This is a genomic window from Chitinophaga solisilvae, assembly GCF_009928525.1.
GTDB classification, from domain to species: domain Bacteria; phylum Bacteroidota; class Bacteroidia; order Chitinophagales; family Chitinophagaceae; genus Chitinophaga; species Chitinophaga solisilvae.
The window spans coordinates 519,043-576,713 of the sequence record NZ_JAABOK010000002.1 but is presented as its reverse complement, the minus strand read 5'-3'; the positions used below and the strand labels follow the sequence as shown (position 1 = coordinate 576,713).

Annotated in this window: 48 protein-coding genes and 2 tRNA genes (2 of these 50 only partly in view); 12 read left to right on the top strand and 38 right to left on the bottom strand. The window is 48.4% G+C overall.

Annotated elements, in window-relative coordinates; genetic code table 11:
• The 5 genes from GWG06_RS05105 to GWG06_RS05085 form a co-directional block, all read left to right on the top strand.
• A protein-coding gene (locus GWG06_RS05105; protein ID WP_127034208.1) for a DUF4876 domain-containing protein crosses the window boundary here: on the top strand, positions 1–256 show its 3' end. Its footprint begins 1,127 nt before the window's first position; 256 of the gene's 1,383 nt are visible here — the last part of the coding sequence; its start codon lies off the left edge, out of view; its stop codon occupies positions 254–256.
• Between the two features lies 1 nt (position 257).
• Positions 258–1,802 (top strand): DUF6850 family outer membrane beta-barrel protein, encoded by a 1,545-nt coding sequence (locus GWG06_RS05100; protein WP_160711748.1) that lies wholly within the window; start codon positions 258–260, stop codon positions 1,800–1,802.
• A 7-nt stretch (positions 1,803–1,809) separates the two neighbouring features.
• Positions 1,810–2,943, top strand: coding sequence for a cytochrome-c peroxidase (locus GWG06_RS05095; protein ID WP_160711746.1), 1,134 nt, complete (start codon positions 1,810–1,812; stop codon positions 2,941–2,943).
• A 40-nt stretch (positions 2,944–2,983) separates the two neighbouring features.
• The gene (locus GWG06_RS05090) at positions 2,984–3,457 is read left to right on the top strand and encodes a DUF4920 domain-containing protein (protein ID WP_127034203.1); all 474 of its coding nucleotides are present in this window, start codon (positions 2,984–2,986) and stop codon (positions 3,455–3,457) included.
• A gap of 251 nt (positions 3,458–3,708) precedes the next feature.
• Entirely contained in the window at positions 3,709–4,698 is a 990-nt protein-coding gene (locus GWG06_RS05085) for an MBL fold metallo-hydrolase (RefSeq protein WP_160711744.1), read from the top strand.
• Between the two features lie 66 nt (positions 4,699–4,764).
• On the opposite strand, the gene GWG06_RS05080 is transcribed toward GWG06_RS05085, so the two are convergent.
• The 30 genes from GWG06_RS05080 to GWG06_RS04945 all read right to left on the bottom strand — a co-directional run bounded on the left by GWG06_RS05080 (position 4,765) and on the right by GWG06_RS04945 (position 43,738).
• Positions 4,765–6,771: an amidohydrolase family protein gene (locus tag GWG06_RS05080; protein WP_160711742.1), complete on the bottom strand. Its 2,007-nt coding sequence runs from the start codon at positions 6,769–6,771 to the stop codon at positions 4,765–4,767.
• A gap of 83 nt (positions 6,772–6,854) precedes the next feature.
• Complete coding sequence (locus GWG06_RS05075; protein WP_160711740.1) at positions 6,855–7,184, bottom strand: SMR family transporter; 330 nt, start codon at positions 7,182–7,184, stop codon at positions 6,855–6,857.
• Between the two features lie 22 nt (positions 7,185–7,206).
• Complete coding sequence (locus tag GWG06_RS05070; RefSeq protein ID WP_160711738.1) at positions 7,207–8,202, bottom strand: NAD(P)H-quinone oxidoreductase; 996 nt, start codon at positions 8,200–8,202, stop codon at positions 7,207–7,209.
• A 115-nt stretch (positions 8,203–8,317) separates the two neighbouring features.
• Positions 8,318–9,220 carry an HTTM domain-containing protein gene (locus tag GWG06_RS05065; RefSeq protein WP_160711736.1) on the bottom strand — a complete coding sequence of 301 codons (903 nt, stop codon included), beginning with the start codon at positions 9,218–9,220 and terminating at the stop codon, positions 8,318–8,320.
• A complete protein-coding gene (locus tag GWG06_RS05060) occupies positions 9,201–9,869 on the bottom strand; it encodes a hypothetical protein (RefSeq protein ID WP_160711734.1) in 669 nt (222 codons plus the stop codon). The genes GWG06_RS05065 and GWG06_RS05060 overlap by 20 nt, the downstream gene beginning before the upstream one ends.
• Entirely contained in the window at positions 9,850–10,242 is a 393-nt protein-coding gene (locus tag GWG06_RS05055) for a hypothetical protein (RefSeq protein WP_127034182.1), read from the bottom strand. Before GWG06_RS05055 ends, GWG06_RS05060 begins: the two co-directional genes overlap by 20 nt.
• A gap of 106 nt (positions 10,243–10,348) precedes the next feature.
• Positions 10,349–11,863: an FG-GAP repeat domain-containing protein gene (locus GWG06_RS05050; RefSeq protein ID WP_160711732.1), complete on the bottom strand. Its 1,515-nt coding sequence runs from the start codon at positions 11,861–11,863 to the stop codon at positions 10,349–10,351.
• Complete coding sequence (locus tag GWG06_RS05045) at positions 11,836–14,259, bottom strand: GEVED domain-containing protein (RefSeq protein WP_160711730.1); 2,424 nt, start codon at positions 14,257–14,259, stop codon at positions 11,836–11,838. Before GWG06_RS05045 ends, GWG06_RS05050 begins: the two co-directional genes overlap by 28 nt.
• 51 nt (positions 14,260–14,310) lie before the next feature.
• On the bottom strand, positions 14,311–15,858 hold the full coding sequence (locus GWG06_RS05040) for a DUF4832 domain-containing protein (protein WP_160711728.1): 1,548 nt from the start codon (positions 15,856–15,858) through the stop codon (positions 14,311–14,313).
• 79 nt (positions 15,859–15,937) lie between these two features.
• Positions 15,938–17,440, bottom strand: a complete 1,503-nt coding sequence (locus tag GWG06_RS05035; RefSeq protein WP_160711726.1) for a RagB/SusD family nutrient uptake outer membrane protein — start codon at positions 17,438–17,440, stop codon at positions 15,938–15,940.
• 17 nt (positions 17,441–17,457) lie between these two features.
• Positions 17,458–20,874 carry a TonB-dependent receptor gene (locus tag GWG06_RS05030; protein ID WP_160711724.1) on the bottom strand — a complete coding sequence of 1,139 codons (3,417 nt, stop codon included), beginning with the start codon at positions 20,872–20,874 and terminating at the stop codon, positions 17,458–17,460.
• A 207-nt stretch (positions 20,875–21,081) separates the two neighbouring features.
• Complete coding sequence (locus GWG06_RS30680; protein WP_262888673.1) at positions 21,082–21,216, bottom strand: hypothetical protein; 135 nt, start codon at positions 21,214–21,216, stop codon at positions 21,082–21,084.
• Positions 21,217–21,245: 29 nt separating this feature from the next.
• Positions 21,246–22,289, bottom strand: a complete 1,044-nt coding sequence (locus GWG06_RS05025; RefSeq protein WP_160711722.1) for a FecR family protein — start codon at positions 22,287–22,289, stop codon at positions 21,246–21,248.
• Between the two features lie 83 nt (positions 22,290–22,372).
• Complete coding sequence (locus GWG06_RS05020; protein WP_160711720.1) at positions 22,373–22,999, bottom strand: RNA polymerase sigma factor; 627 nt, start codon at positions 22,997–22,999, stop codon at positions 22,373–22,375.
• A 96-nt stretch (positions 23,000–23,095) separates the two neighbouring features.
• The gene (locus GWG06_RS05015) at positions 23,096–23,593 is read right to left on the bottom strand and encodes an anthrone oxygenase family protein (protein WP_235938146.1); all 498 of its coding nucleotides are present in this window, start codon (positions 23,591–23,593) and stop codon (positions 23,096–23,098) included.
• A 192-nt stretch (positions 23,594–23,785) separates the two neighbouring features.
• A complete protein-coding gene (locus GWG06_RS05010; RefSeq protein WP_127034165.1) occupies positions 23,786–24,082 on the bottom strand; it encodes a hypothetical protein in 297 nt (98 codons plus the stop codon).
• A gap of 167 nt (positions 24,083–24,249) precedes the next feature.
• Entirely contained in the window at positions 24,250–26,604 is a 2,355-nt protein-coding gene (locus tag GWG06_RS05005; RefSeq protein ID WP_160711718.1) for a TonB-dependent receptor, read from the bottom strand.
• A gap of 286 nt (positions 26,605–26,890) precedes the next feature.
• A complete protein-coding gene (locus tag GWG06_RS05000; protein WP_160711716.1) occupies positions 26,891–27,799 on the bottom strand; it encodes a sterol desaturase family protein in 909 nt (302 codons plus the stop codon).
• A gap of 9 nt (positions 27,800–27,808) precedes the next feature.
• A complete protein-coding gene (locus GWG06_RS30450; protein ID WP_202182948.1) occupies positions 27,809–27,976 on the bottom strand; it encodes a hypothetical protein in 168 nt (55 codons plus the stop codon).
• A 195-nt stretch (positions 27,977–28,171) separates the two neighbouring features.
• On the bottom strand, positions 28,172–29,578 hold the full coding sequence (locus GWG06_RS04995; RefSeq protein WP_127034159.1) for an MATE family efflux transporter: 1,407 nt from the start codon (positions 29,576–29,578) through the stop codon (positions 28,172–28,174).
• Between the two features lie 23 nt (positions 29,579–29,601).
• Positions 29,602–30,924 (bottom strand): lysine N(6)-hydroxylase/L-ornithine N(5)-oxygenase family protein, encoded by a 1,323-nt coding sequence (locus GWG06_RS04990; RefSeq protein WP_160711714.1) that lies wholly within the window; start codon positions 30,922–30,924, stop codon positions 29,602–29,604.
• A gap of 62 nt (positions 30,925–30,986) precedes the next feature.
• Positions 30,987–33,161: a prolyl oligopeptidase family serine peptidase gene (locus GWG06_RS04985; protein WP_160711712.1), complete on the bottom strand. Its 2,175-nt coding sequence runs from the start codon at positions 33,159–33,161 to the stop codon at positions 30,987–30,989.
• Between the two features lie 2 nt (positions 33,162–33,163).
• On the bottom strand, positions 33,164–34,969 hold the full coding sequence (locus GWG06_RS04980; RefSeq protein WP_160711710.1) for an IucA/IucC family protein: 1,806 nt from the start codon (positions 34,967–34,969) through the stop codon (positions 33,164–33,166).
• 30 nt (positions 34,970–34,999) lie between these two features.
• The gene (locus GWG06_RS04975) at positions 35,000–36,850 is read right to left on the bottom strand and encodes an IucA/IucC family protein (RefSeq protein ID WP_160711708.1); all 1,851 of its coding nucleotides are present in this window, start codon (positions 36,848–36,850) and stop codon (positions 35,000–35,002) included.
• A 103-nt stretch (positions 36,851–36,953) separates the two neighbouring features.
• Positions 36,954–38,132, bottom strand: a complete 1,179-nt coding sequence (locus GWG06_RS04970; RefSeq protein WP_160711706.1) for a GNAT family N-acetyltransferase — start codon at positions 38,130–38,132, stop codon at positions 36,954–36,956.
• A complete protein-coding gene (locus tag GWG06_RS04965) occupies positions 38,107–39,627 on the bottom strand; it encodes a pyridoxal phosphate-dependent decarboxylase family protein (RefSeq protein WP_160711704.1) in 1,521 nt (506 codons plus the stop codon). Before GWG06_RS04965 ends, GWG06_RS04970 begins: the two co-directional genes overlap by 26 nt.
• Positions 39,628–39,659: 32 nt before the next feature.
• Positions 39,660–40,274 (bottom strand): nitroreductase family protein, encoded by a 615-nt coding sequence (locus GWG06_RS04960; protein WP_160711702.1) that lies wholly within the window; start codon positions 40,272–40,274, stop codon positions 39,660–39,662.
• Positions 40,275–40,296: 22 nt separating this feature from the next.
• Positions 40,297–41,415 carry a Fe(II)-2OG oxygenase family protein gene (locus GWG06_RS04955; RefSeq protein WP_160711700.1) on the bottom strand — a complete coding sequence of 373 codons (1,119 nt, stop codon included), beginning with the start codon at positions 41,413–41,415 and terminating at the stop codon, positions 40,297–40,299.
• 1,118 nt (positions 41,416–42,533) lie between these two features.
• Positions 42,534–42,944, bottom strand: coding sequence for a VOC family protein (locus tag GWG06_RS04950; protein ID WP_235938145.1), 411 nt, complete (start codon positions 42,942–42,944; stop codon positions 42,534–42,536).
• Positions 42,945–42,976: 32 nt separating this feature from the next.
• Positions 42,977–43,738, bottom strand: coding sequence for a helix-turn-helix domain-containing protein (locus tag GWG06_RS04945; RefSeq protein WP_160711698.1), 762 nt, complete (start codon positions 43,736–43,738; stop codon positions 42,977–42,979).
• Positions 43,739–43,800: 62 nt separating this feature from the next.
• On the opposite strand from GWG06_RS04945, the gene GWG06_RS04940 reads away from it, so the two are divergent.
• The 4 genes from GWG06_RS04940 to GWG06_RS04925 all read left to right on the top strand — a co-directional run bounded on the left by GWG06_RS04940 (position 43,801) and on the right by GWG06_RS04925 (position 47,380).
• On the top strand, positions 43,801–44,514 hold the full coding sequence (locus tag GWG06_RS04940; RefSeq protein ID WP_160711696.1) for a response regulator transcription factor: 714 nt from the start codon (positions 43,801–43,803) through the stop codon (positions 44,512–44,514).
• Positions 44,498–45,853 (top strand): sensor histidine kinase, encoded by a 1,356-nt coding sequence (locus GWG06_RS04935; RefSeq protein ID WP_127034141.1) that lies wholly within the window; start codon positions 44,498–44,500, stop codon positions 45,851–45,853. Before GWG06_RS04940 ends, GWG06_RS04935 begins: the two co-directional genes overlap by 17 nt.
• A 108-nt stretch (positions 45,854–45,961) precedes the next feature.
• The gene (locus GWG06_RS04930) at positions 45,962–46,447 is read left to right on the top strand and encodes a hypothetical protein (RefSeq protein ID WP_127034139.1); all 486 of its coding nucleotides are present in this window, start codon (positions 45,962–45,964) and stop codon (positions 46,445–46,447) included.
• A gap of 18 nt (positions 46,448–46,465) precedes the next feature.
• Entirely contained in the window at positions 46,466–47,380 is a 915-nt protein-coding gene (locus GWG06_RS04925) for a bestrophin family protein (RefSeq protein WP_160711694.1), read from the top strand.
• Positions 47,381–47,438: 58 nt separating this feature from the next.
• Here the strand turns inward: GWG06_RS04925 and GWG06_RS04920 are convergent, their stop codons facing one another.
• Both GWG06_RS04920 and GWG06_RS04915 read right to left on the bottom strand, forming a co-directional pair.
• Positions 47,439–48,797, bottom strand: a complete 1,359-nt coding sequence (locus GWG06_RS04920; protein WP_160711692.1) for a caspase family protein — start codon at positions 48,795–48,797, stop codon at positions 47,439–47,441.
• Positions 48,784–49,140: an effector-associated constant component EACC1 gene (locus tag GWG06_RS04915; protein ID WP_127034133.1), complete on the bottom strand. Its 357-nt coding sequence runs from the start codon at positions 49,138–49,140 to the stop codon at positions 48,784–48,786. Before GWG06_RS04915 ends, GWG06_RS04920 begins: the two co-directional genes overlap by 14 nt.
• 172 nt (positions 49,141–49,312) lie before the next feature.
• Here GWG06_RS04915 and GWG06_RS04910 point away from each other — a divergent pair, with 172 nt between their 5' ends.
• The 3 genes from GWG06_RS04910 (at position 49,313) to GWG06_RS04900 (ending at position 50,834) form a co-directional block, all read left to right on the top strand.
• Complete coding sequence (locus tag GWG06_RS04910) at positions 49,313–50,542, top strand: ROK family transcriptional regulator (RefSeq protein ID WP_160711690.1); 1,230 nt, start codon at positions 49,313–49,315, stop codon at positions 50,540–50,542.
• A gap of 74 nt (positions 50,543–50,616) precedes the next feature.
• A tRNA-Asp gene (locus GWG06_RS04905) sits at positions 50,617–50,690 on the top strand.
• Between the two features lie 61 nt (positions 50,691–50,751).
• A tRNA-Tyr gene (locus tag GWG06_RS04900) sits at positions 50,752–50,834 on the top strand.
• A gap of 154 nt (positions 50,835–50,988) precedes the next feature.
• Here the strand turns inward: GWG06_RS04900 and GWG06_RS30800 are convergent.
• The 6 genes from GWG06_RS30800 to GWG06_RS04880 all read right to left on the bottom strand — a co-directional run.
• The gene (locus tag GWG06_RS30800) at positions 50,989–51,222 is read right to left on the bottom strand and encodes a transposase (protein WP_202182958.1); all 234 of its coding nucleotides are present in this window, start codon (positions 51,220–51,222) and stop codon (positions 50,989–50,991) included.
• Positions 51,152–51,442 carry a transposase gene (locus tag GWG06_RS30795; protein WP_420826289.1) on the bottom strand — a complete coding sequence of 97 codons (291 nt, stop codon included), beginning with the start codon at positions 51,440–51,442 and terminating at the stop codon, positions 51,152–51,154. Before GWG06_RS30795 ends, GWG06_RS30800 begins: the two co-directional genes overlap by 71 nt.
• Positions 51,443–51,507: 65 nt before the next feature.
• Positions 51,508–51,891 carry a transposase gene (locus tag GWG06_RS30675; protein ID WP_202182946.1) on the bottom strand — a complete coding sequence of 128 codons (384 nt, stop codon included), beginning with the start codon at positions 51,889–51,891 and terminating at the stop codon, positions 51,508–51,510.
• Between the two features lie 204 nt (positions 51,892–52,095).
• Entirely contained in the window at positions 52,096–52,869 is a 774-nt protein-coding gene (locus GWG06_RS04890) for a hypothetical protein (protein WP_160711688.1), read from the bottom strand.
• 25 nt (positions 52,870–52,894) lie between these two features.
• Positions 52,895–57,463, bottom strand: coding sequence for a DUF6443 domain-containing protein (locus tag GWG06_RS04885; protein WP_202182945.1), 4,569 nt, complete (start codon positions 57,461–57,463; stop codon positions 52,895–52,897).
• A 70-nt stretch (positions 57,464–57,533) separates the two neighbouring features.
• On the bottom strand, positions 57,534–57,671 hold the final stretch of the coding sequence (locus GWG06_RS04880) for a hypothetical protein (RefSeq protein ID WP_160711686.1). The gene runs 3,666 nt beyond the window's last position; only the last 138 of its 3,804 coding nucleotides appear in the window; the start codon falls outside the window, past its right edge; the stop codon is at positions 57,534–57,536.

The window sequence follows — 57,671 nt, the reverse complement described above, 5'->3', positions numbered from 1 at the left end:
TAAACATATTATTGATGCAATAGAACTGCAACACCTGAACACCGTATCCAGAGTGCCTAAACGCCTGCCTAACAGCCTGGATGCTGGTCCGGTTAACGTTACCAGCGGCGCTTATACCGGCGAATCGCTGGTGCGTAAAACAGTGCGCGTCACTGGTGGCCGCAGGGTATTACAGGATACCAACAACTCCGCCAATGATTTCGTCACTAAAGCAAAGGCGGATCCGTCAAAATCTGCTACATCCTTTATCAACTGATATGAAACGCATCCTCATCACCTGCTGCTGCCTGTTCCTGGCCACAGCGCTACAGGCGCAGCAGAAGGGCGTGTCTGACAGTCTTTATATGTATGCGCAGCAGCAGCATGAAATGCGTATGATACATGGCAGCGCCACTCAGCTGTCTACACTCACGCTGCAAAGCACGGGCATGGCCACGCTGGGATTTTCGTATACAGGTGGCCGTTACCGCCTGGCACAGGAAGCGGAAAAAACGCGTCTGGCCAGTTTCTATACCGAAGGCACCGCCAGGCTGGGCCGGTTCAATATCGCCGGTACTTTCAGCTTTCACCGGCAATGGGACGACAGCCTGGCGTATACCCTGAAAGGAGAAGACGACGGCTTCTCTCCCTATTACTATTTTGTAAAACGGAAAGGCGCGTACACCCGGCAGCAGTATTATATGCATACGATATTATCTTACCAGCTGCTGAAAGAAAAACTGTTTATCTCCACCGGCATCGATTACAATTATCACTGGACCACCCGCTCCGTTGATCCCCGCCCCGATGTGAACAGCTTCCGGCTGGTACTCAACCCTGAAATTACCTGGCGCCTGAAGCGGCATACACTGGGAGCCGGCATCATATGGGGTTACGGACAGGAGAAGACAGGCATCGTTTACAAAAATAAAATGATGCAGAATAATAATAAAGATTCTTCCTGGGTGGTATTTCTGAACAGCGGCTATGGCAGCTTTCATAATATGCGGCAGCAATGGAACCGGGACAGAAAATATCACGGCTTCAACGCCAGCTACGCCGGCGCCTGGAGCAACTGGCAGCTGCGGGCAACAGCCGTCTGGAACTACCTCGAAGAAAAAAATACCATTAACCTGAATGCCAATAATGAACAGGATTACCAGCCTTTCAGCAACTGGTTCAAAAGCAACTGGCGGGCAGACCTGCTGTTACAGCAGCAGACGGCAGCGCGGCGGCAGCAGTTTAGACTGAGCTGGCAGGCAATCCGTGGGAAAGATGAGGATCTGTATATCACCTTTCGCAGCAACTACCTCTACAGGCAGCAATATATAGATGCCGGCTGGTTGTTACTGCAGCATCCGCAGCAACGCCTGAGCATAGAATGGGGCGCACGCCTGATATACAACGACCGCCGGCAGACAGATGCCTTTGCAGCGCATACGCTGCACTACCGGCAGCTGCAGCCTGGTATCAGTGGCACGGTATACCTTACGCCGGACAAGCGCAACCGCTTTCATGCCAGTATCAGCCCGTCGGTACGCATTCCCCTGCAAACGGATTTTACCGCACCGGACACCCAGGAAAATATTTTCACCAATGGCGTTGCCTACCCCGATTATCATTACTGGTCTGCCACCACGCTTTCCACTTCCCTGGAGGCCGGATGGATTTCCGGTGCTATCTTCCGGGAAATGAAATTCGGTATAACGGCCAGGGCTACACTGGATAATAAGCTGGCTATGCCGGCAGTGAAAACCAGCGCCTATTTTATACCCGGCGGCCATCGTGTCAATGCCGGGCTTTCTGTGAATTTGTATTTTTAATAGCAAGATGATAAGGATAGCTGGAATATTAAGTATAGTCGTCACCGTGATGCTGATGTCTGCATTGACCATCCCGGAACATGCACAGGTAAATGCGGCCGACAGCCTGAGAATATTATACGCGCGGCCAGCCGCAGCATGGCCTGCACCGGTCATAGACAGCGGCGTGCAGTGGCAGGAGCTGGCAGCCCTCCCTGCAGATACTGCCAGCGTTAACGCCTGGGCCAGCGACCCGAAAGTGCAGCTGGGCAAACTACTGTTCTTTGATCCGCGGCTGTCATCTTCCAACCAGATTTCCTGCAGCAGCTGCCATGACCCCGACCTCGCCTGGGGCGATGGCCGCAAAGTATCCCTGGGCACCGATCACCTGCAGGGCACCCGCAATACCCCTTCCCTGCTGAATGTATGGATGCAGCGCAATCTCTTCTGGGATGGCCGTGTAGACGGACTCGAAAGCCAGGCTATCAATCCTATTGCCACCCATCATGAAATGAATATGGAACCGCCGCTGCTGCCGGCTAAAATAGCAGCCATCCCCGGCTATCGGCCTCTCTTCCGGAACGCCTTCGGCGAAGAACGTATTACGCTGGACAGAATCACCACTGCCATCGCCGCCTTTGAACGCACCATCCGCAGCCGCGACAGCCGCTTCGATGAATTCATGAAAGGCAGATACCATAAAATGTCCGACCTGGAAATAAAAGGACTGCACCTGTTCCGCACCAAAGCCCGCTGCATGAACTGCCACAACGGGCAATACCTCACCGACGGCGCCTTTCACAATATCGGACTCACCTACTACGGACGTAAATACCAGGACCTCGGCCTGTATAATATCAGCCGGGATACCGCCGATGTTGGTCGCTTCCGCACCCCCTCCCTCCGCGATGTGATGCTCACCCGCCCCTGGATGCATAACGGCCTTTTTGATGATATGGAAGGCATACTGAACATCTACAACAGCGGCATGCCCATGAAACCCAAACCCGGACAGGAAAATGACGCACTCTTTCCCCGGACTGACAAGCTGATAAAGCCACTGGGACTGACAAAAGAAGATAAGGAAGCCCTCATGGCATTTCTGCAGGCCCTCACGGGCAAACCTTACAAAATGCCGCGGCCGGAAACATTACCACAATAGTTATATTATATTTGTAATAACCTGTATAAACTGAAAATAAATGAAACGCATCCTCTTTTTACTGCTCCTGATAAGCGGCATCGCCGCCAAAGCCCAGCCTCCCAAAGGAACTGCTGCCAAAGGAACCGTTTACGGCGCCGGCGCCAATGCCAACGGCGCAATAGAAGCCGTACAACTCCCCACCCTGCTGAAAAGCGATACCGCTAAAATGCAGGTTAAAGTAAAAGCCAAAGTACTGGACGTATGCCCTAAAAAAGGCTGCTGGATGAAACTCCAGGTAAACGATAGCACCACCGCATTTGTAAAAATGAAAAACTACGGCTTCTTCGTACCACTGGATATCAAAGGGAAAACCATTGTTCTGGACGGACTGGCCTATAACCACATTACCTCTGTAGCTGAACTGCAGCATTATGCAGAAGATGCCAAAAAATCACCCGAAGAAATAAATGCCATCACCCAACCCAAAAAGGAAATACGCTTTACCGCGGATGGTATTGTAGTGGTGGAATAATACGCTATGCTTTAATTACGAATTACGAATTGCGAATTACGAATGAGGAGCGGAGATATAAGCGGATCAGTAAATTCTAAATCCGCTTATATCTCCGCTCCTCATTCGTAATTCGCAATTCGTAATTAAAAAATTAATCTGTCTTAATAAAATGTGCTTCCGCAAAATTATCCACCTCATACCCATATTTGTCCATGTTCTTCTTTTTATTTCCATGGTAGCTTTGTGCAACAAAAATAAAAAGATCGGATATGAATATTTATCAACCGGAGAAAAATCGCTACCACAGCAGGAATACCAATTACGTATATGCGTTGGCGGGAAATGCTGACAAATCAACTACTTACTTTCCTTTGTTATCCTTTATCACACAACGGTTTAAAGTTATCATTCTTTTGCTGGCAGGCATTTTATTTACAGCCTTCCTGTATGCGCAACCTAAGCGGCAGCTGCAATGGATAGGCGGGCCTACGTATGTATTGCAGCTGGGTAGTTTTAAAGTACTGACGGATCCTATGCTGAGTCCGCAGAGTGATACCGCTTTCATTATTAAGAAGCATCCGGGTACGGGTGCGCTGAACGCCTGGATAAAACGGTATATAGCGCCGGCAGCATTTGATACGGCGCATACGGATGTATTGCTGATAAGTCACCCGCATGCAGATCATTTTGACCGGGAGGCGGCGGCCTTTCTCAGCAAGGACTTACCGGTAATTGTGCCGCCCGCAGGCGTAGCTACCGTACAGGCCCGCGGTTTCAGGCAGGTGAAAGGGTTGAAGCAGCAGGACACTATTACCCTGAAAAAAGGAGCAGAAACCCTGCAGATCATCGCTGTATATGCCATGCATGCAGAGGAAGAGCCGTTGAAAACCGAGCTGGGAGAAGTCAATGGCTATATCATCACGCATCGCTACAGGAACAATGTATACAGGATATACTGGACCGGCGATACCGTATGGTTTGATGATATACAACAGTATGCGCGCTTCGGAAAGCCGGATCTGCTCATACCTGATATGGGAGCAGTAGGAACAGATGGTACACTGGGAAGAAGAGGGCTGAATGCGGAAGACTGCCTGAAGATCATCGAAGCCCTGCATCCGGCGAAGATTATACCGGTACATCACTCCACCTTTTCCCTGTATGTGGAGCCTGTTTCACACTTACAGCAGCTGCTGGATAAAACGCCGTATAGCCGTCAACTGCAGGTAATCCCCGCAGGAGCTACCGTAAAATTATAAATGCTCAGATGCGGGAAGGGCAGCTTCGAAATGAAGCTACCCTTCCCGCATGATGATATGATGTTGCTAAAATGGCTGAATAGCCAGCGCTTTGTACAATTTCGCGGGGTCGTAGATTACACCGTCCTTTATGACCAGCCGGGTGCGTCTTACATCGCTGATGTTGACAGCCGGGTCGCCGCCAATCAATACCATATCCGCCACCTTGCCTGCCGCGATGCTGCCCAGCTCCCGGCTTTTCCCGGTATATACCGCCGTACCGTAAGTGGCCAGCTGTAATACCTTAGCAGGTGGTATACCAGCTTTTACATAGAGTTCCAGCTCCCGGTACATGTCAAATCCAGGTGTGCCGTCGGTCCCAGCCACAATGCGGATGCCGTTATCATACAGCAGTTTGGTGAACTGCAGAAATACGCCGAATGCCTGGCGGTAGAGCGTGTCCTTACCGGGAGGCACCGGCAGGCCGCCGCCGCCTGCGCGCAGCTGGCGCTGTATCTGTACGGGCATATGCGCAACAATATGTTCGTTTTTCTCTTCCAGCTTGCCATCCCTTGCAGTGTACATAGGTTCAAAGGCGACCAGTGTCGGATCAGAAGCGATGTTGCGTGTTTTCATCAGCTGGAGTAAATCCTTTACTTCCTGGCTGTTAAGATCCAGTGTGGTAGCTTTTTCCGCCAGTATCAGAAAGCGTTGGGGCGTGCGCGTGTCCACCGTATCTCCGAAGAAATTCAGCAGCAGCATATTCATATGGGTAATCTCATCATATCCGGCTGCGATGGCCTGAGAGGCGGTCATATAAGCCGGGATATGACCACATACGCGCAGATGATACTTCCGGGCTTCCGCTATCAGCGGCTTTACCCACTCCGGTTTCATGGAGCTGTATAGTTTAATCTGCTGATAACCTTTATCTGCAAACATCTTCACCGCTTTCTTTCCTTCTTCCGGATTGTTGATCAGGGCGCCGGTAGGTGCAGACAGCGGGCCGGCCCTGTCTATCAGTCCGCTGAGTACTTCGATGCGCGGGCCTATCAGTTGTCCCCGGTTGATCTGATTCCTGAAAGTCAGCAGGCTGGTATCGTTTCCCATATCACGCACATGCGTTACGCCGGCGGCCAGGTGCAGCAGGCCGTCTATACCCTCGCTGAAATGCACATGCATATCCCACAGGCCCGGTATCAGGGTATGTCCCCTGCCGTCAATGATACGGGCAGCCGGAGCGGTAATGGGCTTCCCGGATGATACCTCCAGGATACGTCCCTTGCTGATAAGCACATCTGTATGCGGTAACGTTTGCGCCTGTACGGCGTCGAAGAGCGTAACATCCTTTATCAGGATATTACCGTTTACCTTTTCCGGCAGCTCTCTGGCAAGCCGGTAATTGCGGCTGTCTTCTATTTTCTGCTGTACCTTAATCAGCTCCGGCACATACTTTTCATATCCTTTGGGAACAATGGAAAACCATTCGCCGGTAATGCCGAAGATATTATGTTGCGCATCAGCCCAGTAATAATCAGGAACAGAGTTGAGGCCGGAAACACTGCACAGCCGCAGCTTACGGGCAGCAGATCCCGTGCCGACCGTATGTTCATTCACTATTTCCATGGTAGCTTCCCCGAAAGGGAGGAGCTGTATCTTATTGTTGTTCGACGCCAGTGCTTTAATAATGTTTCCACCGTTGGTCAGCAGCGATATATAAAATGCTTTCCCGTTTACTTTCCGGGTTTCCTGTTCTGCACTGTTTTTCCATTGTGCGTTACCGTTATCCAGGGAGAAATCTTCTGCCACCTCCTTCTTGAAATAATCTTTTCCTTCCACATGCAGGTAAACCGGAAATCCTTCTTCGTCTTCCCGGTAAATACTATGCAGGCTATCGCCACGGCCGCGGTCATTGTACTGATACCAGCGCTCATAACTTCCCGGGCCTTTCTGTACAATTTTCACCGAGCCTTTGTTATAGCCGGTCATGATGATGGAATAAAAGGAGGTATCATGCTGTTGGGAGTAACAGGGGATAAATCTCAGCAAGAGGAGCACCAGCAGGGCGCCCAGGGTTTTGTTTCCGGGTAACATGGGAGGTATTTTGGATTATGCATTAAATATAAGCATACTTCCTCAGCTGTTATGTTTTTCATGTCACAAGACAATTATCCCTGTCAGTGTGCAGACATTTTAGAGAAGATATTAATGACAAGTACGCCTGCTACAATCAGCGCCATACCTATTACCGCCGGCAGATCCACCCGCTGTTTGAATAACAGCGCACCGACTGCAGTAATGATAACGATGCCCACGCCGGACCAGATGGCATAGGCGATGCCTACAGGAATATATTTCAACGACTGACTTAACATATAAAAGGCAAGGCCATAACCTACCGCCACCACCACGGATGGCCATAATTTGGTGAAACCGGCAGACTGCTTCAGGGCGCTGGTGGCAATGACTTCCGCGATAATGGCCACAGCCAGGTACAGATACTTCATATAACGTTGTTTATCAACAAATTTAATCTTTCCCGGTATTCATCTCCGGCTCATTTACCAGCACAATTTTCCCGATATGGCGGCTGCTTTCCATCAGGCGGTGCGCTTCCGGCGCCTGCGTAAAAGGAAAAACCGCATATACAGCCGGCTTGAATTTACCGGCATGAATCAGCGGCCATACCTTTTGCAGCATATCTGCCGCCAGCATCTTTTTGAAGCTGTATTCCCGGCTACGCAGCGTACTACCGGTAACGGTTAAACGCTTTGTCATGACCGTAAAAATATTTATTGGCGGCGTATTCCCTTCCATAGCATTGATGTAAACCAGGCGGCCTTCCGGTTTCATGATGTGCAGGTTCTTGCCCAGGTATTCTCCGCCCACCATATCCAGTATTACATCTACTCCTTCATCAGCCAGCACGGCTTCAAAATCCTGTGTTTTGTAATTGATGTAAGCGTCAGCCCCCCACTGCATACAGGCGTTTCCTTTCTCTTCAGATCCTACAGTGACTATTACCGTTGCGCCCATTGCCTTCCCCAACTGAATAGCCGTGATGCCTATACCGCTGCTACCGCCGTGTACCAGCAGGCGTTCCCCGGCTTTAAGTCCGGCCCGCTGAAAAACATTACTCCACACGGTGAATACCGTTTCCGGGATGCTGGCGGCCTCCGCAAAGGTCCAGCCATCGGGCACCGGCAGGCATTGTCCTTCTTTCACCGTTACGTATTCAGCATATCCGCCACCTGCCAGCAGCGCGCATACTTTATCACCGGGCTTCCACATGGTAACAGCTGCGCCGCATTGTACCACTTCGCCGGCGGCTTCCAGGCCGGGAATATCGGCAGGCACGCCGGGAGGAGCAGGATAGTTGCCCTTACGCTGGGAAACATCCGCCCGGTTGACGCCTGCTGCTTTCACGGCAATCAGTACTTCATCAGGGCCTGGCTGCGGCGTGAGGTAGTCCTTTAACTGCAATACTTCCGGTTCGCCCGCACGGGTGATGACAATCGCTTTCATGGTAGTTATTTTAGAAGAAAATAAAAAGAGTATATGCTGTTGCAAAGGTGGGTAATTCCTGAGAAAATATGTGGTACAGCACGGCAGGTAATCTTCAGAAACAGCAAAGGTTTTCTCAACCACCCACCACCAGCGGCTTCCGCACTTCCGCCAACCTCACATAAGGCGTATAAAACGCCGACAGATTCAAAATAATCAGCAGCGCTGAAAAGAAAAACAACCCCATAAAAAACGCAATGAACACATGCAAGGCAATAATTCCGCAAAGCCAGTACATCCGCGTGGCGCGCATATTCATGAACAGCCCGTATCCCATTTCAAGTACAATGGTTGCCCATCCGGACACGACAAAGAAAGGGGTGTTCGCCAGCATATCCAGGTTCAGCAGGCTGTAGTAATTATGGCTATGCAATGCCTTCCACAGTGCTTCTCCGTTACGCCAGGTGACGCCTATCACCTTATCGAAGCCGGAGAAAAAATAGGCAATACCCATATGTACCTGTAACAGGAAAAGGTACGGACGATGATCCGGCAGCTGGTATCGTTTGCGCCGCCGGTTGTCCAGCGAATAAACCCGGCCTACCGGGAATATGCAGCAATAAAACAGGGCGAAGGTGGTGTAGCCATCAATACCGTATTCATACAGGTGTATAGATTTTATCAGCAGCAGCTGGAAGAAGAGCGCCACCATGGCGCTGATGCGGGTAAACAGTCCGGCCATCAGCAGGAGCAGCGCCAGCGGATAAGCCAGGCGGCAGCACAGTAATAAGGTATCATAGGCTATCGGCAGGTGCAGGTGATGCAGAAATGCCTGCATACTCACCAGTGTGGGGCTGACATTATCCGTTGTGGTATCCATAATGTCCGGGTAAATATATCCCTTGTAGGAATACAGATCTGCAAAATCAGGCTGTATAGCCAGGAAATGCAGCAAGGCAAATCCGGCGATGTTTACACGGAAGAAAAACAACCAGCCGGGATAAACGGAGCCGGACTTTTTACTGTTGAGCGTGGTCATATGTATGCAGACTATAACGGACCGAAATAATTTTCATGAGCTGATAGCTGGCAGGCGCGCCGGCACGGACTTCCGCCAGCGTCGGAAAATCCAGGAGGTTGTAACTCAGCGATACGGAAGTATCCTGGCAATGGTGATGCTGGAACAGCGTCACTGCAATATTTTTGAATACAAGCTGATTGAGGTCATTCATGATATCCGCGCCTTTGCCGGCAGGCAGACTGTCCTGCATATGAGGCTTAATAAAATCATCGGTAAGGGCGTTGCCCATAGAGAAGAAACGCAGTGTGGTTTCATAGGATCTGAAATCAGCTGTGATGCCTTCTCCGGCACACTCTCCCATCAGCAGGCCGTTGGAACGCACGTTGATGCCAAAGAAACCGTAGCCGGTTTCAGCCCCGGTATAACGGCCATAGTAACGGCATGGAGCAGCGTTCAGTATTTTTTCCGCGGCGAGGGCTGCCCGGTTATTATTTACTTCCTGATGAAATTCCTTGTAGGAGCTGTTTACCGTTACTGCATTCACCAGAAAAATAAACAGCAGGTGCAGGTATATCCAGGGATATAATAAAAACCGCCTGCATACAACGATGGCTGATTGTTTAACAACCAGCCATCGTGCAGCCAACTTATTTACCTGCGGTAGCATACCGGGTCATAATTTCATTAGCTTTGATTACTTCCTGGGGCAGATCCCTGATAGTTTTCCAGAAGATAAAACGGGTAGATACCCAGTCTTTGTAAACAGAGGTTTCAAAAATACCTCCTGACTTCCGGTTACGGGGATCATTAGCGGCGATAACGATTTCCTTACGTTCAAAATCTTTGATACCGTAATGCTCCGCTATCACTTTCCTGATTTCTTCCTGCTCGGCTGCAGGTACATTTTTTACAGCTGTTCTCGATACGGTGTACAGGTTTTTACTGATTCTTTTTACACCGGTTGCTCTTTCCTGTCTGAGGGTGAATGAAAATAGTAAGAAGATGGGGACGCATAATGTTAACCACATTAGCTTTTTCATAACATAAACATTTGGGGGTTACTCCTACTCTTTTTTGAGGCATTTTCGGAATCCTGCCTACCCCTCAAGTTACAGCTTTAATTCCGGTAAACAACAATAAAGTTTTCTAGTTGCCACACATTTTATTGATTAACAAAACCACTCCCGGGCCTTGCTGCCATTGGGCTCTATAGCCTCCGGGCGACGTCATCATCATAGGATAACTACCCAGAGCAATGTCGCAATCGCCATCACCGTCTATATCTGCGGCATCCATTACCAGCCAGCGCCCGACATTACCAAGATGATTACTGTATAGCTGATAGGCACTTCCGGTTTTTATATATAACCGGAATTCATCCTGCGGAGAAGCGGTGGTATCCGGGAAATAGGAAATACAGGCGATGTCTGTCTGTCCGTCGTTATTAAAGTCCCTTGCCAGGGCTTTATAAGCGCCATTCTGCGGCAGAAATACCTGTTGGGTATATGTTCCGTTACCATTGTTATGATAGATATAAATGCCATGCCAGGGCTTCATAACGGGAGAAAAATCCGCATTATCCCCGCAGGTATAGATGATATCTGTCAGTCCGTCGTCATCCATATCTGCGGTATCAAACCCTGAAGAGCCGTATACCGGCGGAAATCGCAGCAATGTATGCGGGGTAAATTCCAGCTTTCCCAGGTTTTCAAACCATTGCAGCAGCTCATTACCCTGACTGCTCAGCGCCAGTATATCAGGTCTTCCGTCCCTGTTCATATCCGTTACTGCCATATGCACGGTCCCTGGTAAAGCATAGATCACATTTTCCGTATAACCGTTACGGTTAGCCTTTGCATGGATGCTCAGTTTACCTTCATCGACGCCGAATTCGGCGGTCAGCAGCTCCGGAATACCATCTGCATCCAGATCTGCGGAAAGCGTCTGCACCGGCCGGTACAACTGCTGCAACACGGTAGTACCGGGCTTATCATCATACAGCTGCCGGTATTGCACAGCGCCGTTCTTCGCGGTAGTCAGGTTCAGGGAAGTGCCGATCACCGTTTCCAGCACCTGCCTGCCGCTTACCTGCATATCGGTTATCACGGCGTCTCCGGTACGACGGGCATGTGTAGCTATGCCTTCCGCATTCACATACCAGCACAGGTGATTCACAGCATCGGCTGCATACAGCTCCCGTTGCACCGGATTGATACGGATACAGGAGATATTGGCCGCCCGCTCTCCCGGCAGCCGTACATGCCGGATCTCAAACAGCACGCCGATATTGGCTACCGGCTCCGGTATCACATCAGACTGCAGCTTTGCCGGCGCCTGCGACAGGTAATAATGACGGATAGCTTTCCATTCTGCCTCACTGATGAGCGGCTGTAACGGCCGCAGCTTCTCCTGCTCCGCAGACAACGGCCCGCCATTCCAGCCAGACATCACACCCATGCGCAGCGCCATCTGCGGCAACACCTGCTTATCCCAGCAGGCCGCCGGCAACAGGGAAGGATCCGGAAAAAGATGACAGCTCCCGCATACCCTATGCGCTGCCTGCGCCTCTTCCCGGCTTCCCCCTGCCTTACAGGCTGTTAATAACAGCAACAGATATATACAGATCCTTCTGCCTATTGCCTGATAAATTTCCTTTGCCATATCTTCCCTCCACTGCTGACTTCCAGTACATAAACACCCGCCGGTAATACACTGGCGGACAGGTTTATTTTATTGTTTCCCTTTACCAGCCGCTTTTCCATACTGTACATTTTAGCGCCGGACATGTTATAGATGCGTATCTGCGCCAGGTTTGCCGACGGCAAGGTAATATCCGCCTGAAAATTATTACCAGGCACCGGATTTGGATATACCGTAATGCCGGTTGCTGCTATCTCCGTTTTTACAGGCTGCTCCATCGCCTGACGGCTTAATTCGCCGGCAACATTTATCTGCATAAAAAAATCCTGTGTGGTGGTGTAATCCGCCTGCCCGCAAGGTCCCGGATCATTATTCCAGGCATCATAGCACCGTACGCGCAGCCGCACTTTACCCGTTACAGCTGCTGCCGGCACAGTAATACTACGGCTGATGTTCAGCACAGTGCCGCTGTTATCCTGCCTGGCACTGCCAACGGAAAACAATAATTCTCCGCTGTCAGTAAAGCTGCCGTTATTGTTCCAGTCGGCATACACATTCACCCTGGCCCATCTGGTATTGGTGCTGTTAAGTATGTTCAGCGTAAAGGAAGAATCTCTCTTCACAACAACAGAATCAGCGGTATAAACGCCATAACCACCGGCAGGATATGCGTTGCCGGTAAAGCTGATATTATGTGATGCACCGGCAGTACTGAGCGAAGTGATATAACGGTCCTGTGCATTTGCACCGCCACCTGCCGTACAGGGCGCGGGCGAACCGCCGTTGCCACCTCCGGCAATCGTCATATCATCTACAGTGATAGTACCGGTACCGGTGTTGGTGAGCGTCAGTTTCACCGTAGTCATATGCCCGGTATATTCCGCCGTAGTGGTAAAGTCAATGGACGATTCGCTGAAAGCTGCAGCTGCATTACTGTTCAGCAGATACTGATTTTTTACGACGCCGCTTACCTGTGTGGTATTTTCTATTTTGGCCTGCAGACTGCCACTGCCCTTTAACCAGTATTTCAACTGGTATGGCTGACTGTTATTCAGAAAAATATATTGTACCACTGACTGACCTGCTGCAAGCGACAGCGCTTTGCTGCCACTGCGCGGTGAGGTGGTCGTCAGTGTACCATTACCGCTCCAGGGATACAACGTAGTATATTCAAAACCATTGTCCGGCAGTTCATTAGCCGGAGATACCGGCCACTGATAGCCGCGGATATAATCCACTTCCATCATAGCGGTGCTGGTCATACCGGCAGACCAGCCGTAATAATTTCCCAGCAGTATATTCATAAAATGGTTGGGAGCCATGTTCTGCTGCGGATTGCTCCACTCCTTGGCCAGCGCGCCGTTGATATAGTATTTAATACCGGCGGCCGTCCATAGCAAACCATGCGTGGTCCAGTTGTTTTGTCCGCTCAGCGATGCATTGTAAGTGGTCAGGTTACCCTGGAAGGTGCCGTCTGCAGCCACATTCCCGTGCATGGTAAAAGGCGTGGTACCGGTGGTGGTGGCATTGCCGCTCTGCTCAAACACATCTATTTCAAATGCCTGTCCGCGGGGCCTTACGCCGGCTACGCCGTTATACGTAGTTCCCTGTTCCATGTAGTATTTCAGGTCAGGTCCCGGCGAATCCAGCCAGTAGGCGACATTCAGTCCGGTGGTGGCGTTGGTGGTATTACTGCGCCGGCATCTTATTTCGAAATAGCCTCCGCGGCTGTTATCCACATACCGTTCATCGGAGCGCCAGTCATAGGTTTGAATAGACGACAGCTTCCTGGTAGGCCAGTAGGATTTTGCCGGCATGGTATCATTGGTAATCAGCTGTATGGTGCTGCCGGTCATGATGATACCGGGTTGCGGCAGCGTATCGTTCTGCATGGCAGAGAGGTTGGTGCCTGACTTGAAATCGATGGTGGAATAATAATTCGTAGACCATTTGTTCCGGTTCAGCAGCAGGTCATTAAACTCATCGTGCCAGTACAGCTGCATCCCTGCAGGCACTGCGGCAGAACTGGGGACAGACAGATTATTCACTTCTGCCGAATCCAGCGTCCATTGTTTTGTAGTGACAACTGATGTATTCAGTGCGGCAGAAGTGCCGCTGCTGTTATAGGCTTCCACCCATACGTAATAGGTGGTAGCGGCGGTGAGACTGTTGATATAATACCGGTTGCTGTTAGCGCCAATAACTGCGCCTGCGGCGGCAGGCTTCACAGCGGTGGTGTTCCAGTAAATTTTATATCCCTGTTCATTGCTGGCAGCATCCTGCCAGGAGAGGCGGATCCAGCTGCGGGTACCCAGGGTTTTCAACTGTTGCGGAGCTGCCGGCAGCTGCGCCATGGCAGCGGCTGACAACCCCAGGGCTGCTGCCAGGACAGCGGCGGAGCGTAATACATTTTTCATGGAGCTACAGATAGTTTTGATGGTAAAGGAAAACGCAAAAGTCCTGCTTAATTATCGTATAGTCATCTCTGTTAGTATATTAATTCCGTATTGCTGTTGTTCATCGGTAAACCAGGTAATATTACCGTTGGCGCAGCGCAGGGCATAGGCGGAATTGTATTTCAGTACCGGCGTACCGTCAGGCAGCCAGAGGCCCAGCCGGTAGGTGCCGGGGGCAATGTGCTGCTCTGCCCGCACCGTAGCAGTGATATGGTGTACCAATGGCCGGCATAGCGTATCACCCGGCTGATAAGGCTGCCAGCTGTCCGGCAGGGTGCTGGCGGGAATCACATACGCGACTTTCCCGTCAGCATTGAGCAGTACAAAAAAGGCCTCCCTGGCGTTGTGAGGTGCAGAAAAACCCCGGTTGATCAGGGACAGCTGCAGTGTAAAATTCTCTTTTGCAGATGCGCTAACGGGAAGGGTTAAACGCTGTAGCTCTATCCGGTATCCCAGGTGATCGCGGATATATTCAAAAGCAGTTCTTTTTACCGGCAGGTGGCGGGCATCGCGGAAATAGCCCTCGGAAACAGGCAGGTGCGCAGCGGATATCATGGCCTCCGTCAGCGGATATGTTCTCCAGTATCTGATATTGCTGCTGTCATTTTCCAGGTTGTTATGCACAATACTCAGGCTGGTATAATGATGATCCCGCAACCGCCGGATACCGTTCACCACCTGAAAACGATGATTAAGGCCCCAGCCGTCGCAGTCGCAACTATAAGGCAGCTCTCCGTCTATCAGCAGCCAGGGCGACTCATCTGATGCCTGCTGATATTCCGGCGTTCCCCTGACATAATCATTTCCTTTGGCACGGGCGTGTTCATCTGCACAGAAATAATCATTGTGAAACCCGATACGCGCCTTCCATGCTGCGGGCAGCACGGCTTCCTGCTTACGGTAAGGCATGCGCACCATCAGCTGACGCTCTGCCGGGATATGCTGAAAAAGCGCGGTGAGTACCATTTGCAGACTATCTGCACTGCCGGCAATGGGCGAACTGTGCCACTCGCCCCAGGCGCCTACAAGTCCTGCCTGCATGGCATGAATACTTCCGCTATATGCTTTCATTACCGGCTCCAGCTGTGTCAGGTGGCGTTGTATATCAGCTACGGTAACGTTGGTAAGGCCGGGATCATAATCATAGGCAAAACGTAGCAATGCCTTGTATCCCTTACGGGCAAAGCTTTGCATGGTAAGGGCTATGTTATCCAGTCCCTGTGTGGTTATATCCTTTCCCACATAGGGAGTCAGGTAGATATACAACTGGGAAAGCGTGAGACTGTCGCCGGCGCCGTAGCGGGTTTCCAGGAAACCCAGCAAGCTGTCTACCGTAGTGGGATTAGCGCCGTAAGTATGTCCGTCGCCGGATTTCGCATAGGGCGATTGCAGGTTATCGGCCAGCACAAAGGCTTCGTAACGGAATCCCCGCTCCGGGTTGCGCAGGGGTGCACGGCCGTTTTTATCATCAGGACGTATTCCCCGGAAGGTAACAACCCGTTGGGCATCTGCATAAAAACAAATACAACAGTACAGGCAGATAAAATATAAAGAGCGCATATGGTAACAGGTTTAAAAGCATGACGGGAACTCCGGAAGCTGCTGCTGCCGGATGTTCCCGTCATTCACATTAATTATATCAGTATCCCTGGTTTTGCTTTATCAGGCCGCCGCTTTCATCGATGGCCGGGCGCGGGATAGGATAGAATATTTTAGTGGTATCGGCGAAAGGAGAGCCTTCTGCTCTGGCACGCTGTACGTATAGTCCCCACCGTATGAGGTCATCGCGGCGGGAGCCTTCTGTCCACAGTTCAAAAAGACGTTCGTCCTGCAGCTTGCTGCGGAGTGCCGGCTGGCTGAGGCTTCCGTGGGTGAATACCGGCAGAACGGCACGTGTGCGAATGCGGTTGAGCAGATCTATGGCTTCATCAGTAGGACCAGACGATTCATTGATTGCTTCGCTGAGCAGCAGGATTACATCTGCATACCGCCAGATAATCATATCTGTACCCTGTGATTCTCCGCTGGCAGCAGGATCCGGACCGTATTTCACCGGCAGTGCACCTGGCAGGCCGGCAGTCTTCGCATCTTTATAAATCAGTGCGCCTCCCGCATCGCGGCCTACCGGATAATTTCTCAGCAGCACAGAGAGGCGGTCGTCTTTCGGATCAAATTTATCATAGGTCTTCCAGGGCATTTTATATCCGCCCCAGGCGGTGAGCGCTTGTCCGGCAGGATCGAAGTAGTCTCCCTGCAATACGTGCGCCAGCCACATGTTAGTCTGATCCGCATCATTGCGGCAGGGTACTGCCATAATGATTTCCTTGTTGCCTTCGTTGGTGATCTTAAAGATATCCGCGTAGCGGCCCTGCAGGTTATAGACGCCCTGTTCGTCACCGAGCTTCAGCAGCTGGCGACCGGTACTAACGGCGTCGGCCCAACGTTTTTTCTGCATATAGAGTTTCATCAGGCCGGTGAGTGCGCCACCCTGTGTAAAACGGCCATAGTCGGTGTTACCATAGGCGACCGGCAGTGCGGCGGCGGCATCCTTGTAGTCTTTCTCTATCTGTTTAACCATCCAGTCGTCTGCAGGGCGTGGCACAGCAGGGGCCAGCGGGTTCTGGGCAGTTCCTGCATCTACCACAATGGGAACAGGTCCGTAAAAACTATAGAGTATCTGGCTGTAGTGCGCACGCAGGGCCAGGGCTTCCGCTATATACCTGGATTTCAGTGCGGCGTCCATCGTTACGCCTGCAGCCTTATCCATAAAGATGGTACATTCAGATACCTTCCTGATGAGCGTAGTATAATGTCCGGTGATCTCGCCGAAGTTATCTGCAAAGTTGAGGTCATTCATTTTTTTCCATCCGTCCCAGCCCCAGGAGCATACCAGTTCATCGGTGGTCATGCTGTTCTGCACGTGCCAGGAGCCGTTGCCACTGCCCCACCCGGCATATCCGCCGGTCATCAGGCCGTTGTAGATGGCCGTCAGCGCTGCTTTCACATCGTTGCCATCTTTATAGAAGGTGGCAGGGGTAAACTGATCGTATACATCCGGCTGCAGGTCTTTTTCACAGGCGGTAAAAGTGGTGAGGCCCAGCAAAAGCAGCCCTCCGCATATAATTGATGATGTTAGCTTCATGTTCATTGTTGTTTAGATTAGAAAGAAACATTCAGACCGATGATCCAGGAACGCTGGATGGGATAGGCCGCAAAGCTCTCCAGTTCAGGATCTATGCCGCTGTACGGCGATATCACAAACAGGTTCTGTGCATCCAGGTAGAGGCGTACGGACGAGATAATATGTTGTTTCTTCAGGAGCGAAGCCGGCGCGGTATATCCCAGCGTGATATTGCGGCAGCGGATGAACCAGGCATTTTCCCGGAAGTAGTTGCCGGTGTACGAGCCGTAAGGATTATTCAATCCGCTGGGGCGGTCGCTGTTCTGGTTATCAGAAGCCCAGCGGTCTTTCACCAGGCTCAGGGCATTCCAGCCAAACTGCGCCAGCGTTGATTCCAGGTCGTAGGCGGTAGCGAGGTCCGTGTTCAGTTTAGTGCGTTGCAGCTGGCCATAGAAAAAGATATTCAGGTCAAACTGTTTATAGGCGAATGCGTTGTTGAATCCGAAAGAGTAACCGGGATCCTGTGTACCGATATACACCTGATCGGCGGAGTTCAGCTTCCCGTCAGGTTTTCCGGTGAGGTTACCGTTATCGTCGTAACCGTTGAGGTCTTTCACTTTCACCATACCGGGCATCAGGCCGGGCATATGATCCGGTACTTTTTCACCCACCTTCAGGATACCATCGGTCTGATAGCTGTAGATAGCACGGATAGGGTCGTGCAGGCCGATATACTTAGCCAGTGTTTTCACCACCAGCGGATCGCGTTCTTTCCAGGTATCGCGGTAGCGCGCGATATTGAAATCAGTGTTCCATACAAAGTTGGTGGTAGTGATGTTATTGGAGCGGAGCGTGAATTCAAATCCGCGGCTCTGTGTTTTCCCGATGTTGGCAGACATGGAGCCGACTATAAAATAGCTGGGGAGCGGTCTTGAGCTGAGCAGGTTGCTGATGGTTTTGTTGAAGAATTCGAAGGTACCGCTGATACGATCTTTGAACAGGCTGAAATCCAGTCCGATATTCACCTCGCGGGCGGTTTCCCAGGTGAGGTCAGGGTTGGCCACCTGGCTCAGGTAAACGCCGGTATTCTGTGTGTTACCGAATACATAGCTTTTGCCGGGGCTGTAATAGGAGAAGGCGTTGCCGCCGATATTGCTGTTACCGGTAGAACCGAAGCTGGCACGTAATTTCAGGAAAGAAATAACATTACTGTAGCGCAGGAATTCTTCGTTAGACACTTTCCAGGCGCCGGAAACAGAGGGGAACCAGCCATACTTTTTGTTCTCTGCAAATTTAGAGGAGCCATCGCGGCGGAGGGAGGCCATCAGCAGGTATTTATCTCTGAAATCAAAGGTCACGCGCGCAAAGTAGGAGGCCCATCTTTCGCGGACCTTAAACGATCCCACACCTGGCCTGGCGAATTCGCCCATGCCCAGGTTGTTGAAAACAAAGTTGTCGGTAATAAATTTCTGGTTACTGGCATTGAAGCCTTCCTGCTGCAGCACCTGGTAGGAATAACCACCTACGGCCGTCAGCGAGCTGTTATCCTTAAATGTTTTCCGGTAGTTGAGCAGGTATTCCAGCAGGCCGATGTTGGCCGTATTTTCGAGGATGTTGGCTTGTCCGCCGGTACGTGCGCCATAGAGGAACGACTTGGGCAGATAGTTGCTTCTTTTATTATTGGATTGGTCGAAGCTGAAATTAGCTTTGGCGCTCAGCTCTTTGGTAATGTCCCAGGTAGCGCTGGCGGCGCCGAGCAGGCGGGTGCCTACCGTCTGATCCGTTATTTCCAGGAATGATGCAGGATTGGGTGCATTGGAATAATCGGGGTTGAGCGGATAGGTGCCGTCAGCATTCCGTAAAGGCACTGTAGGCGGGTGATAGAAAGATGCCACAATGATACCGGAGTTCTCGAACAGGCCGCCACCGATAGCGGGGTTGCTGCTGACAGAACGGGAGCCGTTTACATTGACAGAGAGCTTGATCTTATTACCGACGAGCTGGTCGAGGTTCATGCGGCCGGTATATCTTTTATAACCGGAAGTTTTGATTACGCCTTCCTGGTTCAGGTAATTACCGGACACGTAGAATTTTGTTTTATCGTTACCACCGGAAACGGAGAGGTTATGCTGATCCATATAACCGGACTGTGTTACCGCGTCGATAGCGCTTTGCGCAGGGCCGGCCGTGTCTATTTCAGTCTGGGAGTAGCGTGGTTTGAAGGGATCTACCGCTGACGGATCTACGTTGCCGTAAGGTGCAATTTTATTGGTGCGCAGCCAGCGTTCATGCAGGATGCGGTTACGTTCCGTCATGTAGTCGTGTTTGTTCATGATGTCGTAGAACCTGGCCGGCTCCTGGAATGCATGGCTGAAAGTGTATCCCACGCGGGCTTTCCCTTCCTTACCTCTTTTGGTGGTGATGAGAATAACGCCGGCGCCTGCCCTTGCGCCGTATATGGCTGCAGAGCTGGCATCTTTCAGCACTTCGATAGATTCAATATCATCGGGGTTAAGGAAATTCAGCGGCGAGCGGTTGATGCCGCCATAACGGTTACCAGAGCCGGGTTCATCGGCAGCGCCGTTAACAGGCACACCATCTACCACATATAAAACGCCGGCAGAAGCAAAGGAGGCGTTACCCCTGATCTGCATGGTAACACCGGCGCCAGGCTGGCCGGTAGGCTGCGTGGCCATCAGGCCGGCAGCCCTTCCGCTCAGCGCCTGATCAATGGATGTATTGGCCGATTTGGGAATATCCGTTGCTTTTACAGAAGAGATAGCGCCGGTAATATCCTTTCTTTTCACACTGCCATAGCCTATTACCACTACTTCTTCCAGCCCCTGGGAAGAGATACCGAGTGTAATGGCAATATTATGATTACCGGCATGTGCCGCCGTTTCTTTCTTTTCGTAACCTACCAATGTCAGTACCAGGGTTACATCTCCCTTTACATTCAGTTTGAAATGTCCGTTAACATCAGTGATGGTACCGTTGGTAGTGCCTTTTACCAGCACCGTAACACCAGGCAGCGGGGTGCCGTCATCTCCCTTTACTATCCCGGCAATTGTTTTTTCCTCCTGCCTGGAGATGCCATCGGGGAATGCCTCCTGCAGGGCAAATGGTTGTTTACTGGCGGCATAGGACAGCACAATTTGTTTATTCACTGCTTCAAAGCCCACGCCGGTGCCTGCCAGCAATGATGCTAACACATCGCGCAAAGGCTGACCGGTGGCGGTGATGGTAACATCTCTTTTCACATTGATCACCTCGCTGCTGTAAATAAACTGTACATCCGCCTGCTTTTCCAACGCCAGCAGCGCCGTTTTCAGCGATTGGCCCTGAACGGTAATGCTGACCTTATTATCCAGCAGGGATTGTGATTTACCTTCCATGGCATAACACATGCCGGTAAGGGTGAATAGCAGCAGTAACTGTACAACTGAAATGCGCATAAGCTTTTTTACTAGCTGATGGTGATTAATACGATAATTCCACATAATTTTGGTTGTTTACGGTTCTGTAATAGAAATAGACCTCCCTTACCGCAGCAAGCTGCAGTACAGGTTTTATGGAGCCGGAACGACTCCGGGGGTTGATAATGTAGCCGCATTATCAGCTCCCTTTTTCATATTGATATAGGATCAGTTAAAACATAGACATTACAGGTTGTTAATGGTGAAACGATAGTTTTCAGATTTGCCGGTATGGTTGATATTACCGGGTTGTAATGGTGAATGATGCATGATACATTGCATGTGCCGGGCAAGGTGCCGGGCGGGCAGGATCATTTTCATTGTTCATACGTGCGTTGCATTTTTCCTGCTTAATTGTGCAGGCAGCCTTTTCCGTTAATCATCAGCTGGCCTTCTGTTTCCTGGTAACTCAGGCCGATGGCCTTACAGATGAGATCCAGCTTATCATAAAAACCTTCTTTGTTCAGATTGGCCGTGATAGTGCATGACCGGATAGCGGCCGTATCATACAATATCCTGATGGCATATACTTTTTCCAGTTTATCAAAAACAGTAGTCACCGGCGTATCGGTGAACATAAAATCTTCCTGGTGTTTTACGGCTACCTGTGCCAGCGGCGCTGCTATCAGGCCCTTGCTCAGCTGCCCGCTACCGGTTTCATAGCTGGCTTCCTGGTTGGGCAGTAATATCATGCCGGCGGTTTGCCGGTTGCTTTGCTGCACCTTTACTTTTCCGTGCTGCACAGCTACGCGCACCTTCCCGTATTCCGGTTTGCTTTCTACCGTAAAAACAGTTCCCAGCACCGTTGTTTCAATATCTCCGCTCATCACTACAAAGGGATTGTCTGCCAGTTGCTTCACATCAAACTGTACCGTTCCTTCCATGCGCACGCGGCGTTCCTGCGTGCCCCAGTCGGTATTATACTGAATGCGGGCGCCGGGTAACAGTGTAATTCCTGATCCGTCTTTCATGGTTACGGTTACCGGCGTTGTACCGGTATTGTTGCTTTCTGCAAAGCCATTTGCTGCTTTCGTCCATTGTCCGGCAGAAGGGCGGTTCTGACGCAGAAACAGCCAGCCCATACCGGCCAGCAGTATAATGCCTGCCACAGCGGCCGCGGCGCGCCAGCCGTATCCGCGGCCGGTTTTCACCGGCAGCTGCTGTATGGTATTGCAAACGTGTTGCTGAATTTCTTCGTTGGAAAGCGGATGCTCCTTCACATGTATGGCGAGCAGCAGTTGCCTGGCTTCCTGCAGCAGCGTTGCCTGGGCGGGATTATCCGCCAGCCACTGTTCCCAGTAGCGGGCAGCCTCGCGGTCATTGCCCAGCGTCCAGTCCAGGAAGGATGCTTCCTGCCAGAAATCTTCTATACGATGGAATTGTTTCTCAATCATTGTTCACGTGAAATAAAAACTGCTTCGCTATATCTCTTTAAGACATGCAGTCATCAAATCTCACCAATGAAAATGAAAAATTTTTAAAAAAATTTGGAGAGAAGGGATATTATGAGGGCTACCACCAGGCCCCAATGGGATTTCAGCCTTTTTATGGCGGCAGATAAAAGGTTATAAACAGCTTCTTTCTGCAACTTCATAATAACGGCTACCTGTTCGTGATCCATATTCTGGTAGTAGCGCAGGTAGATGATTTCCTGCTGCCGGGGGCTGAGGGACTGCAGGCTTTCGTGCAGCCGTTGCCGCTGTTCCCTTGCCGCCTCATTATCTATTATGGAGGTTTCTACAGAAAATTCCGCATCGAAGTGCGGATCTGTCTTCCACCATTGTATAATATGCTGGGCCTGTAGCTGCCGGCGGCGCAGCTGGCGCATCATATCATGCCGCAGGCTTTTGAACAGGTAGCTTTTAACATGCACCTCCCTGCTCAGCCGCTCACGGCGGCTCCACAGGTGCGTAGCCATATCCTGGATACAGTCCTGCACAAATGCTTTGTCAGCATGCATCTTCATACCATATTGGAAAAGTGCAGCATAGTAAAAGGAGATCAGCCGGCCGAAAGCTTCGCGTTCACCGTCCAGAAATTGCTGCCAGCAAATTAACAGTTGTTCTTCATTAAGATGATATTTGTTCACTACACTGGTTTGCATGCATCTTTCCCCCCTCAGGCTGTGGTAATAATGACCTTTATTGGTCCCAGGGGCAAGTTAGTAAAGTTATCATATTGTTGAGAGAGAAAAATACAACTACCATCCTGCCAGCAGACAGCCCGTGATGGCCAGGGCCACCGTCAGCACCGCGCAAACCGTACGCACCGTATTATAGCGGTTCCACCTGCCCTCAAAAGCAGCACGGTGTCCTGCCAGCTCCTCCGGCGATGCCTGCAGGCTCACTTTGTCCAACGCATTATTCAGCGGTACATTCACCACCGCCGTCACACCAAAGACACCAATAATATACATCACCGTAGCTGCCAGAAACAACCAGCCCCCCACCTCCGTACCATAGCGGAACTGCAGCCAGGTACTTACCGGCAACAGCACCACCGATCCCATAAAAGAAGCGAAAAATACCGGATTCAGAATCGCCCGGTTAATAGACTGCATCGCCGCCATATAACCGGCATCAGACAAACGCCCCAGCCCCGGATTCACCGAACAGGAATAAGCATAGAACAGGCCAGCCATTAAGGCAGCGCTGACAGTTGTAATAACGAGGAACATTTTGATGAAGAGAAAAAACATGGTAGTAGTTTGGGAATCAATTACGAATTACGAATTGCGAATTACGAATGAAGAGCGAAGATATGAGCGGATAAGTAAATTTTTTATCCGCTTATATCTTCGCTCTTCATTCGTAATTCGCAATTCGTAATTCGTAATTCATCCAGTTCAATTTGTACCAAATTTACCGCAGTCCCTGCAAATATTATAATACTATTTATCGCCGGCCAGCAGCAACGGCATCATCACCAGCAAAAATATGAGCAGATATACAATAAGATGTGTGATTCTGTAGATGCGCTTATCGATCCGGTCGGTATTCTGTGGCCACACCACATCCAGCAGAAACGCAATAAACTGCACCGGCACTATTACAATAAAGGGAATCAGCCATATTACCACAGAGGAGATGGAACGCAGGATGGAACCATGATTCAGATAGATATACAGGAGCAGGGTGAGGTAATAGATGAGATAGATGACGAGGAGTTCAGGGAGGCGCTTTTTCATTAAAGAAAGATAAGGAAAATAATTGCGAATTACGAATTGCGAATTACGAATGTAACCCGAAGATAAAAGCAAAGACCGAAGCGGATACCTGGTAGTATTATCGCTTCCGTCTTTGCTTTTATCTTCGGGTTACATTCGTAATTCGCAATTCGTAATTCGCAATTATACTAAAACCGGTACATCACAGTCACCACTCCCTTCCCTGGTACCTGGGGCGCACCATACACGTCCCAGTATTTTATATTGCCTATATTTTCGTAGCCGGCAGAGATACGGAACTTGCGGTGGTTATAGAAGATGTTGGTATTGAATAGGGTATAGCCGGGGATGGTGAGGGTGTTATCGTCGGTGGCGAAGAAGTCATCGGTGTAGAGGACGCCCACGCCTATACCCAGACCTTTCAGCGGGGAGTGCTGCAGGGTGTAGCTGATCCAGCCGTTGGCGGTGCTGGCAGGGGTGCCGAAGGGGCGTTTGCCGCTTTTGGAGGCGTCGCCCCGGGCGAACTGGCTGTCGTTATAGCCGTAGCCGGTAACGATGTTCAGTCCTTTTACGGGGGTAGCCATGATTTCGATGTCGACGCCGCGGCTTTGCTGCGAGCCGTCCTGTATGGAGGCATTACGGTTCTCCGGGTTGGGGCGTACCTTATCTTTCACGAGTATGTCATAATAGCTGATGGTGGAAGTTAGTCTGCCGTCGGCCAGGTCTATTTTTACGCCGCCTTCTGTCTGCCGCGCTCTTTCCGGTTTAAAGACATGGCCTTCCATATCTGGGGCTACGTAGTTGATGCCTTGCATGTAGTTGGCGAACAATACGATGCGGTCTTTCAGCAACTGGTAGGTGGCGCCCAGTTTGGGAGCTACGGAGCCGGCATCCGGACCGCTAACCGGGTCGGTGCTGTTGCGGTATTTGTAACCGCCATCCTTGTAATGGTCGTAGCGCAGACTGAGCATAACGTTCAGCCTCTCCCCGATGCCGATAACATCTGTGATATAGGCGGCATAGGTTTTCTGTTTGAAGTCGGCCTCCCAGAAGGCGTCCTTATAGGCTTGTGAGGCGCGGACCCGCTGAATCGGGAAGGGCGGATAAGGTGCTGTCAGGCTGATGGTATCCTGCTGCCCTACCGAATACCCGGAAGCATAGGTCTGCATCCGCTGGATGTCCAGGCCTACCAGCAGTTTATTTTTAATGGCGCCGATACGGAATTCCCCAGTGAGGTTGGGTTGTATTTCTATACTTCTGAATGTCCAGTAGAAATCGTAGATGTCGCGCCCTACCTTATTTCTTCCTCCTGCCGTTGCGGGGTCGAGCAATGTCAGGCCGATGGTACCGCTGTTATAATTAAAGTGCGCCATAGCAATATTGGTGCTGATCTTCCATTTGTTATTCAGCTTGTAGTTCACCTGTGCAAAGATATTATAGGTGCTGCTGGGCGGATAGTCCGCCTGGCGGTTGCCATAGGTAGCGTAATAGTCCAGCGGTATCTGGTCATAGCGGGTATAGTCATGAGTGCCGGCGCTGTAGCCGGGCCAGGAGGTGATGGCGGGTTTGGAATTCCAGTTCAGCTCTGCATCCACCAGGATACTGAGTTTTTCATTCAACTGGAAGGAGAAGGAAGGCGCTGCTAAAAAAGCACGCTGGAAGTCAGTATCCAGGAAGCTCTGCTGCCAGGTAGCGGCTGTATTTATCCGCATCAGTGCGGTCTTCTTTGCATTGAGGGGTGTATTCACATCAGCAGTAACACGTTTGTAATCATAGCTGCCGGCACTTACGCCTACTTCTCCCATAAACTGCTGCAACGGCTTTTTCGTCACCTTGTTGATTAAACCGCCATAGCTTACGCCCTGAGAGCCATACAAAGTACCTGCAGGTCCTTTCACCGCTTCCAGCCGTTCTATGTTCTGCGGATCTCCCGCCATCAGGTTGTTGAAATAAATACCGTTACGGATATACGGATTAATAGCAAAGCCCCGCATAAAGGTGACGGAACTACCCTGATAATCGTTGGTACTCAGCACTATTCCGGGAATCGCTTTCACGGCCGACTGGTAATCCATCACATTTTTCTCCAGCAGCAGTTCCTTCGAAGCCACACTATACACCTGCGGGTTACGCAGGTTATCCAGCTCCATACGGGATACATATTCAGAACGTTTGTCCGCTACCTTGTTATGATGATCTGCAATGATGACTTCTTTCAGCTCTGTACTGGATATTTTCAGCTGTATTTCAACATGGGCGTTAGTCCCCTGCAGCACCGTCACCTCTTTCACCACCGCCTCGTACCCCATCAGGGATACCTTCACCTGGTGCTGTCCGGCGGTTATATTTCTCACAATAAAATTTCCGTCATTATCTGTTACTACAATACGCTTGTTACCATCTATCATGACCACAACAGCAGCGGCCGGCTCTCCGCCTGAAGTGATGACCCTTCCGGAAAGGACTTCTCCGGTTTCGGCCGCAAATAAACTATTACAGATCATGCCCAGCAGGCATAGCAGCGCAACAAAATAAGTTCTCATGAATATTCATTTTAGCGACGGTTGAATAATCGCTTACGTTTTTTTTTAGTGGCGCTAAGTTCGGAAGGAAAGAGAGGATAGGGTTATGGATATTGGAAAAGTTTTTACGATATAGGGAAAAGTTTGAATTACGAATTACGAATTGCGAATTACGAATGTAGAAGCGAAGAGCTAAACGTAGATGAAAAGAGATAACTATTGTATATCACCTTTCATCTACGTTTAGCTCTTCGCTTCTACATTCGTAATTCGCAATTCGTAATTCGTAATTCGTAATTATATAAGCTCAGGTTCTGGTTTTCTCTTCAACCCCAATCTCTGCCGGTTCATCATCCATCCGTACCATAGGGCCACCTGCGGATAATTCACTATCGGCTACCTTAGATTTAAACAGGGGCCAGAGAAACTGCGCGTACCATTCATCCCGCTCATAGTGAGAGATGCCGTAGGCGCCGGGATATTTACGGGTAATGATACCTGTACCAAAGATGATATCCCATAGGAAAAACATATTGCCGAAATTCCCTTTGTAGTATCCTATGCCGTCATCGCTGGTGACGGCGTGGTGGGCGTGATGAGTGGCCGGCGTGGAAATAAATCTTTCCAGCACCCATGCCACAGGATGTAACCATTTGTTGCGGTATAACGGCTTATCCCATAGAATACTGGAGTGTGCCGCCGATACAATCAATGCTTTCATACCGGCTACAAACAGCGCAGGGTATCCCAGGCCCAGGTACACTAACGTTACTACCAGGTATACCTGGGAGAACAACAGAACATGTATCAGGTTATTGCGGAAATATACGGCCACCCCCATATAGGGAGCTGAGTGGTGAGTCCGGTGAAAACGCCACAGAAAAGGTACCTGGTGATGCAACCGGTGATTCCAGTACTGCGTCAGGTCATCTGCTACCGCAATAATTACTACACCCCAGAAAAATGGCACCCAGGAAAAAACACCCTGCATACCAGGCAGTAATACCGGTAATAACCGTAGACTGAAATAGGCGAGCACAGGACGGAATAAAATTTTCGGTATCGCAAAACTCATCAGATCGATCATAAACTCATTTCTGTCGGCCTGCTTGTTGTACAGACCAAACAGGAATTCAATAATACCTACGATCAGCAACAATACCGGTAACCCCCATGAATTCAGGTGCTGAAATACAGCTTCTGCCAGTTTTATCATAACAACTATTTATTTTTTAGTGGCAATAACGGATGAATGACCCTGCTGTTCTTTCCAGGGCCGCTCGCCCCGGATATAGAAATACAGGAACATCAGGATTACCGGCAGGGCATACAGGAAAAGTGAAATGATACCATCTCTGAGGAGCTTCCGTGCCACCGTCTTTTCTAATTTCATATATATGCTTTTCAGATTAATAATAGATAAACATGCCGGGCAACTATGTTACCCATAGTGTTTCAGCAACCAAAGACCGGAGAAAAATATCAGGAAGGGGATCAGCACCAGCAACAGTCCGATCACGATCTTCTTTAATAATACCAGTACATCTGTAAAAGACATCAGAACAAGTTTAATACAAACAATAAATGACTATATCCGTATGCGTTTCCAGGTTCCCTTCCGGAAAATAATCAGGCACCCTGCGGCCAGCACCACTTCCGAAAACAATATGGCGCCAAAAATACCTTTGGAGCCCCATCCCATGGTAACGCCCAGCAGATATGCCAGCGGCAGCTGCACGATGTAGAACATGAGCACATACAGCCAGGTTACCACCCGCACCTGCCCTGCAGCATTCAACGACCGGGAGATGACCATCGTATATCCGAAGAAAAAGAAGGCGATGGTCATGCAACGCAGGTACAATACCGCCTGTTCCGCCACCGCTGCCTCACTGGTAAACAATCCTACTATCTTTCCGGTAAACAGCATCATCACCAGCGAAACAGACCCCAGAAAACACATATTGAAGAAGCCGGTTTTCCATACTGATTGCTCCGCCCGCTCTGGCTGTCCGGCGCCCAGATTCTGACCGGTAAGTACCCCTGCCGCATTGGCGATGCCCCAGGCAGGCAATGTGGCACAGATAATAATGCGGTCTGCAATAATGTAACCCGTTAATGTTGCTTCTCCCAGCTGTGCCACAATGGTAATCATGAGCAACCAGCTGGAAGCGGGTATCAGGTATTGTAACGTACCTGCCGACCCGAGTTGCAGCAGCCGCTTCATGATGGCGGGTACAATCATCAGTTCCCGCCGGCCGATGACCAGCACATTACGTTTGCTGCCCAGGTACCAGAACTGGTAACATACCGCCGCCAGGTTACCAATTCCGTTACCGATGGCTGCCCCTACCAGCCCCATAGCCGGCACAGGGCCGAAACCGAAAATGAATATACCTCCTGCCACTGCATTCACGATAAAGGCAAGCAGGAATGCCCGCATCGCCATCGCGGCATCGCCGGAGCCACGGAAGATACCATTCAGCAACACCCGCAGCATCAGAAATATGATACACCCGAAACGTATCTTTGAATAAAGATCCCCTTCCGTTGCCAACCGCTCAGATGCGCCGATCGCATAGAATAATTGCCTGTTGAAGATGATCGCCAGCACACCAAATAACACGGCTGCTATTATACCGGTGTAGATAGACTGCACCGCTGTGAGGCCTGCCGCCCTGGGTTTCCGCTCTCCTATCCGTCTGGCAATCAGAGCGCTGGCGGCTATATTTAATCCTACCGGTATAGAATAGATCACCAGCACCACCGTACCGATCATACCGGCAATGGTAATAGCGCTGTCTCCAAGCCGGCTCACATACAACAGATCTACTACAACAAACATCGACTCTATCAGCAGCTCTATCATAGCGGGGAGAGACAACAGAAAAGCAGCCCTGGCAACACTGCTGGAAGTGAAATTCTTTTCCTTCCCCAGCATGGCGATCTTAAAAAGATTTAAAACGGAACGGGTCCTGACAAACAGCGTCATCATAATACCTTATCTTTCTTTAATGGTTAATAACTCATTGCAGCCGCCGGCGCCGGTACAACGGCGCTCCCAAAATGCTGGTAGGCGACTTCTTCTTCCAGCGTATAAACTTCACGGCCACTGATGGTATTGATGATCCAGGAATTACGATAGGCTCCCAGACTGAGATCCGGTGCAGTAAAGCCATGGGTCTGCGTTTCCGCATTCTGTATGAATATCTCGTTGTGGTTGATATCAATGGCGTAATTACGGGAGGCATTGTAAGACCCGTCTGCATGACGGCTGATGCGACCGGCAATACCGTTCAGACATGCCGGCTGGTGATAGCGGTAACCCGTTGCCAGCAATAACGGTCCTGCCTGATGGGTAAAGTCCTGCTGCTGCTGTACCTGCGTAAAATGCAGCGCATATCCTCCTCCCGCTGCGGGAACAATAGTGTTCAGTTCACAATTGGATCGCAGCAATACGTTTACCCGCTCACCACCAACGGTCATCTCATACAGCAGGTCATAGATCTGATCTATAAGGCTGTAGTTGATTCCCTTGGAAAGTGTTGCCTGCGTTCTCAGTATTTTCGCGCGCTGCTGCGGAGCAAGATCATAGAAGTAGTCCACATAGTTGTGTGAACTGATTTCCAGCGTAAGTTTGGAATGTTCCATCGGAAAGAACCTGTCGGAACGGGTGAACCAGTTCAGCCGGAAACCGTTCCTGGCTTCAGGTAACAGGTCATAAAAAATTTCTGCGGCACTTTGTCCGGAGCCGACGATTGTCAGTTCGCCTTCTCTCAATATGCTTTCCTTATGCGCCAGGTATTCCGATGAATGCATCACACCGGGTGTCGCGGTTTTGTCTACAAAAGGCGGCAGATAAGGTTGTGTACCGGTACCCAGCACCAATTTCTCTGCATGGTATACGGCTGTTTCACCTGTAAGTTTATTCAGCACTGTTACAGCATATAATCCTTCCTGGTAAGTTACAGCAGTTACCTTATGGGAGAAGCGGCAACTGCTGAGCTGCGCTGCTACCCATTGACAATAAGCATTGTATTCCCGGCGAAGCATGTAAAAATCATGACGGATAAAGAACCGGTATAACCGGCCTGTATGCTTCAGGAAATTGAGAAAGCTGTACTTGCTGGTGGGATCTGCCATAGTTACCAGGTCGGTACCCATGAACGGGTCCTGCAGGGTAGTATTCTGGAGCATTAAACCTGCATGCCAGTTGAACATGTCTGTCTGGTCAAAAAACAATGCGGAGATCTCTTCCACTGGTTGTAATAAAGCGGCCAGGCCCAGGTTAAAAGGGCCTATTCCGATACCAATAATTGTATATACTGGTTTTGTATCCATTTTTTCTGATTGTACGGTTAAAACTTAAATGCCATCTGTCACCGGCATTGCCGGAATAAAGATTATCTGACCCATTGCATCTGCAACTGCTGGAATACAAAACTCCACACGTCTGCAGCTTCCGCTATCTGTTTTGTTGTCGGCTTACCTGGCCCGTGTCCTGAATTCCGGTCTATCCGTATCAGCACGGGGTTATCGCCGCCCTGCTTTTCCTGCAGGGTGGCCGCATACTTGAAGGAGTGAGCCGGAACAACGGTATCATCATGATCTGCTGTCAGTATCAGCGTAGCAGGATAATGAGTGCCTGCTTTTATATTATGCAGCGGAGAATATTTTATCAGGTAGGCAAACTGCTCCGGGTTATCGCTGGTGCCGTATTCTTCGGCCCAGGTGCTGCCAATGGTGAACTTATGATACCGCAGCATGTCCATCGCTCCTACCACCGGAACAGCCACTTTAAACAGTTCAGGGTGCTGGTTGATACATGCCGCCACCATGATGGCGCCTGTAGATACGCCCGTGACGGCAATCTTTGAAGGATTGGTATACCCTTCTCTGATCAGGTATTGCGTGGCTGCTGTAAAATCATCAAATACATGCTGCTTGTTTGCCAGCATGCCTCCCTTGTGCCAGGCTTCTCCATATTCATTACCACCACGCAGATTGGGCTGCGCATAGATGCCGCCCCGTTCCAGGAACATCATCCTGGCAACACTGAAAAAAGGAGTCAGGTTACGCTTAAAACCGCCATGGCCCTGCATGAACACAGGACGATTACCATCAGGTTTAATACCGGCTTTATGAACAATGAACATAGGCACGCGGGTGCCATCCTTTGAGGTAACGAACACCTGTTTTGTTACATATCCCTCTGTACTGCCGGTGAATGCCGGCTTTCTGTACAACGAGGATTTACCACTGCTGATGTTATACCGGTAGATGGTGACCGGAGTGGTAAAATTTGTGAACGAATAGTATACCTCCTTATCCTGCCGTCCTGCGCTGAAGCTGCTGGCAACGCCGATCGCCGGCAACGGTACTTCCCGGATCATGCGTCCCTGGTAATCGTATTGCCGCACCAGCGTACTGGCATTTTTCAGGTAAAATGCCCAGAGATAACCGCCGCCCAGGTCAATATTATCCAGCGATTCCGGCCGTTCCGCAATCAGTGATGTCCAGTTCTTCTCTTCAGGATGACGCGGATCTATCAGCACTACCCGGTTGTTCAATGCACCACGGTCCGTCTGTAGCAATAGTTTTTCACCCACATTATCTACAATAATATTGTGATGATTATATCCTTCTACAAGCGGCATGATGCGGCTGCCCTGCTGATGAAGATCCTGATAGTACAGGGCATTACCGGTGGATGTGGTCAGCTTGAAACCCAGAAATGAACCCGGCAGCACGGAAAGGATCAGGAAACGTTCATCTTCCGTTACGAATGCTGCTACGCTGAGCCGGGGGTTACGCCGGTCTTCAAATATCAGGCTGTCCTGCGACTGCGCATCGCCTATGCGATGATAATATACCTGGTTCAGGGTGTTGCCGGCAGACAGTGCAGCGTGTTGTTCCGTGGCCGGATAGCGGCTATAGTAAAAGCCATCGCCTTTCCAGGCGGCACGCGGGAACTTCACCCACCGGAGGCTATCCTTCAGCAGCTGACGTGTTGTAAGATCCATTACCTGAATGGTATTCCAGTCGGACCCCGACTCGGCAACGGCAAAGGCGAGGTAACGTCCGTTCCCGGAAAAGCTCAGTACCGTTGCTGCGGTTGTGCCGCTGGCAGACAGCCTGTTGGGGTTCAGCAATTCGATCTCCTTCCCTTCAGGCCCCTCTTTCAGATACCAGACGGCCTGATTCTGTACACCATTGTTACGGGTGAAGAAATAGCAGGCGCCTGCCTTTACAGGCTGCGTTTCTTTCGCATAGTTCCAGGTGGCAGACAGGTATTCCTGCATCTCTCCGCGATATGGTATCTGCTCCAGGTAATTGTTTGTCAGTTTTTCCTGCGCCGCTATCCATTGCGGAATGCGGCCGGTGGTATCGTTTTCCAGCCAGCGGTACGGGTCGGCGACCATCGTTCCGAAATAATTATCGGTTGTATTTTCCCTGACTGTCCGGGGATAATGCAATGGTTCACCGCCTCCCTCCGCAGATTGTGCGTGTGCAGCACCGGCGGTGATATGCATGGCTATACCGGCCAGCATCGTCATAAATAATATCCGGATCTGCATAATCATTTATTTCTGTATGCTGTAATAGGGTTCTGCACCTCGCCGATGGAAGGCACGTCGAAAGGGTTGGCCCTGTCACGCAACTTCCGGCTGTTAAGTATCTGCATTTTGTTCAGTGCATCCGGTGCAATCACTTCAGCGAACAGATCATCCTGCGTAAACCGGTGAGCCAGTGCCGGATGCTGTTCCTGGTATTCACGCACACAGGCGCCCACCAGCTGCCAGAATTCCTGTTCACCGAGAACATTTTCTTCCACCAGTATGGCGGCGATAAAGCGGAAAATGCCATCGAAAAGCTGGGTAAACATGGGCTTTGTCCGGAAGGATGCCGGTACGTCTACCTGTATCCGCTGTGCGAGTGCAGGCAGCGTTACAGCAGTATCCATCAGCGTTACTTCTTCCCCGATGTCTTTCATAATGGCATTAACAGGCACGTGATTTTCCAGTACCAGCACAATGTTTTCGCCATGAGGCATAAATACCAGCTGGTATTGGTAGAAGCAATGGAGCAGGGGCCTTAAATAACAATGCAGGTATTGTTGTATCCATGCGGAGGCAGACAGCCCGGAAGTACGTATCAGCGCGGGTAACAGGGCATAGCCGTTTGTATCGGTATGCAACAGTGCCGCCATTGTCATGATACGTTGTCCGGGACGCAGCCGGGACACAGGGCTTTCCCGCCAGAGGGAAGCAAGCATTTTCTTGTATGGGCTATCTCCCTGCAAAGCGGCTTCGTAATACTGATTCGTATATCCTACCGCCGCCAGCTCCCGTAATACCCGGAATCCGTTTTCCTGCAGGTACGGATCCTTTTCTGCTATATCATATACCCACTCATTGATAGCAGGTGTTGTCCGCATAAAGTAAGGAGAAAGAATCCGCACATATCCCATATTAAGAATGCCCAGCGCAGTTTTTACATAACACCTGGCAGGATTGCTACTGTTAAAGAAAGTACGGATAGATTGCTGCGGCAGATATTTATCTTCACTGTAACCCAGACATACCAGCCGGTTACCGGCAATGTCCGGCGCAAATACATTCAGCAGTTTGTTATACCACTGCCATGGATGTACCGGCATAAAGAAATACTGATCCGGGTCAAGCCCTTTTCCTGTCAGTACACTGCGGAAGGCATCATAGTCTGAAGCACTGAGTTCCTGCCTGATGAATTGTTCCCAGTGAAGCCCTTCAATAGCCGTAAATTCTGCGTGGCTTTTATGACCGGCAATCCAGATAAGTGAAAGCGGCACAGCTGCCTCCGGAGCATACTGCCGGTAATCCGTCATATCAAAGCCCACCCTTCCGTTATTGGTAATAAACCGGGGGTGGCCTGTCATGGATCTTTCTATCTCCTGATAATCTGCGGTGGCCAGATATTCAGCAGAAAGCGTATTATGCGTATGTATGTAAGCGCTGCCATACAAGGTGCCAGCCACTTCTTCCATATAGTCGGGTAATGCTTCGGGCGCAATACCAATCTGATCGTTAAGATCTGTAATAAAACTGATGGCCTCCGGTGCTGCAACGTCGCCTCCGGCGATCTTCTCTATAGAATCAGGATTTACACACCAGTGATTAAGGCGGAGCACACGGGCGGAGAAGCGGTAGATGACATCGTGTTTGCCGGATCGTAACAGGTAATTACCCCATCCGTTTTTTTCTGACTGCAACTCCGGATGAAGTATGCCTTCATGCGCCAGTTCGGCAATTATTTTTCTGATAAACAACCGTGTTACCTTACGCCATATTTCCGGTTGAATATGATTGATAGCCTGTGGCTGAAATATACTATGAGTTGTTTCCATTTGTCTGTTGTTAAACGTTTCAAAAAAGCATTATGCCTGTCCGGCTAAAGGCGCTGTCAATACCGGCTGCGGCTTATAGGCTGCCATGGGGTTCTTCAGCGTACCGGCAAACTGCTGGCTTTTGAATGGATTGTACATGTGGTCCACCATTTTGCGGTTATTGCGTATCTGCAAACGGTTCAGGCATGTCTTTACGATTTCCGGGGCAAACAGGTCAATCCGGTCGTACTTATCCTGCAGGTCCGGATGCTGCTCCTGGTACTTTCCTATACAGCCTGCAGCCAGCTGCCAGAACTGCTCTTCCGGGAAGTCCGCATGTTCTACCAGCAACGCCGAAAGGAAACGGAAGAAGCAATCAAAAGCCTGGGTAAAAATGGACAGGATCCTTAATTCAGGGGCGACCTTCATATAGATCTGTTTCACATTATCAGGCATGGGTATTTCCTCGTTCAGCACGGCAATTTCTTCTCCGATATCTTTCATAATTGCACCTACGGGTATATGATCTTCCAGTATCAGGATCAGGTTTTCACCATGTGGCATAAACCGCATATCGTGTGTGTAGTAGCAATGTAATAACGGACTGAGATAAGCATCCAGGTAGCGTTCTATCCACTTGTGGGTAGTAAGTCCGGAGGCTTTGATGAGTTCGGGCAATAACGCATTGCCATAGCTGTCTACGTGCAGCAGCGCAGCCATGGTCATCATCCGCTGACCGGGGCGTAATTTTGTAACAGGGCTTTCCCGCCACAAAACAGAGAGCATCCCGTTATAGGAAGCGTTATCATCTTTAATAATGGCTGCATAGTGCGGATTGGTGTATCCTGCAGCGGCTACTTCTTCCAGCAGTACAAATCCTTTTTCACGGAGATAATCGTCTGCCTGCACCACACCGTTTACCCATTCACTGATAGGAGGCGAGGTAACGACAAAGCTGGCGTGTAACCCTCTCATAAAGCCCATATTCAGGATAGAGAGGGAGGTTTTGGTATACCGGCGATGCGGAGAAGTAATGTTATAAAAGGTACGGATAGACTGCTGCGGCAGGTAGTAGTCATTGCCATAGCCAAGGTATACGAGCTGCTGTTCGGCAATATCTGTAGCAAATAAATTAACCAGTTTATTAAACCACTGCCAGGGATGCAGGGGTATAAAATAATAATCATCCGGATGCAGTCCTTTACCGGTCAGCTGCTGTTTAAATGCTGCCAGTACTTCCGCACCCAGTTCATCAGCGATCAGTGTATCATAGTCAAGACCAGTTACGCCGGCATAGCCGGAACGGCTGCGGTGTGCCGCCACCCAGATCAGCGCCAGCGGATCTGCTGCCTCAGGCGCATACTGCCGGTAATCTGCGGAATCAAAACCTATACGTCCGTTGTTGGCGATAAAGCACGGGTGTCCGGCCATCATGGCCTGTTCTATCACCTGGTAGTCGCTTACCGCCAGTTCTTTTGCGGTGAGTTTATTATAGGTATGCATATAGGCACTGCCGCAAAGCGTGCTGTTGATCTCTTCCAGGTATACCGGTATCACCGTTTCGCTGAGTCCCATTGTTTCACGGAATTCAATGATAAAGCTCAGGGATTCCAGCGGTGCAGTTTCCTGGCCGATATATTTAGAGAGGGAAGCAGTATCTATATACCAGTGATCCAGACTCAGTACCCTGGCCCGGAAGCGGTATTCAATATCAGGAAAGTCTGTGCGGAGTACATAATATCCCCATCCGTTTTCACTATACTGCAGTTGTGGAGCAATAATAAGTTCATGTGCAAATTCACAGATGATCTTACGGATATGCAGCCGGTTCACCAGGCTCCATACGTCGGGGTGCAGGTGAGCGACCGATTGCTCCGGGGTAACATTTACAGGAGGTTTCATTTGCTTGGCATTTTTAAATACTGAATTTATTTGCAGACGCTGTTGCTTTCAGCAACGATATCGTCCATGCAGGTATATCTTCTGTTGGTGATGATGAATAAGGTCACTTTTCCACGGCATCTGTCAGCGTTACGGTATTCACCGGCAGATTGGTCTGATGTGCATATTGCGCCCTGGTGCAGAACGCCAGATACGCCATCTTTTGCGGCAGCAGTACTTCTTGCTGGTATTCAAATCCTACCCGCCTGGTGAGTATATGCATCTTTTCATTTCTTACATCCGGCTCTACGATCAGTCTTTCCACTGCCGGATCAATCAGCATATAGTCGATGATGGTCCGCAGTATATGATAGGTAAACCCATGAATAGCGTGTTCCACCGGTGCCACCAGCAGGTGCAGGCCATAGTCTCCGTTCTGCACATCATAATATCTGCCTATCGGGTCTTTCACAGCCCAGTAGCTTTCCCAGAGGAAGGCTGGCTGGTCATTGTAAAATCCCATATAGGCGTGTGAGTGGGAAGCCTGTGTAATGGTTGTATAGGCCGTTTTCACCTGATCCGGGCTGGTATGTTGCATCTGCCAGTATTGTGCATAGGGGCGGTTTACCCAGTCATGTACCAGTGGAATATCCTGTGATATTTCCAGTGAACGGAAAGCAAAACGTCCCAGTCCGGGTACTTCCTGTTCATAGGTATAGGCTGTGTGCGCCGCTGCTTTCGCTGCGTTGTACTGTTCCCTGGTACAGAATGCCAGGTACGCCTGTTTATGTGGCAGGTCAATGATTTTCTGATATTCGAAACCGGCTCTCTTGTTGAGTACGTGTATCTTATCATTCCGCACGTCCGGCTCTACCACCAGCCGTTCTACAGCCGGATCGGAAAGCATGAAATCGATGATCACCGTAAAGATGTTCCAGGTAAAATTGGCAATCCGTTTATCGGGTGGCGCTACCAGGATATGGAAGCCATGATCTCCGGGGCGCACCTCATAGTACTCGCCCAGCGGGTCATTCATTACCCAGTAGCATTCCAGCAGGAATGCCGGTTCGTTGTTATAGAAGCCCATGTACACCCTGGAATCCTTGGCCTGCGTAATACTGGTGTAAACAGCCCTGACTTCTTCGAGGGTGGTATCCTGCATTTGCCAGTAACGGGCATATTCCCGGTTCACCCAGTTATGGATCACCGGAATATCTTCATCCATCAGCAGCGGGCGCAGGGTAAACGGGGCGCTGACTGACGGCCTTTTTACCGGTTCACTGCCGGTGAGCATCTTTTCCATGAACTTTGATAGCCGTTAAAATGTTCTGAATATCCGTGATGGTGGTTAACGGATTAAGTATGGTAAACTTCAGGTAGAAGTGCCCGTTCACGCGGGTGCTGGCGAGCAGCACTTCTCCGCTGAAGAACAGGGATTTTTTGATAGCCTGGTTAAATGTGTCATAGTCACGGGAATGCACATACGAAGGTTTATGACGGAACACCAGCACGCCGAGGTCGGAGTGGCTGAGCAGTTCAAGTTCCGGATCAGCTTCTATCAGGCAGGCCGCCTGTTCGGCTGTATCGATGATCACTTCTGTATATTCACCCAGTTTCTCCTTGCCCATCAGGCGCAGGGTGAACCAGAGTTTCAGCGCATCAAAGCGGCGGGTGCTCTGGGTAACTGTTTTATTGATCTGTGCGGGCAGTTCGTCGTAGTCCTGTTCTTCGGGGTTGAGATAGTCCGCATGGTGGCGGATAATATCCAGGGAGGCTTTATGTTTTACGATGAAGGCGCTGCTGCTGATTGGCTGGAAGAAAGATTTGTGATAGTCAACGGTGATGGAGTCAGAGAGCTCTGCTCCGTTCAGCAGATAGCGGTATTTTTCCGTGAGCAGCAGTCCGCAGCCGTAGGCGGCATCGATATGGTACCAGAGGCCGTATTGTGCGGCGAGGCGTCCTATGGCCAGCAGCGGGTCGAGGTTACCGAAGTCGGTGGTGCCTGCGGTAGCTACCACTGCGATGGGGATATTTCCTTGTTCCAGTTCTTTTTTGATGGCGGCTTCCAGCAGTGTGGCGTCCATGCGGAAACGTTCATCAGCGGGGATAGATACCAGCGCCTGTTCGCCTAGCCCCAGCAGGGAGGCATTTTTCTGGTTGCTGAAATGTGCTTTTTCTGATACAAAGATGCGGTACCTGCCGGCATCTTCCGGAAGGCCCAGCAGCTTTATATTGTGGCTGCGGTGTTTCATGGCATAATGATCCCTGGCGAGCAGGAGGCCCATCAGGTTGCTCTGGGAGCCGCCGGCGGTGAATACACCGTCGCAGTCCGCACTATAGCCTATCTCCCGGCCGGTCCAGTCAATGATTTTACATTCCATCAGTGTGCCGCCGGCGCTCTGGTCGTAGGTATCCTGGGAGGAGTTGATAGCGCTGACCAGCACTTCTGCTGCGAGTGCAGGAATGACTACCGGGCAGTTGAGGTGTGCAATGTATTGCGGCAGGTGGAAGGCAGTAGCATGGTTAACATACAGCTGCTCTACTTCCTTCAGCAGACTTTTATAATCCGGCAGCGGCGTATCGAAATCGATGGTGCTGAAGAGCTGCGCCAGCTGATCGGGCTTAATGCCGCTGAAAGGTTTCTTTGTACGTTGCAGAAATCCGGTCACAACCTTCAATGCGCCCTGAATGGCGGTATTGTAGGCCTCAGCGGAGCCGGCATAAAATATATCCCCGTAGGGATCGGCGGATAGTACCGGCGCTTCTTCCAATACTTCAACGGATGCGGTTTTCATCATTTTTGTTTACAATGATTTGGTGAATGTATAAATCAGGTTAACCAGGTTATCTTTTGCTCTGCCGGGGTTCTTTTCTTGCGGGGCACTGTGTGCGATACATCCGGATAGCCCATGAAAAAAATTCCCAGTGACTGTTCATTGGCAGCCAGTCCCTGCGAGGCGACATATGCCACCGAAGCGGCGCCGCTATCCCAGTAGGAACCGATGCCACGGGAAGTACAGCTGAGCGCCATATTCTGCACTGCGGAAGCAATGGCGGCTATTTCCTCCCATTCCGGAAGAGATGCCTGTTCGCTTTTCACCAGCACGATCCCTATCATACAGGCTGCTTTGAGCGGGTATTGCAGCAGGTAATGTTGTTTCTCTGCAAATGCTTCCGCACTCATTCGCTGCTGGTAGTAATCACGGTACCAGGCTTCCAGGTAACTGCCGAAGGCGGCGCGTTGCGCTCCCATCATTACCACGAAGCGCCAGGGCTCCGTCATCTTGTGCGTAGGCGCCCAGGTAGCGTTGATCAGTATTTCTTCCAGCAGCGCAGCCGGTATTTCTTCTCCGGTATAGGCATCTGCATAAATACTCCTTCTCCCCCGGATCAGGTGTGTCATCATATCGCCGGTTTCCGGCAATGTATCTATAGCCTGCATCATAATACGCACGGATTAAACAAGGTTAGGCTTCATATACTTTACCATAATGTTCTTCCATGACGAGATAAGGATTAGCCGGATGCGCTACAGACTGAATATGAATCAGGCTGGTCTTACTCATCATACGTAGCATAAGTCTGCGTTCACAGGGCACCAGGCTGCCGTTTTCATTTCTGAAACCTGCCAGAAAAGCATTGCGGCCATGAGCACACAGGTGATTGTTCACGAAGATCATATCGCCGGCTTCCGGTATGAAGCTGCTGTAAATAAGCTGTCTGGCTTCCTGCCAGAAAGCCTTGAGGTTTTCCAGCGCTTCCGGTGATTGTCCTGCTTCTTTATTATATATCTGTTCTGCGGCGTCGAAACGAATGAAAGGCGCGTCCCTGTTACCATACAGTACAGAAGTGTGTACGCCTTCTCCGATGGCTTCATCTGTCGCGTAATTCGCATCTTTGGGGCATTTATACACCGGCTCAAACAAGGCTTTCAATACCGGATCATCCTTATGATGCGAGCGGATAGAATACAGCATGGAAGGCACCTGTTCTTCATTGCGCAGATAGAGGAAGCTGAGGAAGTCTGCAGCATTGAAGAGGAAAGCATCTTCCGTATGTACAAACAACTCTGTTTTAGAGCCTGCGCCCGTCTGTGACCAGGCCATATCCTGCTCCGGGATAATAGCGTGCAGGAGTCCTCCGCCTTTACGCTGCGCGAAATATTCCACCGGCTTGGAAGGCACGGCGCCATGCAGGAGCGAAGAAATAAATCCGTATTCCATCATGCGTTCCTGTTCCATTTCCCGCCAGCTGGGCGGTGTAGGCCCCAGCGCATCCTGATCTACAGATACCAGCCCTTTCAGCACGAGCGCGCCGTATTGATTGGAAGAGAAATCTGTTCCCAGCAAACTCAGCTCGCTGGCTATACGCTCCGGTAATATTCTGTAGGCATTCAGATGCAGCATGGAGATATATTTCGGGTTCTCATAGCTGCCATATATATTTTTCAGCGCTTTTCCGATGCGCGTTATTTCTGCCCGTTCATCGCTGGTGATGGTAATAACTGCGGGCTCCATTGGTGGCTGGTAAACAATGTTATTATGGGTTTCCGGGTTAATCGTTGCTGTCAGTAATTGAGTTTCCATTAATCATCATTTGTTAAGTGTTTTGAATAGGATTCCTGGCATAGAGGCAGCGGGTGCTACGCTATGGCAATAAATATCCTGCCGGGTAGCTGTTGCATTTTTTTACAACGGCTGCCGGAGCAGGCAAGTAGAAAGTTATCACTGAAACCACCAGTGAAACAGGGTCATGTGGGCACAAACACTTTCACCGGCGGAGTTGACAAAAGTATTTATCCTTTCAGAACAGTAACAAAACTATCCGAAAAAAGGAAAGGGCATTAATCAAAACGGGAAATTAGTTTACGCAAAACGAAAAACGAAGTAACAAATCGCTGTCTATATTTTTACCACCTCCACAAAACACCCTATCAGCAAGGTTGTAAGGCATCCATACTTCTTTTTATCTCACTGCTGTTTTACCGCAACGTCAGTATGACAGCCGGTATCCGTCATGAAAAATAAAAAACTGATATTATCTTTTTATAAAGAAGTATCCGCTGCTATGTAATAGCAGACGACATCATTAAGGGGTAGCGCATGTGAGATAAACTGTGGTATTTTTATGAATGATGCACACCGGCATCGGGTCTGCATGTAAAATTCTATTCGTTTAAATGATTGCCGGTTTGTATTGTGCGAATATTATATTAGTTGCGTGAAGATCATTAAGAGATAATGATGTATTAATATATAGGTTGCGTGAGAACCGGCGTGTAGCCGTGTCCGTGTAAGGGCTGCCTGTTCCTTGCTGGGGGCGCCGGCCCGCCTCCCGGCTTCCTGCATAACGCAGCAGCATTACCGGGGGAGGCGGGGCTGCGGCAGCTCCCGGCCTGTGCGATGGCGGAAAAACACAGGCAGATAAAGAATAAGGTCTCTCATAAGCAAAAACAGGCTTCAGCGATATAGATACAGGTAAAGGGATAAATAAAAGGATGCCGCCGGAGCCGTTTGGTAAACGGTCCCGGCGGCATCTTCGTATAGCCATGCCGGTATGTAACCGGGCTGGCGGCGATCCGGTATTACCGGCATAAAGTGGCTGACATAGTTATACATGACGCGCGGTTTCATCTCCAGGTATTGCATCCGTTACAAAGGAAACAGATAATACCTTGCGCTGTTATCCCTACTTTGGGGGATACCTATTCTTCCGCGTGGATGGCTACCGTATTGCCCTCCGTATCTGAGAATACGGCGATATACCCGGCAGGGATCTGCGTTCTGGGCTGCAGCAGCTTACCGCCGGCGGGTTCTATTTTATCAATTACAGTCTGAAGCCTGGGGTAGGCATTCAGGTATACCCTGATACCATCAGCAGCAGGATGCTGCCGGTCATTCTTTACCAGCGCCCCGGAAACACGGCCGGAAGTGGCCTGAATCACGCCCGGTTCTGCCGGGAAGAAAGTCAGCTCTTCATTCGTTTCCTCAAAATGCTGGGTTCTCATTTCTATGTCCAGAATGGTTTCATAGAACTTTTTTGCCCTGGCGGTATCTGTCACCGGAATTTCAAACCAGGTGATCACATTGGAAGTCTTGCTTATTTTCTGTATCATCTTTATTGTTTTTTTAGTTTGATAATACAAAGCTAGTTTTCTCTCAGGGTGGATAATTGAATAAATCCGCCGTTTTTGTTGGCGGCTATTTCTTTGGGCGTTATGCCGGAATATTTCCTCACCTCCCTGATAAAATGTGCCTGATCAGCGTAAGGTTGCTCCGGGTAAAGGTTTCCCTGCTTCAGCTGCTCAAAGGAGGCGCGGTAACGTAGTATATTACTGAATGCCTTAAAGGACATTCCAAAATGGCCGGCGAAATACCGGTTAATCTGCCGCGTGCTCCAGTAGCAGGTTTCCGCAGCCTCTTCCACGGAAATATTGCCGTTACTGCCGTACAGCAGGCGGAACAACTGTTGCTTGCGCGGGTCAGTGGGTTTTGTTATCTGCTGTTGCAGCAGCGTCATGATCCTGGCGGCATACAGGGAGAAGTCGAACGGCAATGCTGCCACGTCCTTCCAGAAGCCTGCCGGCAAAGGTTCTTCCCTATCTGTTATGTCTCCTATTTTTCTCTTCCAGATATATTCTGCCGCAGGCAGTCTGAAGCTGACACCGAAGATGAGGGAGGCAGGCGGCACAACACAGGAAAATTCTTTTGTGAAGATGCCCGACAATACGGCTGTAAACGGCGATCCGTTGCGGGAACGGAAGAGCAGATCAAAATGTCCGTCCGGAAAAATGGTAAAGTGATGTTCCTTTTCACCCGGGTTATGCACATACCAGCAATACTTGACGAAGTCCGCCAGCCCCTGTGGTGGCTGGCTTTCCCGGAATATGTAATCGTCTTCCCGTATCATATCTGAAAATATTAACTTTTGTTTGTCAAAGTTAGCCGATTCATACACTATATTTGTTTTGCATGAAACTATTACTGATAGAAGATGAACCTGCTGTAGTATCCGTTATTACCCGCGGATTGTCGGAAGCCGGCTATGAAGTGAGCGTAGCGCTGGATGGCGCCAGTGGCTTGCGTATGGCGCTGGACAATCCTTCCTTTCTGCTGATTATCCTGGATGTAATGCTTCCCGGCATGAACGGCATCGAAGTGTGCAGAGCGCTGCGTAAAGAGCAGCTGGCAACACCCATACTCATGCTGACCGCCCTGGGCACCACCGAAAATATTGTGATGGGCCTTGACAGCGGTGCAGACGACTACCTCGTCAAACCCTTCAAGCTGGCTGAGCTGGAAGCCCGCATCCGTAGCCTGCTCAGGAGGAAAAGCAGCGCCATTCCCCCGCAACAGGAGTCTACTTCCCTCTTGCAATTGGCGGACCTGGAACTGAACACTGACACCAAATCCGCCAGCAGACAGGGAAAAAACATTCAGCTGACAGCCACAGAATACCGGCTGCTGGAATTTCTGTTGAAAAATCCCCGCAAAGTGTTGTCACGTATGGAAATACTGGAACATGTATGGGGCATCGACTTCAATATGAATACCAAAGTAGTGGATGTATATATTAATTATCTCCGCAAAAAAATAAACAAACACAGTCAGCAGGAACTCATACAAACCGTAACCGGACTGGGTTACATGCTGCGTGAAAATAACGCTGATGAAAATACGCACTAAAATACTGATGATATTTGCAGGGCTGACCATCTCCACCATTATGGTGATGAGTATCCTGGTGTATTATTTTGCCAATCAGCATTCCTTCGAGGACTTCTACAAACGGCTCGAAATCCGCGCCTACCTTACTGCCAGGGCCAACCTCCCCTACTATGAATCTGATTCCGTTATCTATAATGAAATCAGGGATGAACACCTGGAGAAACTGCCCGCAGAAAAGGAATACCTGCTGCCTATTACAGACGGCGCCGTTAAAACAGACAGCACCCTGAACCTGCCCACGGTTTTTTACCAGGAAGTGATGTCACAGCAAAAGGCCACCTACCGCGATGGCAACCGGTTTTATGAAGGCGTATTATATAAAAGCAAGAAGGGATTATACATTGTGATCGTATCCGCCGTGAACCAGTACAGCAGCGAATATATGGGGTGGCTCCGGAAACTGCTGCTGATCTGCTTTGTTATATCATCAGGTATCCTGATTACCGCCGGCATCTTCTTTTCCCGGTTCATCCTGCAGCCGATACGTCATTTGATGACACAGGTAAAAAGTATCAGCTCCCGTAACCTGCATCTGCGGCTGAATGTAAAGCAGAGCCAGGACGAGATCAACGAACTGGCGACCACCTTTAATAATATGCTGGACCGCCTGGAAACCGCTTTTGAAACGCAGAATAACTTTGTCAGCAACGCTTCCCATGAACTGAGTACCCCGCTCACCGCCATCATCGGGGAAACGGAGCTGGCGCTCAGCAAAGACCGCTCCCAGGAAAATTACCAGCTGGCCCTCCGCAATATCCTGTCAGAAGCCGGCCGCCTGGAACATATTACCAAAAGCCTGCTGCACCTGGCGCAGACAGGATTCGACGGCAAGAAACAGGAATGGGGCATTGTACGTACCGACGAATTATTGTTTACCGTTAAGAATACCATCGATAAAATCAACCCCGGCTGCCATGTGGAAATAGATTACAGCCTGTTTCCGGAAGAAGAAGAAAAACTGGCGATTCCCGGCAATGCGCAGCTGCTGGAACTGGCGCTCAGCAACATTGTGATGAATGCCTGCAAATACTCCAACAACCAGCCCGTATACACGGCGCTGGCGGCTACAGACAAGAAAATTATCATTATGGTAAAGGACCAGGGTATCGGCATTCCTCCGGAAGACCTGCCCTATATTTTTTCCCCGTTCTTCCGCGCTTCCAATACCGGCCATTTTAAAGGCTACGGCATCGGGTTACCGCTGGCCATGAACATCATCAGAATGCACAAGGGAGACATTATCGTTAACAGTCAGGTAAACGCCGGAACCGAGATCAGGGTTGAGTTGCCACTGTAGCGCTCCCTTTCTTACCGGATTCTTACCACATTCTTACAACCTTTTAACCGTACTCTTACCGCGTCCTAATATCGCGTTCATAGTTTTGCTGTATTAAAAGTAAGAGCTATGAAAAATATTCTGATTCCTACCGATTTCTCCATACGTTCACTCGGATACGTTCACAGCGTAGCTGCGCACTATCCACACGAAACTGTTAATATCATATTCATGCATGCCCTGAACATGCCTGACTCTTTATTCGACCTTATTACCTACACCCGCAACAGCAGACACATTGATCTCATAACCGCTGATTTCAAGGACGGTTGTGAGATCATCCGCAACAAGTACGCATCTTCCGTTCACCAGCTGAAGGTGGAATTCTTCCACGGCAATACCCGTGCGGCATTCCGCAATTTCTGTCTGGCACAGAACATCGATGTGATTGTATCTCCGATGGATCATGAATATCATCTTCCTTCCAAAAGAAGCTACAACCCATCCAAACTGATTGCATCTTCCAAGTATCCATTGCTGAAAACGCCATTGCTGAGTACCCGGAAAGTAGTTGCCAAATCTACTATCTCCGCTCTGCTGCTGGCTTCTGAATAACTTTAAAAAACGGGAGTTATGTTACTTAGAAAAAATATCCCATTCAAATATGTCTTCGGAAAAATCAAGTACGAAATACTGATGGTAGCAGCATACACCATGCTCATCAACCTGCTGTACTACCGGTTTGATTTTACTGAAATAAGCATTCCCATAGCCGTACCCATGGTACTGGGAACCGTTTTGTCCTTACTGCTCGCTTTCCGTTCCAACCAGGCGTACGACCGCTGGTGGGAAGCCAGGAGTATATGGGGCGCCATTGTAAATGATTCCCGCTCGCTGACCAGGCAGATATTAACGCTGACAGACAGCCCGTATCAGGCAGAAGAGCTGGAGCATTTCAGAGAAAGATTTGTAAAGCGACAGGCAGCCTGGTGCTATAGCCTCGGTCAATCGCTGAGGAAGACTGATCCAATCAAGGGTTTGGACAGATTGCTGACAAGGAGGGAGCTTAATTATGTGGCCAGATTTGATAATGTGCCGGCTGGCCTGTTGCTATTACATGGAAAGGATCTGAAACATGCGCTGGAAAACGGCTGGATCAATCAATACCAGCAGGTGAGCATAGACGCCACCCTGTCGCGCCTCTGCGATGCGATGGGTAAATGTGAAAGGATCAAGAATACCGTGTTCCCTGCAACATATAGTTTGTATACGCATTTCACGGTGATCTTCTTCATTCTCCTGCTGCCGTTTGCCCTCATAGATTCCCTGGGCTTCATGGAGATACCGCTGGTAGTAGCCATTGCGGCGTCCTTCCTGCTGATAGAGCGGATGGGTATCAATCTCCAGGATCCGTTTGAAAACAAACCTACCGATACGCCGATGACGACCATCGCCACGAATATCGAGAAAGACCTGCGGCAGATGCTCAACGAGCAGTACGAGCCACAGGTAGAGGTAAGACAGGAAGCAAGATATTATCTTCTTTAATATTGAACACTGGCTTTATTAGAGAGAGGCAGCAGAGCAATCTGCTGCTTTTTTTATTTCAGGGAGCGGCATCCTGCTGTGCAGTCAGCAGGCCGGAAGCTGTATCTGCCCTGTGCAGGCCGGATTCCTGTGCAAACAATTCCTGCATGCAGGGATGCCGCCGTATACCGGCCGCCCATATACTGTCTGCTGGTATTTCCGGATGCGTTACCATACGCAGGTATTTTAAAGCCGTAGCCGTATCTCTTTTACGGAGGTAATGATGAGCGCAGGTACTGATGGCATCCAGGAAACGGGATTGTCCGAGACTGTCTTCTTCACCGCGCTCAACGCCTTGTCCTACAGTGGAGACAGCCTCCAGCAACAGGAAGGTTTCATTCAGCAACTCTTCACTTTTACGGACACGGACAGGCGGAAGTTCCGGGTTATAGAAAACATCCAGAAGCGGTTTCTCTACAGACTGAGTGGGAGAAGTTATAACATAATAAGATTGATTTCGCTTTTCCTGAGAGGAATTTCTCATGTAGAAATTAACCATATTATTCAAGAATATGCAAAAAATAAATATAAGACCAGCATAAATAATTCCTTTAAAATTATTTACAGCGGCTGATTCAAGAAAACCCTTCCTTATTTCATTTTCAAAAACCGGGTCTATGGCCTGGTACTGCCTATTCCGGGCAATTATAAACTGGGAGGCATCTCCCTGGGACAGCTTATCCGGTACCGGTCTTTTCAATCTTGTCAATTCTTCCTTTACCAGCATAAAAACCGTTTCCATATTCAGGTATTCCGCTCCGTTATCGCAGCCGGTATGAATGACATGCAGCAGGCCTGCGGTAAAATGCGTAGGTACGTGAGCGTTATCCACATCAAAGGAGGCGGGGGTATAATTTTTGGCAGCGCTTAAAATATAGCTGCCCTTCATATCGCTGAAATAGCTGCCGGGGTTTGCGGGAATGCCGGCAGACATATGCCTGATCAGCTGTCCGGAGTAGCAGGAGTCCACAATAAATATTTTCTGTGAGGCATTGCTCTCCCTGATTATATTCTTTATTACCAGCCCGTTGATACCGGTTACCATGATATTGTGGGCGCAGCTGTCGGTGCCGGTAAGATATACCTGTTCGGGGTTTCTGTGATTTAAGGCGCCATGTCCGGCATAATAAATAATCAGCCGGCCGGCCGCCAGGTCTTCCTCGCAAACGTTATATATCTCCATCATAATTTCCCGGCTGGTTTTATCGGGTAGTTCGATGATGGTGGTATTACAGGCATGATATCCCAGGGATTCGTCTGTGAACAACTGTTTCAGCTCCTGCAGGTTGACGGTTATATTGGGGATACATTCAAATCCGCTGCCGGCGGAATACTTTCCTGTTCCTATCAGGAGGATAATAGTTCTAAGCGATAACATCTGCAGTTTCCTTCATCTTTTCCAATACAGATAATACCAGTGTTTCCAGTTCTTCCGGGCGGCTGCTCCTGATCACCACCGACTGGTCGCCTTTCCGGATGGTGATATCGCAGCGCGTATTCCTTAGCCAGGTGACCATACAGGTGGCCAGTGCCCTGATAGTCAGGCCGGCCGGTACTGTAACCGCCAGTATGGGAAAAAATTCGCCGGCCCCCATTTGTCCGGATGCGGCCGGCGAGATCATAAAATCTGCCATATCAGTACCGGCGGACTGCAATAATTCTTTGAGGAAAAGTATTTGCCGGATGGATGTTTGTCCGGGGAACGAAAAATACAGGTGCATGGATGAGTAATTTTTAAACAGTTATAAAATAACCTACAGGAATCCATAAATATGTTAGCGCCGGTTAATTTTATAAAGATTAACAAATGGGGCAGGGTTCTTTCAATTCAATAAAATCAAGTATCTTGTACACCTACAACTACAACTACAACCAAATCTCAGCACACACTACATGGCTAAAAGCGACTCATTTCTCAACGAGTTATACAACGAGGACCTTTCAGGTGTTGCATATAAGAACCTGCAGCTTAAAAAGAGTATCCTTTCATGGTTTGCCAACCAGGGTAACACCACTATCGCTGATCTTAGCAAGATGCTGAATATCAGCTCCCCAAAAATTGCCGAACTGATAAATGAACTGATAAATGCGGGACTGGTAAAGGATTTCGGCAAAACAGAATCCACCGTAGGACGGCGGCCCAACCTGTACGGACTGGAGGCTAACTCCCTGTTTTTCCTGGGGGTGGAAGTAAAAAACAACCATATCAATATCGGATTACTGAATTTTCAGAAGGAACTGGTACGATTTCAGGAACAGATCCCTTTTGAGCTGAGTAATACAGCGGCCTCGCTGGATGAGTTGTGTACGCTCATTAATCATTTTACCAAAGAGCTGAAAGGCACTGCCAGAAAGATTTCGGGGTTATGTGTGAATCTTTCGGGCCGCATTAACTATAAAACAGGTTACAGCTACAGCTATTTCCATTTCAATGACGAGCCGCTCACCAAAATACTGGAACGCCGGCTGGGCATTAAAACCTACATCGAAAACGATTCCCGGTCAATGGCTTACGGAGAGTTCTGCAGTGGCATTGTGCAGGATGAGAAGGATGTGATATTCATCAACGCCGATTACGGTATAGCCCTGGGCGTTATGATTAACGGGGAGCTGTATTACGGCAAGTCCGGTTTCGCGGGGGAATTCGGGCATATCCCGTTCTTCGACAATGAAATCCTTTGTCATTGTGGCAAGAAAGGCTGCCTGGAAACCGAAACATCCGGACAGGCACTGATCCGTGAATTTAAACGCCGCCTGGAGAACGGCGCCACATCCGTAGTTACGCGCAAAGTGCCGGACATCCGGCAGATAACGTTAGCGGATATACTGGAAGCGGCTAACCAGGATGATACCCTGGCGATAGAACTGATTGCCGACATCGGAGAGAAGCTGGGCAAAGGGGTGGCGATACTGATTAACCTGTACAACCCGGAACTGATTATACTGGGCGGAGCACTTTCCGCTACGGGAGAAAGTATTTTCCTGCCGTTACGCAGCGCCATCAATAAATATTCGTTAAGCCTGGTGAACAATGATACCCGCTACAAGCTATCTCAACTCGGCAAAAAAGCAGGTGTTATCGGGGCTTCGCTGCTGGCCCGCAACAAGCTGTTTGATATATGACCGAAAAAAAATTTTACAGATAATTTGTAAATATGAATAAAATCTGTTTACATTTGCACTCGCTGAAATAAAACGGATCAGTAGTTCAGTTGGTTAGAATGCCGCCCTGTCACGGCGGAGGTCGCGGGTTCGAGTCCCGTCTGGTCCGCAAAAGACTAAAGGAATAGACCGATGTCTATTCCTTTTTTTTACAACATTTGAAATAGTGAGGGCAGGTTCCAGAGCGGCCAAACGGGGCGGACTGTAAATCCGCTGTCTTTCGACTTCATAGGTTCGAATCCTATCCTGCCCACTTCTTTACGGTTACCCCTATACGTGGCTGATGCCTGCAACTAATTGTTCCCCGCCTTCGCTGATTAATACAGTATTAAACTATCATCAATTGAATTTTATTTATCATCTGCATAAGATATGCTTTCTGATTATTTTATCTGAAGAATAAAGTATTAAAGGATCAAGTTGAAAAGTTGGGGGATAGCATAAAAAGTCAAGCATATAATTTTGTTAATCGGTATAGAAAAAAATTCTATATCCCGTACACCTCTTAGGGCATTCCTGAAGGTTTTCATTTTGGCATTAAAGGCCTCTGTAGCAGCATTTGTCGCTCTGTTATTGAAGAAGTTGAGGATGCCCAGATAATGAGTTCTGATTGTCCTGGCAACGGTTTTGAAGGATAATATGAAATATCCCTGCTTCCTCTACGTCATTATACCACAAAGCCCGTTTCTTAAACGTCTCTTCTTTACACTTACACTGCCTGTAAATCTCACCCAAACGCGGGGATAGTTGATAAGATTTATGAAAGAGGGGATAGTGACTGAATAGTAATTCCGTCCTCAGCTGTTGTTCTCTGGTCCATGGTCTGAGATGTTTAAACAGCAAATATCTGCTCTGGCTAATAGCTGCTTAGCGGTGTCGCCATTAGGTAGCCTGACAGGTTCATACTTTATTGCTGCCCGTTTTGCTTATTCATATTCCAGATTTTCCTGTTCCAGGGCCTCCCAACGATGTTCAATTCTTATTTCACGCACTGCGTCAAAAGCCAGGTGTTGTACACGGAAGCAATCTATCACCTTATGGGCGTTGGTGAAGCGGGCTTTAACTGAGTTATTGAGGCTGCCAGATATATCGATCGTAACTTCCTGTACTCTCTGGCGTAAGCGTTTAGGGATTTTAAATAGTATTTCTTTGAGAAATTCAAACTGAGTACCCTTGATCATAGCCACTATTGAGCTTTTACGCCCTTTAGCCAGCCTGTTGGTGACGATTGTATACAATTCCCCGCTGGAAAAAGCCATTTCATCTATACTTAATGCGGGGCCAATGTTTTTATAATTAAATGTAGACATCTGGTAAGTAGGGTACTCATTTTACCTAACGACATTTCTACCTTAGGCATTTAAGGTTAAGCCCTACGGCGCTGTCCTAACTTTTGGGAGTACTTCATAAAAAAGAAAAAATACTATCAAAAAATGTTAGAAATTAAAAAAATCGGAGTTCTATGAACTCCGATTTTTTTAGTTTCTAACATTACAGACAATGAAACCAGAATGCTAATTCTGACTACTAGTCAGTACTGCAACAATTGCTGGATTCAGTGTTTGAAGATAATCACTCAATGCAGTAGCTTTGTCTGAGTCAGCTTTCATGAGTTCAAACTTAGGAGCTTTCCCTTCAATTCCAGACTTATTAATAAACTCAAGGTTAAAATCAGTTAGGGATAGACTAATCTCCATATCGGTATGGCGCCCACTTAAAACAAAATTGTTTTTAGACCATTTCCCTTTGGAGAAATAGTCAGGAAGATAAAAGGTGGTAGGCTTCCCTTTATAAATCAATAAAGATTTCAATAGTTCTCCGCTCTTTTCTATCTCTAAATAAACATTAAAATGTCTCATCAAAGGGTGAACAATAACATTTGCTTTGAGTAACTCATTCTTTGGGGATATGAAACTTTTATAGTTAATAGGGATATTAAAATTGTTGGAAAGTATTTCAGCTTTAATAGAATTCAGCACTTCAACATCCAATCGGTTATCCCTAGCAGCAAGAAAGAGTAAAGCAGTATGTACAACATCAACAAAGAAAAGTTGTTTTTTATAGTCATCCTTCAACGAGAAATCTTCTCCGTCATCATACGTTAGTTTAATGTTAATGTCTTTTCCTTGTGGAAGGATTAAATTCTGATCTTTCTCACATGTTTGGATTATTTGTATGTGATTATAAAAAGTAATTCCATTTTTTTTAAGCATCTCAGCATATATATATGAAATACCCTCTCCATATAGGTTAATTTCAACAATTCCAAGTGATACTAATCTTAACATTTTATAAAATTTGACATTAATCAATCTAAGGTCTTTTCTGTTCAATAGGCCTATATCCCCATACATCAATGTGTACATTTACGGCATTCCTTTCAACATCCAGGGCGGTTTCTCTATTAGGAGTGAAAACTAACGCTCTCCAATTTACAGAGGCCCCATATAAAGCTCTGAAAGCCGCGACCTGTAACTCCGGCCTATCAAAATCAAAAGTTCCTGGGTACATGGAAGCAATTCCATATTTCAAGGTAGGCGAAAAGCCCGCCGGAGGATTATAGGTAAAGGTATAAACTAAATGGGGATTGGTATTAGATTTTTTGTTTGCGTGCCCAACAAAAGGAACAGAGTATGGGAGCTGTGTAGTAGGTTCTGTGCGAGAGATTGCCTTAACTGGAGCTGCCGCAAATACCGGTAATCCAGCAATTTTATTGTATAGTTGCTTAGCATAATATACCGCTTTACCTCCACCTTCAACAAAAACAAACTTTGATTTAAGATCACTTACCCCTGCAGCCCATGCATCACTTGTCGGAAAAGAATAAAAAGTGGATGAAGCCATTACGCCATATAAGTAAGCCGCCCCTTCCGCAGCAATTGGTAAAAGACCAACAAAAGCGTTATTCGTCTGAGATTGATTTTGGGTTTGTGTCTGGAGCTGAGTCTTATTTCCACCCTTAGAATTCTTCTCATCTCCCAGCCATGGTCCAGAAATAGAAAACGTCAACTCTCCGGTGTAAGGATCTATTTCTACTTTAACCTTTATCTCATCTTTATATTTACCAGGATCAAATTCAGGGTTATTACTACCTGATTCTGATACCGGATGCGCTGCCATACCATCAGGATCAGTAAATTTCATTGGATTATTATAGACATACGCATAGGGGCTCCATCTTCTGGATGTTTCACTTAATGGATCTGGTGTATGCCATCTTCCAATTTGTGGATCATAGAAGCGTGCTCCAAAATCATACATTTCCAAGCCAGTACCATCGGAAAATTCATTCTTCTGCATTTCTTTGCCAGTAAACTTAAAGTTATTAGGTTGATAACCGGGTCCTCTCAAAGCACTATAACTAATCCCTTCCATTGTTAACCCAAATGGATAGTAATGGGTTTCTTCCAGCACCGGCCCTGGAATATCCATTACAACTACATCATCAAAATATACATCCTGCGGACTTTCATTGCTGGTATAAACATACAGGAACCCACTTTTCTTAATGGCCATTCTGTCCTGTGTTAATACTTGCAGTTGCTCTGGCTCCCCCTTAACTTGTTTTACACCACTATTTTCATCTACAAGTTTGAACTGATCATCGAACAAGACATAATTCAGGTAAGCCCTGGGCTTATCTGATTGATACTGGCCTGGTTCCTTCTCTTTCAGGCGTTGGTAATCATTATTATAAAAACTAGCGTTGAACGGTGTTTGTTGATTCAAGGCATTACCACCATGCGTTTGATCTGAAGGAAAATTACCTCCAAACGCCTGAATTAAATCCGGGAGGAGGTTCTCGGCGGGGAATCCCGATTTTTTCTCCTGAGGGCCACTGGATTTATAAAATGCCTTAGCACCTATTTGTATCGTATCTCCTGCCATTACACGCAATACAATAGAAGGTCCTATTTTCTTTCCTCCTTCTTTTGCTACCAGTTTTGCGACAAATTCATTCTTATCCGTGTTTCCATCATTGGGAAATCCTACTGGCTTGGGTACACGGGTGCTTTCAATATTACTGAATAAGGCATTCTCTTTGGCAGCTACCGCCGTTTCCATACTCGCTCTATAAAACAGTGATTCCTTATTATCAGTCAGTATAAGCCTGGTGTTATTAAGCAAATCTTTTACGAAGAAATCATATGCAAAGGAAACAGGAGCATTTACCTTATACAATGCTCTGATACGGCCTTCCTGATGGCTGATAATTTGTAGGCTATCATTTCTGTATATAAACCCATCAATATAATCAGTCATAGTGCTGACAGCAGGTGTTACCGACTTGTCTGTCACTATCTTCCTGATTTTTGTTCCATTAGCATCATATTGATATTGAATAAGTGATTGGTTGGCAAAAGTGATACGCTCAGGTAATCCCAGATAATTATACCTGATATCACTAATCTTTCTGTTGAGATCTTTAATTATATTTCCACTACTATCGTAAGCATAATCGTCACCTGAAGTATTACCGTCTTTAAAATCCCCCAACAGATTGGGTACAGTACTTGTATCCTTTACAGCAAGTAACCTGTTACTAAATGCTTCGTATGTATATTTTAATCTGTCAATACTACTTATCTGGTTATCCACTAATCCGTTTTGCCGCATTGAAAGAATATTGCCATTAGCATCATAGGAAACCCCTTCAACGGAAAAATCTTTTACATCTTTGAGCCAATTTCCGCCGGTCGTATTCTGTTGCGAGAAATTAGCCGCTGTCATTCTGCTAGAATTATCGTACTGATATCCATAGGCTCTCGATGTTTTATCATTCCATCCTTTCCATCGGATACCAGCTACATTATTGTTGTATTGATTCTCCTGAAACCCAAAATCGTAGTTATATTCCTGGCCAAAATGGGAAGAATCATCTATGTTATTCAGGTAATTTCTTCCAATAGTTTTCAACAGCCCCCTGACGTTATAATCATACGTTATACGTTCCAGTTGTTGTGCCCCAATACCCCCCAAACGTTTCGCTTTCAATTGTCCCAGTTCATCATACTCCATTAAGGAGATTACTTTTTCCGCAGCCGCATTATCATTCAACCTGTCTTTCACAGATGATAATCTGGAAGCAGCATCGTAGGTAAGTGTTTGTAAGCGCGTAACTTCAGGAATAATACTTTTCTGATTTCTATGTCGCAAATAATGTGCTAACGGCTGTCCATTAAAATTATAGATGGTAGTTACTATATCCCTGCCACCTGAAACATTATCCTTAATGCTTTGAATTTTCTGCCCCTGATCATTATAATAAATAGTAGTTGTCTGCCATTGGTCAGTATTAATAATTCTAACTTTAGAACCAGTTGCAAGCCCCCGTGTCATTGCACTAACTCCACTAATGGCTACAGGGTGCTGATCACTTGAGATACTGAATTTATTGAAGTCCCCTGTAAGTGGCTGAACAGCTCCAGTAAAATTGTAACTATCGTAAAAGATATAACTCAATGGAGTCAGATCTGCATTATTAATCTGAGGAAGTGAATTATTCACTTTTATATTAGTCGTTCCATAATCCAGGTTAGGGTTTATATCCGCTAAAAAATCTGCATCCAGTCCTGAATCAAATCCATTCTCCATTGTAACACTGGATTTGGCCTGATACAAGGAACTACCGTTATGTGAAGCTAATACCAGATCATTGATCCCAGGAAAGGCATAGGACAATTCCTGATAACCAGAGGCTGCATCCATTCCTGATTGCAATAACGACCGGGAAGCCGCAGCATTTGTGTACAAGGCTGTCATTACTAACCTATTCTGATTATCATAACCATTAAACATCCATTGTCCCTTACTTCTAAGATTACCATCTTTTGTAAAAACGAGCCTATCACGGGTATCGTATACGAACTCAGTTGAATCAGCACCTGGTATTTTCCTCATTATCTGCCTTCTTCTTTCATCATATTTGTATATATAACAAAGCCCATTGGCAACTTTACTTGGGTCCCATGAAGAAGTAATTTTTTCTGTTGCAAGTGGTGGAATAACAAATCTCAGTTTATCGAAATCGTCATACACATAATAGGTACATAACCATCCCATATGAGCAGTGCCTGGAGTTTGGTTCAGTTGTACTTTTTTTAGTATTACCTGTTTATCCTTATTTACAAAAACAACAAGCTGATTACCATTCTCATCAATGGCTATATTCTTTTGTAATACACCAGTTGGATAAATACCAGTGGAAACAGGGATATTACTGCCCGAAGAAATACTCCAGATACGCACCGAATCAGCCGGAGAGTTTAACTGATACAATTGTGTCTGTGGACGGTTACCACCTGTCTTTGCCCAACTATTACCCTGACTGTAGGTTTTGGTTACCCTGTTTAACGGTGAGGGCTCATATTCAACTTGTGAATAAAAAATTTTATCCTCCCCAATCCCAGGATTCAATTGGTTGTTTTCATAGAAAGCTTTCTGACTGTTGAAAGGGTCCGATTTAAATAATCCGTCATTCACATTACCAGTCTGCTGTACATAAGGCAAATACTTAAACTGCTCTCTACCGCATGAATCATATACAATAGGAGAAACAATGTCTCTTCCGTATTGGCCACTTCCACCTTTAACAACCGTCTGGAGGGTTCTGCCAATACCATCGATATATATAGTGCTTCTCTTTACCTCCTGATCTCCTGCATTAATGATAGTCATAGGATCAGTGATCGGTGTAAAGGGTTCATAGGTTCTGACGTAGTTAACAAGCCGGTTCTGGGGAGCTGAAGGCATAGGAGCAGGAACAGCTACCGGTACCGTGGTATTTTTAGAAGGTATATTCTGCCCACTACTTTCTATATGAAATAAAGTAATAATAGCAATAAGTGCAATCCATTTTAAATATAGTATAGGATAACCCATATAGTTAGCTTAATGAAGTTGATAGATTCAACAGTAATATAGAAATTTATTAAACTGGTATTATCAGACATTAATATTGTCCGTTATCTTCAGGTTGACCATTGTGATTATAATGGATAAGCTTTCGTATATTTCCATCCAGATCCTTAATCATTCTCAGCCTCCCAAGATCATCATATACATAATAAGTGATTAGCCCTTTGAAATC

Coding starts and splice junctions, on each gene's coding strand:
- GWG06_RS04920 (WP_160711692.1), bottom strand. CDS start 48,797: ATGTTATCGCTTAGAACTATTATCCTCCTGATAGGAACAGGAAAGTAT.
- GWG06_RS05000 (WP_160711716.1), bottom strand. CDS start 27,799: ATGATAAAACTGGCAGAAGCTGTATTTCAGCACCTGAATTCATGGGGG.
- GWG06_RS04925 (WP_160711694.1), top strand. CDS start 46,466: ATGTTACTTAGAAAAAATATCCCATTCAAATATGTCTTCGGAAAAATC.
- GWG06_RS05015 (WP_235938146.1), bottom strand. CDS start 23,593: ATGTTTTTTCTCTTCATCAAAATGTTCCTCGTTATTACAACTGTCAGC.
- GWG06_RS04910 (WP_160711690.1), top strand. CDS start 49,313: ATGGCTAAAAGCGACTCATTTCTCAACGAGTTATACAACGAGGACCTT.
- GWG06_RS05085 (WP_160711744.1), top strand. CDS start 3,709: ATGAATATTTATCAACCGGAGAAAAATCGCTACCACAGCAGGAATACC.
- GWG06_RS04985 (WP_160711712.1), bottom strand. CDS start 33,161: ATGCAGATCCGGATATTATTTATGACGATGCTGGCCGGTATAGCCATG.
- GWG06_RS04980 (WP_160711710.1), bottom strand. CDS start 34,969: ATGGAAACAACTCATAGTATATTTCAGCCACAGGCTATCAATCATATT.
- GWG06_RS30680 (WP_262888673.1), bottom strand. CDS start 21,216: ATGAAAATGATCCTGCCCGCCCGGCACCTTGCCCGGCACATGCAATGT.
- GWG06_RS05055 (WP_127034182.1), bottom strand. CDS start 10,242: ATGAAAAAGCTAATGTGGTTAACATTATGCGTCCCCATCTTCTTACTA.
- GWG06_RS05045 (WP_160711730.1), bottom strand. CDS start 14,259: ATGAAAAATGTATTACGCTCCGCCGCTGTCCTGGCAGCAGCCCTGGGG.
- GWG06_RS04990 (WP_160711714.1), bottom strand. CDS start 30,924: ATGGATACAAAACCAGTATATACAATTATTGGTATCGGAATAGGCCCT.
- GWG06_RS05020 (WP_160711720.1), bottom strand. CDS start 22,999: ATGCAAACCAGTGTAGTGAACAAATATCATCTTAATGAAGAACAACTG.
- GWG06_RS04960 (WP_160711702.1), bottom strand. CDS start 40,274: ATGATGCAGGCTATAGATACATTGCCGGAAACCGGCGATATGATGACA.
- GWG06_RS30675 (WP_202182946.1), bottom strand. CDS start 51,891: ATGTCTACATTTAATTATAAAAACATTGGCCCCGCATTAAGTATAGAT.
- GWG06_RS05070 (WP_160711738.1), bottom strand. CDS start 8,202: ATGAAAGCGATTGTCATCACCCGTGCGGGCGAACCGGAAGTATTGCAG.
- GWG06_RS05030 (WP_160711724.1), bottom strand. CDS start 20,874: ATGCGCATTTCAGTTGTACAGTTACTGCTGCTATTCACCCTTACCGGC.
- GWG06_RS05080 (WP_160711742.1), bottom strand. CDS start 6,771: ATGTTACCCGGAAACAAAACCCTGGGCGCCCTGCTGGTGCTCCTCTTG.
- GWG06_RS05075 (WP_160711740.1), bottom strand. CDS start 7,184: ATGAAGTATCTGTACCTGGCTGTGGCCATTATCGCGGAAGTCATTGCC.
- GWG06_RS04885 (WP_202182945.1), bottom strand. CDS start 57,463: ATGGGTTATCCTATACTATATTTAAAATGGATTGCACTTATTGCTATT.
- GWG06_RS05050 (WP_160711732.1), bottom strand. CDS start 11,863: ATGGCAAAGGAAATTTATCAGGCAATAGGCAGAAGGATCTGTATATAT.
- GWG06_RS05005 (WP_160711718.1), bottom strand. CDS start 26,604: ATGAGAACTTATTTTGTTGCGCTGCTATGCCTGCTGGGCATGATCTGT.
- GWG06_RS04970 (WP_160711706.1), bottom strand. CDS start 38,132: ATGGAAAAGATGCTCACCGGCAGTGAACCGGTAAAAAGGCCGTCAGTC.
- GWG06_RS04915 (WP_127034133.1), bottom strand. CDS start 49,140: ATGCACCTGTATTTTTCGTTCCCCGGACAAACATCCATCCGGCAAATA.
- GWG06_RS04945 (WP_160711698.1), bottom strand. CDS start 43,738: ATGATACGGGAAGACGATTACATATTCCGGGAAAGCCAGCCACCACAG.
- GWG06_RS04930 (WP_127034139.1), top strand. CDS start 45,962: ATGAAAAATATTCTGATTCCTACCGATTTCTCCATACGTTCACTCGGA.
- GWG06_RS05060 (WP_160711734.1), bottom strand. CDS start 9,869: ATGCTACCGCAGGTAAATAAGTTGGCTGCACGATGGCTGGTTGTTAAA.
- GWG06_RS04955 (WP_160711700.1), bottom strand. CDS start 41,415: ATGGAAACTCAATTACTGACAGCAACGATTAACCCGGAAACCCATAAT.
- GWG06_RS05100 (WP_160711748.1), top strand. CDS start 258: ATGAAACGCATCCTCATCACCTGCTGCTGCCTGTTCCTGGCCACAGCG.
- GWG06_RS04940 (WP_160711696.1), top strand. CDS start 43,801: ATGAAACTATTACTGATAGAAGATGAACCTGCTGTAGTATCCGTTATT.
- GWG06_RS04965 (WP_160711704.1), bottom strand. CDS start 39,627: ATGATGAAAACCGCATCCGTTGAAGTATTGGAAGAAGCGCCGGTACTA.
- GWG06_RS04890 (WP_160711688.1), bottom strand. CDS start 52,869: ATGTTAAGATTAGTATCACTTGGAATTGTTGAAATTAACCTATATGGA.
- GWG06_RS05065 (WP_160711736.1), bottom strand. CDS start 9,220: ATGACCACGCTCAACAGTAAAAAGTCCGGCTCCGTTTATCCCGGCTGG.
- GWG06_RS04975 (WP_160711708.1), bottom strand. CDS start 36,850: ATGAAACCTCCTGTAAATGTTACCCCGGAGCAATCGGTCGCTCACCTG.
- GWG06_RS04950 (WP_235938145.1), bottom strand. CDS start 42,944: ATGATACAGAAAATAAGCAAGACTTCCAATGTGATCACCTGGTTTGAA.
- GWG06_RS05090 (WP_127034203.1), top strand. CDS start 2,984: ATGAAACGCATCCTCTTTTTACTGCTCCTGATAAGCGGCATCGCCGCC.
- GWG06_RS05095 (WP_160711746.1), top strand. CDS start 1,810: ATGATAAGGATAGCTGGAATATTAAGTATAGTCGTCACCGTGATGCTG.
- GWG06_RS04995 (WP_127034159.1), bottom strand. CDS start 29,578: ATGATGACGCTGTTTGTCAGGACCCGTTCCGTTTTAAATCTTTTTAAG.
- GWG06_RS05010 (WP_127034165.1), bottom strand. CDS start 24,082: ATGAAAAAGCGCCTCCCTGAACTCCTCGTCATCTATCTCATCTATTAC.
- GWG06_RS05040 (WP_160711728.1), bottom strand. CDS start 15,858: ATGCGCTCTTTATATTTTATCTGCCTGTACTGTTGTATTTGTTTTTAT.
- GWG06_RS04935 (WP_127034141.1), top strand. CDS start 44,498: ATGAAAATACGCACTAAAATACTGATGATATTTGCAGGGCTGACCATC.
- GWG06_RS30450 (WP_202182948.1), bottom strand. CDS start 27,976: ATGAAATTAGAAAAGACGGTGGCACGGAAGCTCCTCAGAGATGGTATC.
- GWG06_RS05025 (WP_160711722.1), bottom strand. CDS start 22,289: ATGATTGAGAAACAATTCCATCGTATAGAAGATTTCTGGCAGGAAGCA.
- GWG06_RS05035 (WP_160711726.1), bottom strand. CDS start 17,440: ATGAAGCTAACATCATCAATTATATGCGGAGGGCTGCTTTTGCTGGGC.